The 57,671-nt window shown below is 68.9% G+C and carries 45 protein-coding genes (1 of these 45 running past the window's edge); 21 read left to right on the top strand and 24 right to left on the bottom strand.

From position 1 onward, the window contains the following. Positions 1-865, bottom strand: the 5' portion of a protein-coding gene (locus tag KIP79_RS28165; protein WP_250213960.1) for a DNA polymerase domain-containing protein. The gene continues 335 nt to the left of window position 1, outside the view; the window shows 865 of its 1,200 coding nt (coding positions 1-865); the start codon lies at positions 863-865; its stop codon lies off the left edge, out of view. Between the two features lie 237 nt (positions 866-1,102). Continuing rightward, positions 1,103-1,996, bottom strand: a complete 894-nt coding sequence (locus KIP79_RS28160) for a ribokinase (RefSeq protein WP_214107950.1) — start codon at positions 1,994-1,996, stop codon at positions 1,103-1,105. A 79-nt stretch (positions 1,997-2,075) separates the two neighbouring features. Here KIP79_RS28160 and KIP79_RS28155 point away from each other — a divergent pair, with 79 nt between their 5' ends. Beyond that, positions 2,076-2,972 carry a sirohydrochlorin chelatase gene (locus tag KIP79_RS28155; RefSeq protein WP_308169930.1) on the top strand — a complete coding sequence of 299 codons (897 nt, stop codon included), beginning with the start codon at positions 2,076-2,078 and terminating at the stop codon, positions 2,970-2,972. Positions 2,973-2,980: 8 nt separating this feature from the next. On the opposite strand, the gene KIP79_RS28150 is transcribed toward KIP79_RS28155, so the two are convergent. Further along, positions 2,981-3,340, bottom strand: a complete 360-nt coding sequence (locus KIP79_RS28150) for a DUF2203 domain-containing protein (protein ID WP_214107949.1) — start codon at positions 3,338-3,340, stop codon at positions 2,981-2,983. A gap of 92 nt (positions 3,341-3,432) precedes the next feature. On the opposite strand from KIP79_RS28150, the gene KIP79_RS28145 reads away from it, so the two are divergent. After that, complete coding sequence (locus tag KIP79_RS28145) at positions 3,433-3,621, top strand: hypothetical protein (RefSeq protein WP_214107948.1); 189 nt, start codon at positions 3,433-3,435, stop codon at positions 3,619-3,621. On the opposite strand, the gene KIP79_RS28140 is transcribed toward KIP79_RS28145, so the two are convergent. Continuing rightward, entirely contained in the window at positions 3,622-4,515 is an 894-nt protein-coding gene (locus tag KIP79_RS28140) for a GNAT family N-acetyltransferase (protein WP_214107947.1), read from the bottom strand. It lies immediately after the preceding gene. A gap of 91 nt (positions 4,516-4,606) precedes the next feature. Between KIP79_RS28140 and KIP79_RS28135 the strand changes: the two genes are divergently transcribed. The 3 genes from KIP79_RS28135 (at position 4,607) to KIP79_RS28125 (ending at position 8,328) form a co-directional block, all read left to right on the top strand. Then, positions 4,607-5,626, top strand: coding sequence for a LacI family DNA-binding transcriptional regulator (locus tag KIP79_RS28135; protein ID WP_214107946.1), 1,020 nt, complete (start codon positions 4,607-4,609; stop codon positions 5,624-5,626). 221 nt (positions 5,627-5,847) lie between these two features. Further along, entirely contained in the window at positions 5,848-7,716 is a 1,869-nt protein-coding gene (locus KIP79_RS28130) for a ricin-type beta-trefoil lectin domain protein (RefSeq protein ID WP_214107945.1), read from the top strand. Positions 7,717-7,935: 219 nt separating this feature from the next. Further along, positions 7,936-8,328 (top strand): beta/gamma crystallin family protein, encoded by a 393-nt coding sequence (locus tag KIP79_RS28125; RefSeq protein ID WP_214107944.1) that lies wholly within the window; start codon positions 7,936-7,938, stop codon positions 8,326-8,328. A 170-nt stretch (positions 8,329-8,498) separates the two neighbouring features. Here KIP79_RS28125 and KIP79_RS48615 read toward each other — a convergent pair whose 3' ends face one another. Continuing rightward, positions 8,499-9,341, bottom strand: a complete 843-nt coding sequence (locus KIP79_RS48615; protein ID WP_256447510.1) for a Fic family protein — start codon at positions 9,339-9,341, stop codon at positions 8,499-8,501. Positions 9,342-9,409: 68 nt separating this feature from the next. On the opposite strand from KIP79_RS48615, the gene KIP79_RS28115 reads away from it, so the two are divergent. Continuing rightward, positions 9,410-10,381 carry an aldo/keto reductase gene (locus tag KIP79_RS28115; protein ID WP_214107942.1) on the top strand — a complete coding sequence of 324 codons (972 nt, stop codon included), beginning with the start codon at positions 9,410-9,412 and terminating at the stop codon, positions 10,379-10,381. Between the two features lie 29 nt (positions 10,382-10,410). Here the strand turns inward: KIP79_RS28115 and KIP79_RS28110 are convergent, their stop codons facing one another. The 5 genes from KIP79_RS28110 to KIP79_RS28090 form a co-directional block, all read right to left on the bottom strand. Beyond that, positions 10,411-10,866 (bottom strand): PIN-like domain-containing protein, encoded by a 456-nt coding sequence (locus KIP79_RS28110; RefSeq protein WP_214107941.1) that lies wholly within the window; start codon positions 10,864-10,866, stop codon positions 10,411-10,413. Further along, positions 10,847-11,497, bottom strand: a complete 651-nt coding sequence (locus KIP79_RS28105) for a DUF433 domain-containing protein (protein WP_214107940.1) — start codon at positions 11,495-11,497, stop codon at positions 10,847-10,849. The genes KIP79_RS28110 and KIP79_RS28105 overlap by 20 nt, the downstream gene beginning before the upstream one ends. Positions 11,498-11,614: 117 nt before the next feature. Next, positions 11,615-12,430, bottom strand: a complete 816-nt coding sequence (locus tag KIP79_RS28100) for a tetratricopeptide repeat protein (RefSeq protein ID WP_214107939.1) — start codon at positions 12,428-12,430, stop codon at positions 11,615-11,617. Continuing rightward, the gene (locus tag KIP79_RS28095; protein WP_214107938.1) at positions 12,423-13,697 is read right to left on the bottom strand and encodes an MFS transporter; all 1,275 of its coding nucleotides are present in this window, start codon (positions 13,695-13,697) and stop codon (positions 12,423-12,425) included. Before KIP79_RS28095 ends, KIP79_RS28100 begins: the two co-directional genes overlap by 8 nt. Positions 13,698-13,905: 208 nt before the next feature. Continuing rightward, positions 13,906-14,097, bottom strand: coding sequence for a hypothetical protein (locus KIP79_RS28090; RefSeq protein ID WP_214107937.1), 192 nt, complete (start codon positions 14,095-14,097; stop codon positions 13,906-13,908). A 301-nt stretch (positions 14,098-14,398) separates the two neighbouring features. Between KIP79_RS28090 and KIP79_RS28085 the strand changes: the two genes are divergently transcribed. The 4 genes from KIP79_RS28085 (at position 14,399) to KIP79_RS28070 (ending at position 20,184) form a co-directional block, all read left to right on the top strand. Continuing rightward, positions 14,399-15,625, top strand: a complete 1,227-nt coding sequence (locus tag KIP79_RS28085; RefSeq protein ID WP_250213959.1) for a phenylacetate--CoA ligase family protein — start codon at positions 14,399-14,401, stop codon at positions 15,623-15,625. Between the two features lie 5 nt (positions 15,626-15,630). Further along, on the top strand, positions 15,631-17,325 hold the full coding sequence (gene polX / locus KIP79_RS28080) for a DNA polymerase/3'-5' exonuclease PolX (RefSeq protein ID WP_214107935.1): 1,695 nt from the start codon (positions 15,631-15,633) through the stop codon (positions 17,323-17,325). 134 nt (positions 17,326-17,459) lie between these two features. After that, a complete protein-coding gene (locus tag KIP79_RS28075) occupies positions 17,460-18,557 on the top strand; it encodes a sulfite oxidase (protein WP_214107934.1) in 1,098 nt (365 codons plus the stop codon). A gap of 205 nt (positions 18,558-18,762) precedes the next feature. Beyond that, positions 18,763-20,184: a WS/DGAT/MGAT family O-acyltransferase gene (locus KIP79_RS28070; RefSeq protein WP_214107933.1), complete on the top strand. Its 1,422-nt coding sequence runs from the start codon at positions 18,763-18,765 to the stop codon at positions 20,182-20,184. On the opposite strand, the gene KIP79_RS28065 is transcribed toward KIP79_RS28070, so the two are convergent. After that, entirely contained in the window at positions 20,177-21,043 is an 867-nt protein-coding gene (locus KIP79_RS28065; protein WP_214107932.1) for a leishmanolysin-related zinc metalloendopeptidase, read from the bottom strand. The genes KIP79_RS28070 and KIP79_RS28065 overlap by 8 nt on opposite strands. Before the next feature lie 83 nt (positions 21,044-21,126). Next, positions 21,127-21,828: a hypothetical protein gene (locus tag KIP79_RS28060; RefSeq protein ID WP_214107931.1), complete on the bottom strand. Its 702-nt coding sequence runs from the start codon at positions 21,826-21,828 to the stop codon at positions 21,127-21,129. A 158-nt stretch (positions 21,829-21,986) separates the two neighbouring features. Here KIP79_RS28060 and KIP79_RS28055 point away from each other — a divergent pair, with 158 nt between their 5' ends. Genes KIP79_RS28055 through KIP79_RS28045 form a run of 3 tightly spaced genes read left to right on the top strand, consistent with a single transcriptional unit; the run spans position 21,987 to position 24,159 of the window. Further along, positions 21,987-23,318, top strand: coding sequence for a hypothetical protein (locus tag KIP79_RS28055; RefSeq protein ID WP_214107930.1), 1,332 nt, complete (start codon positions 21,987-21,989; stop codon positions 23,316-23,318). After that, positions 23,237-23,509, top strand: coding sequence for a sensor histidine kinase (locus KIP79_RS28050; protein ID WP_372453686.1), 273 nt, complete (start codon positions 23,237-23,239; stop codon positions 23,507-23,509). Before KIP79_RS28055 ends, KIP79_RS28050 begins: the two co-directional genes overlap by 82 nt. Further along, a complete protein-coding gene (locus tag KIP79_RS28045) occupies positions 23,506-24,159 on the top strand; it encodes a response regulator transcription factor (RefSeq protein ID WP_214107928.1) in 654 nt (217 codons plus the stop codon). The genes KIP79_RS28050 and KIP79_RS28045 overlap by 4 nt, the downstream gene beginning before the upstream one ends. A 54-nt stretch (positions 24,160-24,213) precedes the next feature. Here KIP79_RS28045 and KIP79_RS28040 read toward each other — a convergent pair whose 3' ends face one another. The 8 genes from KIP79_RS28040 to KIP79_RS28005 form a co-directional block, all read right to left on the bottom strand. Continuing rightward, on the bottom strand, positions 24,214-26,142 hold the full coding sequence (locus KIP79_RS28040; RefSeq protein WP_308169929.1) for a Xaa-Pro dipeptidyl-peptidase: 1,929 nt from the start codon (positions 26,140-26,142) through the stop codon (positions 24,214-24,216). Positions 26,143-26,872: 730 nt separating this feature from the next. Then, on the bottom strand, positions 26,873-28,060 hold the full coding sequence (locus KIP79_RS28035) for a type III secretion system chaperone family protein (protein ID WP_214107926.1): 1,188 nt from the start codon (positions 28,058-28,060) through the stop codon (positions 26,873-26,875). Next, positions 28,057-28,596, bottom strand: a complete 540-nt coding sequence (locus KIP79_RS28030) for a DUF4365 domain-containing protein (protein ID WP_250213958.1) — start codon at positions 28,594-28,596, stop codon at positions 28,057-28,059. Before KIP79_RS28030 ends, KIP79_RS28035 begins: the two co-directional genes overlap by 4 nt. A gap of 210 nt (positions 28,597-28,806) precedes the next feature. Continuing rightward, the gene (locus KIP79_RS28025) at positions 28,807-30,417 is read right to left on the bottom strand and encodes a monocarboxylic acid transporter (protein ID WP_214107924.1); all 1,611 of its coding nucleotides are present in this window, start codon (positions 30,415-30,417) and stop codon (positions 28,807-28,809) included. Continuing rightward, the gene (locus KIP79_RS28020; protein ID WP_214107923.1) at positions 30,414-30,776 is read right to left on the bottom strand and encodes a DUF485 domain-containing protein; all 363 of its coding nucleotides are present in this window, start codon (positions 30,774-30,776) and stop codon (positions 30,414-30,416) included. The genes KIP79_RS28025 and KIP79_RS28020 overlap by 4 nt, the downstream gene beginning before the upstream one ends. 185 nt (positions 30,777-30,961) lie before the next feature. Then, positions 30,962-32,464: a sodium/solute symporter gene (locus KIP79_RS28015; protein WP_308169928.1), complete on the bottom strand. Its 1,503-nt coding sequence runs from the start codon at positions 32,462-32,464 to the stop codon at positions 30,962-30,964. A gap of 58 nt (positions 32,465-32,522) precedes the next feature. Further along, positions 32,523-32,894, bottom strand: coding sequence for a hypothetical protein (locus KIP79_RS28010; RefSeq protein ID WP_214107922.1), 372 nt, complete (start codon positions 32,892-32,894; stop codon positions 32,523-32,525). 271 nt (positions 32,895-33,165) lie between these two features. Further along, positions 33,166-33,924, bottom strand: a complete 759-nt coding sequence (locus tag KIP79_RS28005; protein WP_214107921.1) for a LytR/AlgR family response regulator transcription factor — start codon at positions 33,922-33,924, stop codon at positions 33,166-33,168. A gap of 288 nt (positions 33,925-34,212) precedes the next feature. On the opposite strand from KIP79_RS28005, the gene KIP79_RS28000 reads away from it, so the two are divergent. From KIP79_RS28000 to KIP79_RS27985, 4 genes are all read left to right on the top strand, one after another. Beyond that, positions 34,213-35,499, top strand: coding sequence for a hypothetical protein (locus KIP79_RS28000; protein WP_214107920.1), 1,287 nt, complete (start codon positions 34,213-34,215; stop codon positions 35,497-35,499). Positions 35,500-35,629: 130 nt separating this feature from the next. After that, on the top strand, positions 35,630-37,672 hold the full coding sequence (locus tag KIP79_RS27995; protein ID WP_214107919.1) for a CHAT domain-containing protein: 2,043 nt from the start codon (positions 35,630-35,632) through the stop codon (positions 37,670-37,672). After that, complete coding sequence (locus KIP79_RS27990) at positions 37,669-44,532, top strand: helix-turn-helix domain-containing protein (protein ID WP_214107918.1); 6,864 nt, start codon at positions 37,669-37,671, stop codon at positions 44,530-44,532. Before KIP79_RS27995 ends, KIP79_RS27990 begins: the two co-directional genes overlap by 4 nt. Before the next feature lie 8 nt (positions 44,533-44,540). Continuing rightward, positions 44,541-45,539 carry a hypothetical protein gene (locus KIP79_RS27985; RefSeq protein ID WP_214107917.1) on the top strand — a complete coding sequence of 333 codons (999 nt, stop codon included), beginning with the start codon at positions 44,541-44,543 and terminating at the stop codon, positions 45,537-45,539. Here the strand turns inward: KIP79_RS27985 and KIP79_RS27980 are convergent. The 3 genes from KIP79_RS27980 to KIP79_RS27970 form a co-directional block, all read right to left on the bottom strand. After that, on the bottom strand, positions 45,536-46,711 hold the full coding sequence (locus tag KIP79_RS27980; protein ID WP_214107916.1) for a sensor histidine kinase: 1,176 nt from the start codon (positions 46,709-46,711) through the stop codon (positions 45,536-45,538). The two genes, KIP79_RS27985 and KIP79_RS27980, sit on opposite strands and share 4 nt — an antisense overlap. A 185-nt stretch (positions 46,712-46,896) precedes the next feature. Then, entirely contained in the window at positions 46,897-47,325 is a 429-nt protein-coding gene (locus KIP79_RS27975) for an HIT family protein (RefSeq protein WP_308169927.1), read from the bottom strand. Positions 47,326-47,539: 214 nt separating this feature from the next. Then, positions 47,540-48,925: a cation:dicarboxylate symporter family transporter gene (locus KIP79_RS27970; RefSeq protein ID WP_214107914.1), complete on the bottom strand. Its 1,386-nt coding sequence runs from the start codon at positions 48,923-48,925 to the stop codon at positions 47,540-47,542. A 139-nt stretch (positions 48,926-49,064) separates the two neighbouring features. On the opposite strand from KIP79_RS27970, the gene KIP79_RS27965 reads away from it, so the two are divergent. After that, the gene (locus KIP79_RS27965) at positions 49,065-50,636 is read left to right on the top strand and encodes a sensor histidine kinase (RefSeq protein ID WP_214107913.1); all 1,572 of its coding nucleotides are present in this window, start codon (positions 49,065-49,067) and stop codon (positions 50,634-50,636) included. After that, positions 50,633-51,322, top strand: a complete 690-nt coding sequence (locus KIP79_RS27960) for a response regulator (RefSeq protein WP_214107912.1) — start codon at positions 50,633-50,635, stop codon at positions 51,320-51,322. The genes KIP79_RS27965 and KIP79_RS27960 overlap by 4 nt, the downstream gene beginning before the upstream one ends. Before the next feature lie 65 nt (positions 51,323-51,387). On the opposite strand, the gene KIP79_RS27955 is transcribed toward KIP79_RS27960, so the two are convergent. Next, entirely contained in the window at positions 51,388-51,723 is a 336-nt protein-coding gene (locus KIP79_RS27955; protein ID WP_214107911.1) for a hypothetical protein, read from the bottom strand. A 456-nt stretch (positions 51,724-52,179) separates the two neighbouring features. Here KIP79_RS27955 and KIP79_RS27950 point away from each other — a divergent pair, with 456 nt between their 5' ends. Both KIP79_RS27950 and KIP79_RS27945 read left to right on the top strand, forming a co-directional pair. Continuing rightward, positions 52,180-54,930, top strand: coding sequence for a glycoside hydrolase family 48 protein (locus KIP79_RS27950; RefSeq protein WP_308169926.1), 2,751 nt, complete (start codon positions 52,180-52,182; stop codon positions 54,928-54,930). Positions 54,931-55,035: 105 nt separating this feature from the next. Then, positions 55,036-57,432, top strand: a complete 2,397-nt coding sequence (locus KIP79_RS27945; protein WP_214107909.1) for a glycoside hydrolase family 9 protein — start codon at positions 55,036-55,038, stop codon at positions 57,430-57,432. The last annotated feature ends 239 nt before the right edge of the window (positions 57,433-57,671 follow it).

Raw genomic sequence — 57,671 nt, 5'->3', positions numbered from 1 at the left:
TGGAGCCCTCCGCGGCGTCCATGTCCGCCCACGGGTCACCCTCGGCGGCGAACCGGGCGGGCACGGTGTCTATGGAGAACGCCTCGGGGCGGCAGTCGCGCACCTCGTCCCAGCGCAGCGGGGTGGAGACCAGACCGGTCGGGCGGACCGAGTAGGCGGAGGCGACCGTACGATCCCGAGCGTTCTGGTTGAAGTCCACGAAGACGCCCTGGCGCTCCTCCTTCCACCAGTGGCTGGTGGCCAGATCGGGTGCGCGCCGCTCGACCTCCCGGGCCACGGTCTCGGCGGCGGTACGCAGCTGCGGGAAGGTCCAGTCAGGCGTGATGCGGGCGTAGACGTGGAAGCCGCGGGAACCGGAGGTTTTGGGCCAGGCGGTCAGGCCGTACTCGGTGAGGACCTCCCTGGCCACCAGGGCCACGTCCACGATCTCGTCCCAGCTGACTCCGGGGACCGGGTCCAGGTCGATGCGGAGCTCATCCGGATGGTCGAGATCGGGCGCCCGGACCGGGTGCGGGTTGAGATCGACGCAACCGAGGTTGACCGTCCACAGCACCGCGGCCAGGTCACGACCGACGACCTCCTCGGCGGACCGTCCGGAGGGGTACTTGAACTCGGCCACCTCAATCCAGTCCGGCCGTTTGGCGGGGGCCCGCTTCTGAAAGAACGGCTCCGCGTCCACCCCGTGCACAAAACGCTTGAGCACCAACGGCCGATCGGCGACACCCCGCAGCACCCCCTCACCGACCGCCAGATAGAAGCGCACCAGATCCAACTTGGTATGACCGGTGCCAGGGAAGACCACCCGTCCGGGGTTGGTGACCCGCACCTCCCGCCCACCAACCTCGATGATCTCCACATCCGCCATACGGCCACCCTACGCCGCACCCCTCACCTCACAATTGGGCCGAAATATCGGCTTACACCGACGTGGGCGCGACATTGCCTGACGCCAGAAACGGTCGATGCGATCTCAGAAACGGAAGGTTGTCGCGCCAGAGACAGGACAACCACGGCAACCCCGCATCAAGAGGCCGGACCGCAAGCCCCCGGCGGAGCCGATCCGACCGAAGGTCATCAATGGACCGGGTGGGTGGAGGGGAAGTCAAGTGGGCGACTGCCCGCTGTTGAGGGACTGGTCGATTTCGGTTCGGGTCGGCATGGACGTGGACGCTCCCGGTCGTTGCACCGAGAGTGCCGCCGCCGTCGAGGCGAACCGGAGGGACTCCTCGGCGGTCCGTCCTTCGGAGCGGGCCACGGCGAGCGCGCCGACGAAGGTGTCACCCGCCGCCGTGGTGTCCACGGCCCGGGCGGGGACGGCGGGTGCCCAGAGGCGTGAGCCGTCGCGTGAGCCGTACAGGGCTCCTTTGGACCCGAGAGTGACCACCGCCTCCGGAACGCGCCGCAGAAGGGCTTCCAGGGCTTTGTCGGGCTCCGCCTGGCCGGTGATCGCGGTCCCCTCGTGCTCGTTGCAGACCAGCAGGGCGACGGCGTCCAGCAACTCGCCGGGCAGTTCGACCACTGGCGCGGGTGTCAGGATCACCGGCACGCCCGCGGAAACAGCCGCCCCGACAACCGCCGGCATCGGCAACTCCAGTTGCAGCAGCAGTGCGTCCGAGCGCCGGATCACCGCCAGCTCGTCCGGGGAAGGCGCCGAGACGGCCCCGTTCGCCCCCGCCACCACGATGATCGAGTTCGCCCCACCGTCCGCCACCACAATGTGCGCAATCCCGGAGGAACCGGGCACCACCTGAAGCCCCGAGGTATCCACCCCGGCCTCCGTCAGCGCCCCCCGCAACACCGGACCGAACGCGTCGTCCCCCACCGCGCCGAGGAAAGCCACCTCCGCCCCCGCCCGCGCCGCAGCGATCGCCTGATTAGCCCCTTTCCCTCCAGGAATCATACGGAATTCCCGTCCGGAAACCGTTTCCCCCAGCTCGGGGGCCTGTGAGACGTAGGCGACGAGGTCCATGTTGGCACTACCGAATACCGAGATCACGCTTCTTATGGTGCTCCCAGGCAACGCTTCGGCCCGTCGACTCCACTAAATCGCCTACTTAGTCCTAGAATCCGCCGGTGTGAACGAAGGTCAAGACGTTCCGGCGAAGCTCCCGATCCGGGAACGCTCGTCGCGCCCCGGCGGAGGCGGCCGCCATCGCAGGCCGCTGCCCGTCAGCCTGCCCGCGGACGCGCCCGCGCTGGTGCTCGCGGTTCCAGGGGCGGTCGACGACGTCGTGGCCGAGTTGGCGTCGATCATCCGGGTGGACAACCCGCAACTCGACCTTCGTCTGATCTCGCTGAGCGACGGCGGCGCCGACCTGTCCAAGGAATTCTCCTCGATCGCCGCCGAGCGCGCCGGCCGCGGCCTCAACCCCGCCGACGGCCACGCCGGCGCCGCCATCGTGGTGCCGCTCATCACCGGCTCGCACCCCCGGGTGATGCGCTCGGTCCGGGACGCGGCGGCCGAGAGCGAGGCGCCGGTCACCGTCACCGACCCGCTCGGGCCGCACCCGCTGCTCGCCGAGGCCCTGCACGTCCGGCTGGCCGAGAAGGGCCTGGCCAGGGCGGACCGCATCCGGCTGTTCAACGTGACCTCGCCGGTGGACGGCATCATCGTGGCCACCGTCGGCGGCGACGAGTCGGCCCGCGCGGCCGACGCCACCGCCGTGCTGCTGGCCGCACGGCTCGCCCTGCCGGTGGTGCCCGCCGCCTTCGACGGCCGCCCGACCGTGGCGGACGCGGCCGACCGGCTGCGCAACATCGGCGCTTCGCGGATCGCGCTGGCCCCGTTCGTGATCGGCCCCGAGGTGGACCACGACAAGGTGGCCGCGGCCGCCGCCGAGTGCACCGGCTGCGCCTCCCCGCTGGGCGCCCACGAGGCGGTGGCCCGCATGGTGACCGTCCGGTACGGCGCCATCCTCGGCAACCTGACCGAGGACTTCGAGGAGCTCGGCGAGGAGTTCTCCGAGGGGTGACGCCCGGGTCAGAGCCGCCGGCGGCCGGCGAAGCCGAGTTCGCTGCGGTGGTACCAGGCCAGTTCCGCTTCGCCCTCGATCCAGCAGAGCCGAACCGAAACGCCGTGCCGCACCGCCGGGAAGTCGATCAGGACCGGCGCGATGCCCTTCAGCTCGATGCCCTGGTCGGCGAACCAGCTGACGATCTCGCTCATCCGGGCCTCCAGGCCCTTGGCGTCGGCCAGCCCGCCCCGCGGGGAGATCCCCGAGGTCTTCAGGTCGTATCCAAGCTCGGCCAGGTCGGCCCGGAGCTCGATCAGCTCGTCGACCTTCGCACGCGCCTCCGGCATGAGAGCCTGGGCACCTTCGACGCTGAAGATCCTGTCCATGTCTCCGGAGGTTATCGCGGGCGGGGCGCACCCAGTGACCGTTATCCACAGGAGTGGCCAAGATCGACGTAGAGGCGCTAGGACTTGGGGTCATGGGAAAAACCTTCTTGATCGGTCTTGGCGCCCTCCTGGCGCTCGTGGGGGCCGTCTGGACCCTCCAGGGACTCGGGTACATCGGCGGCAGCTTCATGAGCGGGGACACCACGTGGGCGATCATCGGGCCGATCGTGCTCGTCTGCGGGCTCGTCCTGGCCGTATGGGCGGCCCGCCGCAGGCGATAGTCAGAGGGCCCGGCGCCAGACGTCGATGGACAGCACCCGGCGCATGCCGACCGAGAGGTACAGGTCCAGGGCCGGGGTGGTGTTGTTGGAGTCCACGTGCAGGATCGTCCCGATCCGGCCGCGCCGCTGGTCGGCCGCGAACGCCCGGCGCAGCAGCAGCCGGCCGAGACCGTAGCCACGGAACCGGGGTAGTACGCCCAGGGTCAGCACGTACCCGCAGTTCTCGTCCGGCACGAAGTGGTTGGTGCCGACCAGCATGGCGGCGGGCTGCCCGTGCACCTTGGCGACCAGCACCTGGCCCCAGTCGTGCGCGCTGGAGGCCTCCCGCGCGTCGGCCCACTCGTCGAAGCTCTGCGGCACGTTCCCGAAGTGCTCGGCGAACGACTCCTCCTTGATCGCGTGCGCGGCCCGGAGCAGTTCCTCGGCGTCCGGGGAGGCGGCCTCCACGGTCACCCCCGGCAGGTACGCCGCCGGGACCGGGCCGTGGTGGTCGATGCGCATGCGGTGGAAACTGGTGGCCGGGGCGAAGCCGCGCGCGGCCACGGCCGCCCGCTTGGCGGTGTCCTCGGCGTACACGTCGACGTTGGCGGTGACGCCGGAGAACCGGCCGAGCGCCTTGGCCCAGAGCGCCTCGGCGGCCTCGGGGGTCCTGGCCAGGACGTCCAGGTCGACGCGCTCGCTGCCGCCCCTGCGGCAGGCCCACGCCCAGCCGGTCAGCCGGTCCCCGTCGAAGGCGAGCCAGCCGTCGGTGGCCGGGTCGAAGTCGGGCTCGTTGAGCTGGTCGGCGATGTCGGCCGGCGTGCAGTCCGGGCGGCCAAGCACCTGGGTTTCGTGCTCGGCCACCAGTTCGTAGATCGCGTCCGCGTCGGCGGGTTTGGGGTTCCTGATTTCCATGACCCTGTTGTACGCCCGGGAACTTGGCGGGCACTTGTCAATGAATTGAGGCCGCGACCGCGGGACTTGGCTGGGGCATCATGGGGGCACTATGGCGAGATCGGCGGGTACGCGGGCGACGGTGCGGGATGTCGCGGCCGAGACAGGTCTGTCCATCGCCACCGTGTCCCGGGTGCTCAACGGGCAGGCCAACGTCGCCCCGCACACCCGGGCGCTGGTGCTGCGGGCCGTGGACCGGCTCGGGGACCAGGCGCCGCGGCGGCGTGCCGCCGCTCCCTTGGGTGGGGTGTACGTGCGCTGTCCCTACCTGCTCACCGACTACTTCGGGTTGATCGTCTCCTCGGTGGCCGAGACCCTCGAACTGCACGGGCGGCCGGTGATCCTGGGCGCCGGCGAGGCTGCCCAGCGCAGCGCCGTACTGCCTGGCCTGCCGGATCGGCCGGATATCGCCGGGGCCATCCTCATCTTGCCGCCGGAGCCCGCCGAGGAGCTCGCCCGGCTCCGTGACCGGCGCTTCCCGTTCGTGGTGATCGATCCCCGTACGCCGCCGCCCAGGGACATCGTGGCGGTGTCGGCGGCGCATTTCGCGGGGGCGCGCCGGCTCATGTCCCATCTGGTGGAACTGGGCCACCGCCGGGTCGGGATGATCGCCGGGCCCCGGGACTGGCTGGCCAGCGACGCCCGGTTGGCCGGGTACGCGGCCTCCCTCGCCGACGCCGGCGTCCTGCCGTCGCCCGGACTGCTCCGCAGCGTCGTGGAACCCAACACCGAGAACGGCTACCGCGCCGCCTGCGAACTCCTTGACCTGCCCGAGCGTCCGACCGCTCTGGTGGGCTTCAACGACAAGATGGCCGTCGGAGCGCTCTGGGCGGCAGCCGAGCGCGGCCTGCGCGTCCCTGACGACCTCTCCGTGGCGGGCTTCGACGACATCGACGTCAGCCGCGCCTCCCGCCCGAAGCTGACCACGGTGCGTCAGCCCCTGCAGGAAATGGGCCGCATGGCGGTCACCCTCCTCACCCGCCTCCTCAACCACCACACCCTGGAAGCCCTGCACGTCTCCCTGGCCACCGAACTGGTGATCCGCGATTCAACCGCCTCACCGGCCAACTGACCCAACGACCACGGCTTTGTTTCATTTGTTTCATTGGGCCGCGGGATGGGTTTGGGGATAAGTCGAGACTTGGGCGGGGGCTTGACACGCTCTTCGACACGTGTTGTTGTTACGCGGCAAGACATAATTCAAGGCTTGTTTCATTTGTTTCGTCGACGGTTCCCGGCCCGTCGAACGCGGATGAGCGCCTGACCCGCCGCATCTGGAAGGACTGTTTTCCGATGTCCCGTGCCTCTCGCAGGGCCGTCACCCTCGGCATTGCCCTCGCCACCGCGCTCGGGGTCGCCGGGCCCCTGGCCGCACCGGCGCACGCCGCCGGGGAGACCGTCAACATCTGGCTCACCACCACCTCCGACTCCGGAGGCCGTACCGTCACCCGGGGCCTCCAGCAACAGGCCGCCATCGCCTTCGGCCCCGCCGGGGGCTCGGCCAACCACACCATCACCGTCAACGAGGGCGTCACGTACCAGCAGTTCGAAGGCGCCGGCGCGTCGATCACCGACACCACCGCCTACCTGCTCCGCGGCGGCCCGGTGAGCGCGGCCACCAGGGACGACGTGATGCGCAAGCTCTTCTCCCCCACCGACGGCATCGGCCTGTCCTTCGTCCGCAACCCGATCGGCGCCTCCGACCTGTCCCGCCCGGGTCACGTCTCCCTCGACGACACCTGCTGCAACCTCAACGACTTCGGCGCCAACGGGTACGACACCAACGTGCGCCTGCTGACCGTGCAGGCCAAGCAGCTCAACCCGGCGCTCCGGGTGAAGGGGGTGCCGTGGAGCGCCCCCGGCTGGATGAAGGACAACGGCCGGATGGACCAGATGGGCTGGCTGAAGTTCGAGTACTACCCCATGTACGCCCAGTACTTCGTCAAGTACATCCAGTCCTACCAGGCCGCCGGCGTCCCGATTGACTACATCTCCGTCCAGAACGAGCCCAACTGCTGCCAGGCGGGCAACCCCACCGCCATGGACTACCCGGGCATGAACTGGAACTCCTCCGGCCTGGCCGAGCTCACCAAGAACCACATCTACCCGGCGTTCCGCGCGGCCGGCATCACCACCAAGGTGCTCATCCACGACTGGAACTACGGCGACTGGGCGACCATGGGCTCCGGCGTGCTCAACGACGCCGCCGTACGCAACGACCCGCTCTTCGGCGGCGTCGCCTGGCACGGCTACTTCGGCGACCCCGCCGTCGGCACCCAGGTCCACAACCAGTTCCCGGCGGTACGCCAGTTCAGCACCGAGCACTCCGGCGGCACCTGGGTGGCCAACCAGCACAACGAGGACCTCAACGACATCGTCACCTACGCCCGCAACTGGAGCGGCAGCCTGGTCAAATGGAGCCTCGCGCTCAACCAGAACCGGGGCCCGCACAACGGCGGCTGCGGCACATGCAGCGGCCTGATCACCGTCCAGGAGGGCGGCTCCCGGGCCGGCCAGGTGGACTACACGATCGAGTACTACACCACCGGCCACCTGTCCAAGTTCGTCAAGCCCGGCGCCTTCCGCATCGACTCCACCGCCAACGCCACCATCCAGAACCTCGCCTGGCGCAACCCGGACGGCTCCAAGGCCCTGATCGCCCACAACGGCGGCACCTCGTCCCAGTCGGTACGGGTGAACTGGGGCAACCAGTCGTTCGTGTACACCTTGCCCGCCCGTACCACGGCGACCTTCACCTGGACCGGCACACCCGGCAGCGGCGGCGGGGGCACGCCCATCACCGGCCTGGCCGGCAAGTGCATCGACGTCGCGGGCGCCAACAGCGCCGACGGCACCGCGGTCCAGCTCTACACCTGCAACGGCACCGCCGCCCAGCAGTGGACCCGTCCCGGCGACGGCACCCTGCGTGCCTTCGGCAAGTGCCTGGACCTGGTCAACCTCGGCACCGCCAACGGCACCCAGGCCCAGCTCTGGACCTGCACCGGTGGCGCCAACCAGCAGTGGACGTACACCTCCGGCCGCGACCTGGTGAACCCGGCCGCCAACAAGTGCCTGGACGTCACCGGCAACACCAGCACCGACGGCACCCGCCTGCAGATCTGGACCTGCACCGGCGCGGCCAACCAGAAGTGGAACCTGTGACCCGCTGAAATGTGTGGGCGCGGATCGGGGGTCCGCGCCCACATTCTGAATCGGGGTAGGCACCTTAAATCCGGGCCGTGCCCGCGCCCCGATTCGCAGTGAAGCTCCGTTCCACGGCGTTCCACGACTTTCCTGCATCCCAGCCGTCCGGCACCGAATGGACCGCCTCCATGAGTACCGGGGCAACCCGCCCCGCACTCAACACCTACGGAGGAACCCATGTCCTGGAACGTCCGGCGTACCGGGATCGCCGTCATCCTGGCCGGCCTGACCGCCCTGCCTGCCGCCCTCTCGGCCACCCCCGCCCAGGCCAGCGCCGGAGCCCTCTGGCTCGGCCAGCACCAGAACCTGCGCGGCTCCCTCTGGCTCTACTACGACAACAACTCCAACCTGAAGAACGAGTCCGGCGACAAGGCCTCCTCCGTCCACAACGACACCGAGGACGCCTGGGTCCTCTTCGAGCACGACACCTACCAGGGCCGCCGTTACTGCATCCGCTCCGGCCAGCTCATCAACGACCTCCACAACCCGGCCTGGAACTTCGGCGACAAGATCTCCTCAGTCCTCCGCCTCAACGTCCCCCACTGCTCCGGCTGGCCCACCTTCAACTAACCCCCACGCCGCCGCCGGAAGGCCACCGGCGGCGGGCACCAGGACCGCTTTGCTCTCTGGCCTGCTGAGGACGCCCACCTCGGGCCGTAATGAAGTTCAGTGAAACAAGACACCCGGCGACCGCTCCTTATTAAAGGAGAAGCAGAATTCGCTTCACTACTGCCAATGAGTCATGGGTGCGACGCCGCCTCCCGCTCCGTGTTCGACTCGACCGCGAGCGCGTCGGAGCCTGTTCCCGGATCGGCGAAGAGGTCGACATAGCTGGTGAACCGGAACATCCGATTGCGTCTGCCTCCAGTGATCTCGTCCATCAGACCGATCTCACACAACCCTGTGACCAGGCTGTTCGCGGAGACGTACGAGACCTGCAGCTGCGCCTGAACAGCCGCGACATTGACAACGGGCTGCTCGAACAGATGGTCCAGCAGGGCGAGAGATCGTGCGCTCAGCCCGGCCTCGTGCACCTGACGGCGGGTCTCCTCCCGCAACTCGACGATGCGCCGGGCGGTCCGCTCCGACTCGATGGCGACTTGAAGCACGCCGGTGAGGAAGAACCGGAGCCAGCCCTCCCAGTCGCCGACCACCCGGACGGCCATGAGCCGGTCGTAGTACTCCGATCTGTGCACCTTCAGGTAGTGGCTCAGATAGAGGAGCGGTCGCAGCAGGATCCGCTCGCGGCAGAGCAGCAGTGTGATCAGCAAGCGACCCATACGGCCGTTCCCATCAAGGAATGGGTGGATGGTCTCGAACTGTGCGTGGGCCAGCGCACACACCATCAGAGGATGCAAGGGCCCTGGTTTGTACAGGAAGCCTTCGAAATCACCCAGGCATGTCATCAGTTCGCCTGGTGGCGGGGGGATGAACGTGGCGTCACGCAGCCCCCTGGGGCCGACGCCGATCCAGTTCTGGGTGCTCCGGAACTCTCCCGGCGACTTCTGGCTACCGCGGACACCGTCCAGCAATACGGCGTGGATCTCTCTCAGCAGCCGCAGAGACAGGGGCAGAGTCTCCATCTTGATACGTGACGGTCTCACGACTGCGGCCTCCTTGCTCCCACCTCCCAGTGACTAGGGTCGGTCTCATGGAGTACACACGGCTGGGTCGGACGGGGCTCAAGGTCAGCAAGATCTGTCTTGGGATGATGAGTTATGGGGATCCCGGGCAGATGGGGTGGGCGTTGCCGGAGGACGAGGCGGAGCCCATTGTGCGGAAGGCCGTGGAGGGTGGGGTTACCTTCTTTGACACGGCTGACGTGTACAGCGGGGGTGCCAGCGAGGTCGTCACAGGGAATCTGCTGCGGAAACTCTTCTCGGGGCGGGAGGAGTATGTGCTGGCGACCAAGGTGTTCTTTCCGGTGGGGAAGGCCGCCAACGACGGGGGGCTGTCGCGTAAGCACATCATGGCCGGTATCGATGGGTCGCTCAGTCGCCTCGGTACGGACTACGTCGACCTCTATCAGATCCATCGATGGGATGAGGAGACGCCCATCGAGGAGACCATGGAAGCTCTGCACGACGTCGTCAAAGCCGGGAAGGCCCGGTACATCGGCGCCTCGTCCATGCCCGCCTGGCGGTTCGCCAAGGCGCAGCACGTGGCTGACCTGCATGGCTGGACCAGGTTCGTCAGCATGCAGGGGCATTACAACCTGCTCTACCGAGAGGATGAGCGGGAGATGAACCCGCTCTGCCTCGACCAGGGGGTCGGCCTCATTCCGTGGAGCCCGCTGGCGCGGGGGCTGCTCGCCCGCGCGGGCACCGAGCAGGAGACCACCCGCCAGGTCGGCGACGGCCCCCGCCAGCAGCAACTCTACGGCGGCCCCGCCGACGCCGAGATCCTCGCGAAGGTGGCCGAACTCGCGGCCGAACGCGGGGTGACCCCGGCAACGCTGTCCCTCGCGTGGCTGCTCCACCAGCCGGGCATGACGGCCCCCATCATCGGCGCGACCAAGGGCCACCACGTCGACGACGCGCTCGCCGCCGAGGACCTCGACTTGTCGGAGAAGGAGCTGAACGCACTGGCGGAGCCGTACCAGCCGCGTCCGCTCTCCTTCTGACCGGCTTCCGGTTCGGGGCCCGAGCCCGCTTACGGTTGTGATGCGTCTGGCCAGTGTTTCGGCGGAGCGCACGCCGGATCAACGACTCGCAATCGGGCCGCCACGGTCGGATCGACCGCCCGCAGGGTGATCAACTGCTGGCGGTCGGCGGTTTCGAGGAGCGCCAGGGCGGTGGGCAGGGCGGCGGCCACTGTGGCGATCGCGATCCCCATTCCGATGAGACCAGGGTGTTTGTGCGGGTACTCGATCCGATGGAGCCCGGATGCGGCGATAGCGGCCACCTCGCGTGGACGCTCCATCTGGCGACCGTCGTTGGTGAGCACCGCGTGGAAGCCGTCAGCCGCGGCTCGCGGGTAGAGCTTCTCGTCCCGGGTTCCCGACCAACCGGGCAGGTCCAGCAGGTGCACGATCTCGTGGCCCAGGATGAAGGTGGTCAGTACCTGGTGCAGTGGCCGGGGAACATTCTCATCCAGCAGCAGCCTCACGCTGCTCCTTGGGGGGTTCGTAGCTGTCGACGTAGTCTGCGAAGTCCGCGGCGTCCAGCGCGGCCGTTCCCGACACGCTGGGATAGTAGTCGGAGATCCGCTCGGCCGGCACGCCGTCTCGTAGCAGGGCCGCGACATCGTCGTACGGGACGCGAGTGCCCTCGATCACGGGGATGCCACCCCTGACCGCCGGATCGACGGTGACATGTTCACGCGGACGGAGCAGATCGGGGATGTGCCGCCCGTCGCGGTAGAACGGCCGCAGGACGTCCACCAGTTGATAGATGACGAGGTTGGCCTTGTTGCGGACCAGATCGGTCACCTGCTCCGGCTCGACCAGATAGATCGTCGATTCGTCGGCCACGAACTGGTACGCCGACAGGTGCTCGCGCTCCCCCAGGTCGTCCCTGAGCGTGTCCAGTGCGCGCCGGATCTTCTGCAGCGACGTGTCGTTGCGGAGTTTCACGCAGGTGCGCAGCGCGATCAGGTCCCGGAAGGAGTACAGCACCGGCCTGGTCACGGAGATCTCCGGCACCAGCACGGCGCCCCGATTAGTGGCCTTACGCCAGTGAGCGAGTTGCCGAAGCGTGGCACCCGACAACGCCGCCGCGAGCTTCGGGCTGTAGGACACCGCTTCACCTTCCCTCAACTGATCCGTCCGTGTTCATCATCGCAAACGTCTGTTCCATTCGCTCACCGTAACCGAGCAAGGGTGCCCATCCCCCTCCCAGGTGATCCAACAGGTCGTTTACCGGCCGCAGGCGTCGAGGCGGCGCAGGCAGGACAGTCGTAGCGGGTGCTGCTTGTCCACCTCGTCCCCGAGCATGGCAAGAGCCCGGTGGAAGGCCTCAGCGGCCGTCTGTGAGCGGCCGCGCGTGGAGGCGATCACTCCGAGATTGTGCAGGGTCACAGCCAGGTCGGGATGGGTCTCACCGAAGATCCCTGTCTTGATCGCAACCGCTTTGCGGTAGGCCGTCTCCGCGCGCTCAAGGTCGCCCCTGGCGTAGTGGATGGCGGCGAGGTTGCTCAGGCATGAGGCCACCTCGTAGTCCTCGGGCCCGAGGTCCTTTTCGAACACCGCGAGGGCCTCCAGCAACAGGCGCTCCGCCTCCTCGCTGTCACCGAGCGAGTGCAGGATGGCGGCGAGGGCCGCCTTGTCCGCGGCGACGTCAAGGTGGCCGGGACCGTGGATCCGTTCGCGGATCTCCACCGAACGCCGGGCGAAGGGCTCGCCTTGCGCGTACGTGCCCCGTGCGTGGTTGAGCCCACCGAGGTTGTGGTAGATGTCGGCCAGCAGGGGATGGCCCTGGTCGATGCGCGCCTCGATGATCGCCTGAGCGCGCCGGTAGAACCGCTCGGACTCCTCGAACCGGCCGGTGTACTTGTGCAGCACGCCAAGGCTGTTGCAGATGCGGGCGACGAGGAAGGAATCCGGATCAGCGTCCTGCTCGGCGATCGTCAGAGCGCGTCGCAGCGTTTCGTCGCACTCCCGGTACCGGCCCTGCTCGCGGAGCGTCCTGGAAAGGGTCAGCAGCGTGTGGGCTGGAGCGCTCCTGTCACTCATTTCTGGCGCCTTCTTTCTGCCGGGGGCCGGCGGCGGGGTTGTCCGCCGCGGCGGTGACGATGTTCACCGCGTCCGGAAGGCGGCGTTCGAGCCGGAGCGCCTGCACGGCGACGAGGCCGAGTGCCAGGGCCATGACGGCGAAAAGGGCGGATCCGAGGCCCGCGGTCAGGACGGCACCCGCCAGCGCGGGTCCGATGATGTAGCCAAGGGTGGTCGCCAGGCTGAAGGCCCCGTTGTACCGGCCGCGCGCCGAGTCGGGCGCGAGGTCGTTCACGATCGTGGGCACGGTGGGAGCCATGAGCGTCTCTCCCACCGCGAACAGGGCCATCGCGACCGTGAACCCGGCCATGCCCACCGCTCCTCCTTCAGCCGCCGCCCACAGCACCGTCACCCACGCGGCGGCCATGAGTGCGGCGGACAACGCGAAGCCCCGAGTACGACGCCGGCCCTTCAAGAGGCGGAGCACGAGGAACTGGGCGATGACGACGGTGCACGTGTTCGCCAGGAAGGTGAGCCTCAACGCGGCGGCGTCGAGCCCGCCCTCCTCCATCGCGTAGATCGGGTAGGCGCTGCTGTACTGGGCGTAGCCGCAGGTGAAGAGGGCGGCCACCAGCACACAGATCCGCAGCAGTGGCCGGTCTGAGAGGATCTCGCGATATCCGCCCCGTGGCACCGGGGACCGGACGCCTTGGACGCGGCCCCCGGGCGAGCGGGCGATCAGCACGGCGAAGGCGAGGAACGTGGCCGCGTCCAACAGGTACAGCGTGACGAAACTCTGCGGAGAGGAGCTCACGAGGAACGCGGCCAGCAAACCCCCGGCGCTGAAGCCGACGTTCATCATGACGTACTGAACCGCGAATATCTGCTGTCGCCGCTCCTTGGGGACGGAGATCCCGATAAGCGCCTGGAACGCCGGGGCCGTGATCGCGATGCCCAGCCCGTACACGACGGCCGCCGCAAGCCCCTGCCAGGCGGACTGGACGCCTGCCATCCCAGCGGTCCCGATCGCCGAGACCACGAGCCCCGCAGTGGCCGCCTGCCGCGCACCGAAACGATCCGCGAGCTGGCCACCCAGTGGATTTCCGACGAGTCCCGCGACGGCGATCGCCGAGAGTATCGGCCCGGCCAGGCCGACTTCGATTCCTCGGACATTGTGCAGGTAGACGAGGAAGAAAGGCAGCGTCAGACCGCTGCCGAAAGCAGAAACCGCATTACCGGCGAGAATCCGCCACGCCTCCCGCGGGAGGTCCGGCAATATTCTTCGCAACGACATTCGCTCCATCTGTCTTTCCTCGTCTGGGCGAACTCTTCCGGCAGGGCCGGGCCGGTTCCTCGATCAGGCGACCGAGATGTTTACGGGAAAGCCCGGTGAAGGCAGTGCGACAACGCCGTACGGGCCCAGCCAGGCTTGGACACCCCGGCACGGCCCCGTACGGCCTTCGTCTTGAGTCGTTGTGGTTGGTGCTCAAGCCGTCCTAGAGCACGACCTCGTTGTGGTTGTAGTCCCGGCCACCGTCCTCGAGCACGACCTCGTTGTGGTTGGTGGCCAAACCGCCCTCGAGCACGACCTCGTTGTGGTTGGTGCTCAAACCGCCCTCAAGCACGACCTCGTTGTGGTTGGTGCTCAAACCGCCCTCGAGCGCCACCGCATCCAGGTTGCTGGACATGAAGGACCTCCCTGTCCTCAAATCGTCTTACAAATCCGATCTTGCGTAACCGGCCAAGGCGGAGGCAATAGCGGCGATCTGTCAGCGAGTTGCATGGCACTTTGTTCCCCGGGTGTTTCAACAAGATCGCGAGCCTCCGGGGTCCCCGTTGAGGGGGCGGAAGCCTTACAGTCGGCGGGTGGTTCCTGTTGAGTTGTTCCATCGGGTCGCGGCGACGGTTCCGGCGTACGCGGCGTTTCTGAAAGAGCATGGGGTCGACCCCCAAAGTGTCCTGACATTTCAGGACTTTGGGCGGGTGCCGATGACGACCAAGGAGAACTACACGCGTCGGCATCCGCTGGCCATGCTCTGCCGGGACGGCCGGATCGGGGACATGATCGCGGTCTCCTCGGGGTCCAGCGGCGAGCCGTCGTTCTGGGTGCGGAGCACCGCCGACGAGAAGGTGATCGCGGAACGGTTCGCCCAGGTCATGGACGCCTTCGGGGCCCGCGAACGCCGTACCCTGGCGGTCGTCTGCTTCTCGCTGGGGACCTGGGTCGGCGGCCTGTTCACCATCGCCTGCCTGCGCCACCTCGCCGACGAGGGCTTCCCGATCACCGTGGTCGCGCCGGGCAACAACAAGGGCGAGATCCTCCGCGTGCTCCCGGAACTGGCGCCCCAGTTCGACCAGGTCGTGCTGCTGGGCTACCCGCCGTTCCTCAAGGACGTGATCGACACCCAGGGCGTGCCCTGGTCCTCGTACACGATCAAGATCGTCACCGCCGGGGAGGTGTTCAGCGAGGAGTGGCGCGCCCTGGTCGCCGCCCGAGCCGGTATCGCCGACCCGCTGACCGGCACCGCCTCCCTGTACGGCACCGCAGACGCGGGCGTGCTCGGCAACGAGACCCCCCTCTCCATCGAGATCAGACGCTTCCTGGCCGCTCACCCGGAGGCCGCCAAGGAACTCTTCGGCGCCCCCCGCCTGCCCACCCTCGTCCAGTACGACCCCGAGGTGCGCTTCTTCGAGGAGCACGCCGGCACCCTGCTCTTCACCGGCGACAACGGCATCCCGCTCATCCGCTACCACATCGCCGACGAGGGCGGCCTGATCTCGCACAAGGGCATGCTCGGCTACTTGGCCCGCTTCGGCTTCCGCCCGTCAACGGAAGGCCCCGAACTGCCCTTCGTGTACGTCTTCGGCCGCAGCCTTTTCGTGGTCTCCTACTACGGTGCCAACGTGTTCCCGGAGAACGTCACGGTCGGCCTGGAACAGCCCGAGGTGTGTGATTCGGTGACCGGCAAGTTCGTCCTGGCTGCCCAGGAAGGCGCGGAAGGTCTGGAGCTGACCGTCGAGCTCGCCGCCGGAGTGACCGCGACCGAGGGCCTGGCGGACCAGGTGTCGGCCTCGGTGCTGGCCGCCCTCCGCCGCCTCAACAGCGAGTTCGCCCACTATGTCCCGGCGGACCGCCAGCCCCCGAGGGTCGCCCTCCGGCCGTACGGGGATCCGACGCACTTCCCGCCGGGCGTCAAGCACCGCTATGTACGCTGATCGGCATGGCACGGGCGAATGACGAGGCCGCGGCGGCCCTGCAGGAGTACGCGGAGCTGTTCGCGCTGAACGGCGGGGACGCCTTCCGGGTGCGCAGCTACCAGAAGGCCGCCAAGGCGATCGCCGGGCATCCGGAGGACCTGCGGGCCATCCCGGTCCGGCAGATTCCGGGGGTCGGCGAGGCGATCGCGAAGAAGGTCGAGGAGTTCCTGGCGCGCGGGAGTTTCCGGCAGCTGGACGACCTGCGCGGCAAGGTGCCCGAAGGGGTGCGCCGGCTCACCCGGATCCCCACGCTCGGGCCGAAGAAGGCGTTGTTCCTCTTCCAGGAGCTCGGCATCGACTCGCCCGACGCGCTGGCCGAGGCGATCCGCGCGGGGCGGCTCACCGGGGTGCGCGGGTTCGGCGCCAAGACCGAGGAGAACCTGCTCAAGGGCATCGAGCAGATGGCGCAGTCGGGGCAGCGGGTGCACCTGGGCATCGCCATGGACCTGGCGGAGCAGGTGATCGCCTCGCTGCCGGCCGGCCGCATCGCGTACGCGGGTTCGCTGCGGCGGATGCGGGAGACCGTGGGGGACATCGACATCCTGGCGGTCGGGCCGGTCTCGCTGATGGAGGTGTTCGCGAGCCGGCCGTACGTGGCGGAGGTGATCGCCCGGGGTGAGCGGAAGACCTCGATCCGAACCGATCGCGGCATGCAGGTGGATCTGCGGGTGGTGCCCGCCGAGTCGTGGGGGGCCGCGATGGTCTACTTCACGGGGTCGAAGGAGCATAACGTCCGCATTCGCGAGATGGCTGTGAAGAAGGGGTGGAAGCTCTCCGAGTACGGGCTGTTCGACGCCGAGGATCGGGTGATCGCCGCCGCGACCGAGGAGGACATCTACCACGCGCTCGGTATGGAGTGGGTGCCGCCGCCGCTGCGGGAGGACGGTGGCGAGGTCGAGGCCGCGCTCCGGGGTGAGTTGCCTCGGCTGGTGACGTTGGCCGACCTGAAGGGCGATCTGCACACGCACACCAACCTGACCGACGGGATCGCCTCGCTGGAGGACATGGTGGCCGCTGCGGCGGGCCGCGGTTACGCCTACTACGCGATCACCGACCATGCCCCCAACCTGGTCATGCAGCGGATGACCCTGGAGAAGGCGCTGGAGCAACGCGCCCAGATAGCCGCCCTTCAGACGAAATATCCGAACATGCGGTTGCTGCAGGGGACGGAGCTGAACATCGCCCCCGACGGCTCGGTGGACTGGCCGCTGGACGTGCTGGCGGGCTTCGACGTCCGGGTCGCCTCCGTGCACTCCCATTTCACCCAGTCCCGCGACGAGATGACCCGCCGTTTCATCGCGGCCTGCGAGAACCCCGGCGTCGACATCATCGGCCACCCGACCACCCGCAAGATCGGCAAGCGGGAGCCGGTGGACGCCGACTGGGACGCCGTCTTCCGCGCCGCCGCCCGCACCGGCACCGCCATGGAGATCGACTCCTACCCCGACCGCGCCGACCTCCCCTCCGACCTGGTACGCCGGGCCCGCCACCACGGCGTCAAGTTCTCCATCGACAGCGACTCCCACGCCATCCCCCACCTGGCCAACCAGCGCTTCGGCATCGGCCTGGCCCAACGCGCCTGGCTGACCACCGAGGACGTCATCAACACCTGGCCGGTGGACCGCCTCCTCACCTGGCTGTCGAAAGACTCCGACTAACGACCCAGCTCAACTCCACCCTCCGGCAACGGCCCCGGATCCGAGGTCAGCCCACGGTCACTGCACAGTTCGCGATCATGGGGAATCAATGGTTTCCTGGTAGGGAATGAAGATTTACGGAGAGGAGCGCTCCGATGGATCTCTGTACCTTGGGGGACATCGCCCCCCTCGTGACCAACCGATCCGGACCAATCCACAAACCACTCCCCCCCGACCGCTACATCCGCCACGGCGGCTCAGCCGAGATGCGCTGGGAATCCATGCGCGGCCAGGGTTACCACGTCCCCAACGACCTCTTCTTCGTCCGCAACCACACCGTCACACCCACCATCGACGCCCGAACCTGGCGGTTGCGCGTCCACGGCGACGCCCTGCGTCACCCCAGAGACTTCACCTACGAGGACCTCCTCTCCCTACCGACAACCACCCTGGACGTGGCCATCGAATGCGCCGGAAACGGCCGGTCCTTCTTCGCCACCCAGCAGGGCGAACCCACCGAAGGCACCCCATGGCGCCTGGGCGGCATCGGCGTGGCCCGCTGGCGCGGCGTACGCCTGTCGCTGCTGCTGGAACTCGCCGGCATCACCCCGGACGCCGTCGACGTACTCCCGGTCGGCCTCGACCCCGAGTACACCGAGGACGGCGTCAACCACGGCCACGTCCGCCGCCCCCTCCCGGCCGGAAAGGCCATGACCGACGTACTCGTGGCGTACGAGATGAACGGCGAGCAACTCCCACCCGACCACGGTTTCCCCGCCCGCCTGGTGGTCCCCGGCTGGGTCGGCGTGGCGTCCATCAAATGGCTGGGCTCCATCGAGGTCGCCACCCGCCCGCTCGAATCCCCGTGGAGCACCGGCTTCTACCGCCTCCCCGACAGCGAGCTGACCGCCCAGGTGGTGAAGAGCGCCTTCGAACTCGCCTGGGAGGCACGGCTCCCCGCCGGACGCCAGCACATCCTGCACGGCCGTTCCTGGTCCGGCCAGGGCCGGATCGTCCGGGTCGAGGTCAGCACCGACGGTGGCGAGACCTGGCAGCGCGCACATCTGCGCGGCCGTCCCTCCGCCGCCTGGGCGATGTGGCATTTCGCCTGGTGCCCGCGCACGCCGGGGCCGTACAAGCTCCTGGCCAGAGCGGTCGACGAGACCGGCGCCGGTCAGCCGGCGCGCGCACCCTACAACCCGAGGGGGTATCTTTTCGGAGCCATTGTGGAACACCCAGTGATCGTTGAATAGCTAATTGTCACCTTGAGGACAGTTTCGGGGTAGAAGACCAGGTGGCCGGGCGTGATCGCGTGCCGGAGGGAGGTGCTGCCAGCGGAGGTCATGGGCCGGCTGCTGACAGAATCTCACGGAGACGCCGCGGAAATGCCCTGGTAACCCGACACGGTGATGATGGTCACACTGTGTAGAACCGCCAGGTCCAACAGGGAGGATGCCCATGCGTCAGCTGACGGCTCTCGACGCGCAGTTCCTCAGCACCGAGTCGGCCACCACCGCCGCCCACGTCGCCGGGGTCGCCGTCCTGGACGCGCCGGTGACCAGGGCCCAGCTGATCGACCTGATCCGCGCGCGTCTGCACCTGGCCCCGCCGCTCCGCATGCGCCTGGCGGACGTGCCCTTCGGCCTGGACCGCCCGTACTGGGTGGACGACCCGTCCTTCGACGTGGCCGACCACGTCCACGAGTCCACGGTGCACGGACCGGACGATCTCGCCCGCCACGTCGGCCGTCTCCACGCGCGGCGTCTGGACCGCAAGCGCCCTCTCTGGGAGATGCACCTGATCCACGGCATCGGCGAGGACCGGGTGGCGGTCTACTCGAAGGTGCACCACGCCGCGATCGACGGCGTCTCCGGCGTCGAACTCCTGGCCGCCTTCCTCGACTTCTCCCCCGAGCCCCGGCCGGTCCCGGCCGCTCCCCCGGCCGTCCCCGTCCAGGCGCCTGACCCGGTCGACATGCTCGCCGACGCGTTCCGCCGGGGGCTGCGCCAGCCGATGGCCTCCCTGCGCTCCCTCGGCCGCGCCTTCGCCGACCTGGACGCCATCCCGGTGATCGCCACCCTGCCCGGCGCCCGCCAGATCGCCCGCGCCACCCGATCCTTCCGCGGCCACCGGCCCGTCCCCGACCTGCCATCGCTGGCCGCCCCCCGGACCCCGCTGAACGGCACCATCTCCAGCCGCCGCAGCTTCGCCTACGGCTCGGTCGCCCTCGACGACCTCAAGCACATCGCCGGAACCTTCGGGATGAGCGTCAACGACGTGGTCATGACGGTCTGCGCCTCGGCACTGCGGGCCTGGCTCGCCGACCGCGGCCGGCTGCCCGCGCAGCCCCTGGTCGCCGCCGTCCCCGTCTCGGTCCGTACGGGACGGGACGGCGACTCGATCGGCAACCAGATCTCCGCGATGATCACCCCGCTGGCCACCGACGTGGCCGACCCCAAGGCCCGTCTGGCCGCGGTCCGGGCCACCATGATGGCCGCCAAACGCCGCTTCGCGGTCTCCCGCACCACCTGGCTGCACGACCTCTGCTCGGCGCTGCCCGCCCCCCTGGCCGGCCTCACCCCGGCGGTCTTCCGCCTGACCGGTCTGGTCACCCCCGGCGTGAACCTGATCATCTCCAACGTCCCCGGGCCCCAGTCCCCCCTCTACCTGGCCGGGGCCCGCCTGCTCGCGTACTACCCGATGTCCGTCCTCACCGATGTCACCGGCGCGCTGAGCATCACCTGCATCTCCTACGACGGCAGCCTCGACTTCGGCATCGTGGCCTGCCCCACCCGCGTCCCCGACATCTGGCAGATGATGGCGCACATCCACGACGCCACCACCGAGCTCACCAAGCTCGCCGACGCGGAACTCAGATGATCATGGGTGGCTGGTCCACGGAGACCCCGCAGGTCAGCGTGGTCTCCGGGGCCACCGCGCGCAGGTCGGCGAGCAGCAGCTGGGACGGCAGCGTGTAGGGCTCGGCGGCGGCCATGTCGACCTCGTAGCCCATGTCGCCCAGCGCGGCGGCCGTGAGGCGGCTCATCGGGTTGCCGACGCCGGGGGCGACCCTGCTGGTCATGAGCTCCGCGCCGAACACCGACTCGCGCCAGTGGGACCCGACGCTGCCGGGGCCGCCGACGTTCTCCACCGGGACGACGTGCGGGTCGACACTGAACAGCAGGGCGGCGAACTCCTGGCCGGCCCGGGTGCCGGTGAACACCGGATCGGCGGTGCCGAGGCCCTGGACGAGGTCGAGTGCCTGCCAGATGCCGCCACCGAGGCCGAGCACGTGGCCCATCTCGTGGCAGATGACGTCGTGCAGCAGGCCGGACTCCTCCATCCGGTCCAGGTCGAAGCTGTCGAAGGTCATCTCACCGACGGCCGGCAGCCGGCTGCCGGAGCGGACCAACAGCGGCCGGGCCTGGCCCAGGATGTTGCCCTGCGGTGTGCCGGGGCCGTCGATCTCGGCGCCCTTGGCCAGGATGAGGACGTCGTCCACGACCTCTCCGGCGGTGAGTCCGTCCGGGAGCTGCGCCAGGTCGGGGATGGCGACCTCGGGCAGGTCGCCCACGATCACCCGGGCCCAGCGGTCGGCCGCGGCGGCGAAGGCGGCCTGCTGGGTGTCGCTGAGGCCGCCGAGGAAGCGGACCTCGATGGTGAACGGCGACCGGGTCGCCGCCACCGCCAGCGCGCGCTCCGCACTGGCACGTGCCACGTGGAAATCGAACTCGCCCATTGCTCACCTCGTTGCGTGTCTCGCAGTCTCGTGCTCCCGATCCTCCGCCCGTGACCGGGTCCACGACCTGAGTAGCCCACTACTCAAGAGATGCGCGCCCGGGCCGGCGGCAGGTCGAAGTCGTCGTTGCGCATGCGGAGCAGGGCGAGCGTGGCGCCGCCGAAGCCGGCCGCGGCGACCAGCAGGCCGATGCCGGAGGCGACGTGCCCGGGCATGAACGGGTGGGTGAAGCCGCCGACCGCCAGGGCGATGCCCGCCCAGGCCGGGGCCGCGCCGCTGCGCCACAGCGCGAGGCCGAGCAGGAGCAGGCCGAAGACGATGCCCACGATGAACAGCAGGCCGGCCACCTGGCCGAGGATGTCATCGTCCATGGTGGCCTGGACCTTCGCCATGGTGGCCACGTCGAAGCCGCCCCGTACGGTGACGAGGGCGAGGTTGTCGCCGCCCTCGATCAGCGGGAAACCCGCCAGGTCGCCGAGGAGGGCGAGGAACGCGCCCACGGTGGCGAGCCGGGGAGCGCCCCGGCGGGCCACCCAGGCGACCGCGAAGGTGGCGGGGATCAGGCCGACCAGGAACGGCACGCCGAACCAGCGCACCAGATCGGCCAACTGCTCGTCGGCCACGTACGCCGCGGCGGTGGCCTCGAACGACGACCCGCCGTCGATGGGACTCAGGATGTAGTGGACGCCCATGCCGATCATCGGCAGCGGCGCGACGACGGCGAGCAGAACACGCCAGAAGCCTCGTACGTCCCGCAGCGGCTTGGCGGGGATGTCTGGTTGCATGTGACCCTCCGAGTCGTGAACCCTGTCCTCGCCAGGTTCACGCCGGCACTCGCCCGCCGTCGTGGGGACGTGCGCCCATCCGCCTCCCATCCGGTCCCGGCCGGAATGGGAGGGTACCCCTATGGCCCCTGGGAGTGGCCAGGTCACATGATGGCCGCATGTCAGGCAGGCGAGGCGGACCGGCGGCGGTGGCCGCGACCACCACGGTGGTGATCGTGGCGGCCTGGGTGTCCTGGTTCGCCGGAGGGCTGACCTTCGCCGACGCGGCGAGCGATTCGTACCTGCTCACCAACAGCGTCCAGGCGGTCACCTTCACCGCGCTCGGCGTGATCGTCCTGGCGCACCGCCGACGGCACAACGTCGGGCGGCTGTTCGTCGCGTACGGCGCCTCCTACACGGCGAGCGTCGCCTGCCTGGGCCTGCTGTCCGGGGTCTTCGCCCTGCCGCCCTGGTGGACGCGCGCGATCCAGCTGTTCGGCATCACCGTGTGGATCCCCGCGCCCGCCGTCTGCCTGCCGCTGATCCTCCAGTTGTTCCCCGACGGGCGCCCGGTGTCTCCCCGGTGGCGGTGGCTGGTGGCGGCGACCTTCGCGGTGCTGCCGCTCACGCCGGTCGTCACGCTGGCGCTCGGCGCGCAGGAGGGCGGGGGTGGCCTGGACCTGGTGCTGTCCCCCGAGGCAGGCCGGGTCGCGGCGGCCATGCTGCCCGTCGCCGCCGGAACCGACGCGGTGGTGCTGCTGGCCGGGCTCGCCGCGCTGGCCGTACGGGCGTACCGGTCGCGGGAGGAGCAGCGGCTGCAGGTGATGTGGCTGCTCTGGGCGGCGGTCGTGTTCGCGGCGCTGAACGCGCAGCGCATCCTCACCACCGACGGCCCGGTGCTGTTCCTGCTGACGCTGCCGCTGATCCCCGCCGCCGCGACGGTCGCGATCGTCCGCCACCGGCTGTACGACATCCGCCTGATCGTCAACCGCTCTCTGGTGTACGGCCTGCTCACGATCGGCGTGATCGGCGCGTACCTGGGCATCGTGGCGGCCCTGTCGGCGCTGGCCCAGGACCGGCTCGTCGCCCAGCCGCTGATCGCGACCGGGGTGATCGCACTCGCCTTCGCCCCGGCCCGCTCCGCCGTCCAGTCCACCGTGGATCGAGTCATGTACGGCAGGCGCCGCGACCCCGCCGAGGCCGCCGCCCAGGTCGGGGTACGCCTGGGCACCGGCCTGGCGGGAGTGCTGCGCGCCGTGTGCGAGGCGCTGCGGTTGCCGTACGCCGCGATCAGCTCGGACGGACGCCTGGTGGCCACCTACGGCGAGCCGCCCACCCTCCGGCACACGGTACCGCTCCAGGTGGCCGACGGGGCCGACCTGCCGGTGGGCCTGCGGGCGGGCGGAACCTGCCCGCGCTGCCCGCCGCCGTGGAGGTGGCCGCCTACCGGATCGCCACCGAGGCGGTCACCAACGCGCTCCGCCACAGCCGGGCCACCAGCTGCCGGGTGACGCTACGCGCCGATCACGCCCTGCACGTGGAGGTCCGCGACGGCGGCCCGGACGGCGCCGCCGCCTGGCGGACCGGCGTGGGGCTACGCTCCATGCACGAGCGCGCGGCCGAACTGGGCGGCGCACTCACGGCAGGACCGACCGACCGGGGCGGCCGGGTGCACGCCCTGCTCCCGCTGGAGCCCGCATGACCGCGCAGCCACCGATCCGGATCACGATCGTGGACGACCACCCGCTGATGCGGGAGGGCCTGCGCGCCCTGGTCGCCTCGCTGCCCGACATCGAGGTGGTCGGCGAAGCCGGGGACGGCGACGCGGCCCGCAGGGAGACCCAGCTCACCCGCCCCGACGTCGTGGTCATGGACCTGCACATGCCCGGCACCAACGGCGTGGCGGCCACCCGGGCCATCCTGCGCGCCGCCCCGGCCACCCGGGTGCTCGTCCTGACCATGTTCGAGGACGACGACTCCGTGTTCGCCGCCATGCGCGCCGGCGCCTCCGGCTACCTGGTCAAGGGCGCCCAGCAGGACGAGATCATCCGCGCCATCCGCTCCGTCGCCGCCGGCCAGGCCATCTTCGGCCCCACCGTGGCCCGCCGCATCATCGACTTCTTCACCCACGGCCCCCGCCCCGCCGCGGACCCCTTCCCCGAGCTCACCGCCCGCGAGCGCGAAGTCCTCGACCTCATCGCCGCCGGCCGGACCAACCCGGCGATCGCCCGCCACCTGGTCATCAGCCCCAAGACCGTCAGCAACCACATCTCCGCCATCTTCACCAAACTCCAGGTCGCCGACCGAGCCGAGGCCATCGCCCGAGCCCGCGAGGCCGGTCTGGGACTGTGAAACGCCCGCGGGCCCGGTCGTCGCCGGGCCCGCGGTTGTCGTCGGATTCAGGGGTTAGTAGAGGCGGTTGTCCGGCACCGGCAGGTCGATGTGCCCGGGGCCGAACCAGCTGCCGTTGTCGCGGGTGAGGTCGCCGTTGTTCAGGGCGTGGCCGACGCCGAGGACGAGCGGGATCTCCACCCTGCTCCGGTGCAGGTCGATCGTGACGTTCGTACCGGTGGCGGTCTCGCCGCTGTAGGTCGAGTTGGTTCCGGCGATCACCAGGCCCAGGCGGTGGCCCTTCTTGAAGACGTAGTCCTGGGGCAGGGTGGCCCACTTGACCTGAGCGTAGGTGCCCGGCGTCAGCGGTGCGGACTCGGTCAGCGAGTCGCGGTTCTGGACGTCGATCCAGCCGCGGGCCACGATCTCCAGCGGCCGGTTGACCATGTTGGTGACGACCGTCCGGTAGCAGCCGTCGTCGGCGGCGGTGGACTCGCCGTGGCAGCTCTCGGTGGTCAGGGTGGTGATGCCCTGCCCGCGCCGCCAGTCGATGCGGTCGTCGTCGCCGAAGTCGACCAGTAGAGCGGTCAGGTTCGCGGTGGGCTTGTCCAGCGCGACGGTCAGGTCCACCACGGGCGTACCGGACAGGCGCAGGTCCCGGGGCAGCTCGCCGGTGGTGAAGGCCACCCGTCCCGGGTGGACGGTGCCGACGTTGGCCACCATGGTGTTCTCGGACAGACGCTGGTCGGTGAAGGTCGCGGTCTCGCCGTTCCTGGCCGGCTTGAGGTTGAGCGAGCCGTCGGCGGCCGGGCGGAAGAAGTGGGTCGACGCGGCCGGCGCCGGCCAGTCCTTCTGGGTGATCCAGTCGGTCGGGCCGACCTGCACGTCGGCGCGGGGCTCCTTCATGATGCCGTTGTCCACGCCGACCAGCCAGTAGTCGAACCAGCGGTGCAGGGTGTCCACCCACAGGTCCCGGCGTCCCTCGAAGTCGAAGGGATCCACGTGCTGGTACTGGCCGACCCAGATCTTGCGCGGCACGTTGCGGTTGGCCAGCGCCTCCCACCAGGTGGAGAAGTGGTCGGGCTTGACGTTCAGGTCGTTGACGGTGTGGACGGCGAACACGCTGGCCCGCACCCGGGACGCGTCGCCCAGCGTGCCGGCGATGTAGTCGCGCTCGGCCCAGAAGGCGTTGTAGTTGCCGGTGTCGTCGCCGTCCTCGGCGTCCAGGCGCGCCCGTACGGCGGCACACTTGGCCGCCGGGTCGGTGTCGACGACCCTGGCCAGGTACGACATGTAGTTGTAGTTGTAGACCACGCCGTTCGAGCGCTGGTACTTGTACCAGGAGCTGATCGCGGAGATCGGGACGATGGTCTCCAGCCCCTGCACGCCGGTCGCCGCGACCGCGTTGGCCAGCGTGCCGTCGTAGGACTTGCCGATCATCGCGGCCTTGCCGGTGCTCCAGTCGGCCAACGCCTGGGTGCCGTCGGCGCGGTAGGCGACCGCGCGACCGTTCAGCCAGTCGATGACGGCCTTGCCGCCCAGCACGTCGGCCTGCCCGCCCACGTCGGGACAGCCGTCGGACTTGGTGGTTCCGATCATGTCGACGTTGAGCACCGCATACCCGCGGGGCACGAAGTAGTTGTCGTAGAAGAGGGGGAACTTGGCGAGGTTGCCCGCCGCGTCGTAGACCTTGCGCTCGGACTCGTTACCTCGTCCGGAGTTGTCGTAGTACGGGCTCTCATCGATGATCGACGCCACCTTGAGCCCCGGACCGGACTCGCGGGGCCTGATGATGTCCACCCGCACCCGGTCCAGCCGCCCGTCGGCGTCACTGTCGACGCTCGACTCGACGTAGACGTGCTCGCGGATGGCATCGGCGTACGAAAAGACCGGCTGGGTGCGTCCTTCCTCGATTGTGATGGCAGGGGCCGTGCTCGCCTGAACCGGTGCGGCGGCGAGCAGGACCAGGCCGACGGCGACGAGGGTCGCTCGTAACTGTGGCACAGGATCCTCCAGAGACTCAGGAACACCCGAAATCTCCACGAATGTCCACATAACCAACAAGATCCCTTTACACGTTCGACACCACCTTGGTCCTAGTGTGTGACATTGCACAACCTGTACAAGCTTGCCGCACACGAGTCGACCCGTTCCCCGAGGCCGTCCAGAGTGCGGCAGGAGACCGCCACCCTCGAGACAAAGCCTCAGCTCAGCCGTTGGAGTCGCACGCCTTGGTCCATGCGTCGTCACTGCGGCGGGCTCCATCGGCGGACATCAGCGTGACCCCAGGGAGCCCACACGCTACACATGACGACTCTGACGAGACTGGTAGCCCGCAGTTCGCGACGGCGGATCGCTACTCCCAGTCGAACTCCGTGCGATAAGTCAGCCCCAGCCATAACCCCAAGAGGGCACGCGGCGGCAATTCCAGGCCAGACCTGTTGATCAAATTACCACATGGTCGGACTCATGGCAGGCGAGGCAAAAGGTCGACAAAATGGCTCAGAACGAACCACAAACGAAAAGAGACGACTGAGTTGCAGCGAAGAAAACATCGTCGCCCCTCTTGACATCGCTGCCGAGGGACATCTCACTTTTGCCGTAGCTCAAAATAGGGAGCTTGCTACCTGGAGTGCCCTTCGCCGCATCATCGGCTGATGAAAGGGAACCTGTGCCCAGCGCGTAGGGACCTTTTGAAGGCTCCTTGAAGTACAACGGCCGAGACCAAGATGCTTTAGGAGTCCCCTTCTGGGTTGCCACCAAGGCGATGGCGAAGGAAGCTCGTATCTACTTCGGTGTCTCCGACCAGCCGCCAGGATCTCCGCTCGAAGGTAAGATCGCCGCTCACGGTCAATGGCAGCTTGTGCCGATAGGCTTTGATAGCCCAGTCGTGATCTTCTCCACTCAGAATCAGGTGTACATTTCGTATCCGTCCATTGACGTAGGCCGTGATCACGACAGTTCCGGCCTCGTCGTCGATGCCAACGCCTTCTTCCCGCGTAAGCGATTTGACTGGCCCAACGAGGGTTTCGCGCCGAGGCGGCTCCTCCCTGCGGACCAGACGTTCCCGGACCAGCGGTAGCTGCTCAAGCAACTCCTGTTCCAGTTTGATCAACCGGGCGCTCATGGCCGGTACACCACGAATTGCCGCCCACTCAAAGGACATGTCCAGAGCGCGCAGTCGACTGAAGCCCGCCATCTCTTCCAGCGACTCGACCAAGTTCGCGCTCAGACCCCACTCGGCGGGCGAGTCCAGCGCCTCGCGACTCTGGCCCCGGGCGAGTTGCCGTGTTGTCTCAAGACCGCGTGCGAGCGTCGTCATAACACGACGCGAAAACGGGGTGTCGGGGTCAGAGGACGATTGCGGAGGAGGTTCACCTCCGTCGAGTCGCGTGACAACAGTGAATACGAAGCTGCCGCGCTTGGTGTGTCCCAGGCGGACATCCTTGTCGAGGAACTCGTTCACCGGTGTGGAACGCCGCCCGCGATGCGTGTGACTTGGATCGGCAGCCGTGGTCGCGGCGGCTCGCATCATTCGATAGATTGCGCCGATCGTTGACTCGGCTTGCTTGAAAGGGATTGTTCCATCAGACATTGCCTGATCCAGGCGAATATACAAAAGGTCCGCAGACGCGACCGTGACCTCTTCGTATAGTTTATTCGCATCCCAGTCATTGACGAGAGTGATCGTTTTGAGCGCGTCAAAAAAGCGTCGCGGATAGTCCAGGTATTCGCTGTCCAATGGCAACATGATACGGGCCAGCAGGTCACCGTCATGGCCCGGTAGGCGCCAGATCTCCCGGATGTCGTCCTGCCGTGACTCCAGCTCCCAATCGTGTGACGCAAGGTAGCGGGAGACCGCGTTGGGCGTGAGCGTCTGGACGAGCTCTTGCAGGGAGGCGTCCGTGATGGAGCGGCTCACCAGTCACCTCCCTCGCCGATCGTTTTCATGATGCCGAGAAGTCTGTCTACATCAAACAGGTTACTCTTCGGTAAGCGGACGGTCTTCGACGCCTGTCCTTCAGCGATGACCCCCAGATTTGCCGCATTCTCCCAGTACATCTTGCTGTTGACCAAGAGACGTTCCTCGTTCTGGTGGAGCCATGACTCCGGCGACTCGGGCACATGGAGCACCCCGAGGTAGGCGGGAATGTGACGCTTGGGGTTGGTCAACCGGCGGAACGGCCCTGCCTTCATCTGCCACATGAGGGAGGTGTCGCGCAGCACGCCCAATTGGGACGTGCACTTCAGCTGGAGTTCGAACTGGGGACAGTAGTATCGCGCATACTCAGCCGACGAGGCTATGGTGATATCTACTCCGTCATAGTCCGTTTCATGGCATTTGACCGAGCATCCTGCCGCAGCGACCACCATCCGGACGAAAGCAAGGCTGAACTGCTGCTTCTTCTCGCTGAGCGGCAGTTCGTCGAGCGGCGTTCCCTCCACCTTCTCGCCCATGACCGTCCCCACGTCTGGCACGCTCTTCGCCATCCCACCGCCCCGGACCTCGCGCTCAGAGGACGGACGATACTAGCAACCCGCACAATACGTTTGGATCTTCTCCATATTCTCTGCTCAATACGGCAGGACGAGGCCCGGACGGGGTGGTGGAAATGGCGCAGGGCACGGAGTTCGAGTGGAACTCCGTGCCCTGGTGGGGGAAGGCGGCTAGTGTTGGGCCGCCTTTTCCGCTCCCACGCCTGTGAGGGAGCGGACTTCTATTTCGGCGTACTTCGACTCGTTGTGTTCCTTGCTCAGGATCGTGCCGAGCCAGCCGCAGAAGAAGCCGAGTGGGATCGAGATGATGCCGGGGTTCTGGAGGGGGAACCAGGCGAAGTCGGCGTCGGGGAACAGGGCCGTCGCGGAGCCGGAGACGACCGGGGAGAAGATGACCAGGCCCACGGCGGAGACCAGGCCGCCGTAGATGGCCGAGACGGCGCCCGCCGTGTTGAACCTCTTCCAGAACAGGCTGTAGAGGATGGCGGGAAGGTTGCCAGAGGCGGCGACCGCGAAGGCCAGGGCTACCAGGAAGGCCACGTTGAGCTTCTGGGCGAAGATGCCCAGCACGATGGCCACCGCACCGATGGCGAAGGCGGCGATCCTGGCCACCAGGATCTCCTGCTGCTCGCTGACCTTACCCCGCTTGAAGACGTGGGCGTACAGGTCGTGGGCGAAGCTGGAGGAGGAGGCCAGGGTGAGCCCGGCGACCACGGCGAGGATGGTGGCGAACGCGACAGCCGCGATCACCGCCAACAGGATCGTGCCGCCGACCTCGCCGAAGATCAGGTTACCGACGGCCTTCGCGAGCTGTGGCGCCGCAGTGTTGCCCGCCGCGTTCTGCTCAGAGATGACCTTGGATCCGACGAGGGCCGCGGCGCCGAAACCGAGGACCAGGGTGAGCAAGTAGAACGAGCCGATGATGCCGATGCCCCAGAGAACCGACTTCCGGGCGTCCTTCGCGGTGGGCACCGTGTAGAACCGGATCAGGATGTGCGGCAGACCGGCCGTACCGAGTACCAGTGCGAGGCCGAGGCTGATCAGGTCGATCTTGCCGGCCAGACCCTGGGCCTCGGTGCCGTACTTCCCGCCGGCGTTCAGGAAGGCGTCGCCCTTGCCGCTCTGCGTGGCGGCCTCGCCGAGCAGGGAGGAGAGGTTGAAGCCGTAGTGGCCGAGGACCAGCAGGGTGACCAGGGTGGCGCCGCCCATCAGCAGGATGGCCTTGACGATCTGGACCCAGGTGGTGCCCTTCATGCCGCCGACCACGACGTACACGATCATGAGGGCGCCGACGCCGACGATGGTGAGGGCCTTGCCGGCCTCGGAGGTGACGCCGAGCAGGAGGCCGACCAGGGCGCCCGCGCCGACCATCTGGGCCAGCAGGTAGAAGATGCTGACGGTGATCGTGGAGACGCCGGCCGCAGTCCGTACGGGGCGGGGGCTCATCCGGAAGGCGAGCACGTCGGCCATGGTGAACTTGCCGGAGTTGCGCATCAGCTCGGCGACCAGCAGGAGCGCCACCAGCCAGGCGACCAGGAAGCCGATCGAGTAGAGGAACCCGTCGTACCCGGACAGGGCGATGATGCCGGCGATGCCGAGGAAGCTGGCGGCCGACATGTAGTCGCCGCCGATGGCCAGGCCGTTCTGAACGCCGCTGAAGGAGCGGCCGCCGGCGTAGTAGTCGGCGGCGGTCTTGGTGTGCCGGCTGGCCCAGAAGGTGATGGCCAGGGTGCCTGCGACGAAGAGCAGGAACAGGACGGTGGAGAGGGTGGTCTCGCTCATGCCTTGTCCCCCGCGGTGTCCTTGGCGGTGTCTGTGGCGGCGCCTTCGATCTCGTGCCGGAGCTCGTCGGCCAGCGGGTCGAGCTTGGCGGCGGAGTGCCGCGCGTACGCCCAGGCGATCAGGAAGGTGGACGCGAACTGGAGCAAACCGAAGATCAGGGCGACGTTGATGTTGCCGAACAGCTTGGCGCCCATGAAGTCACGGGCGAAGCCCGACAGAATCACGTACAGCAGGTACCAGGCGAGGAAGGCGACCGTCATCGGGAAGGCCCACGATCGGTAGCGGCGCTTCAGCTCCTGGAACCGTTCGGAGCCTCCTATCTGTTCGTATACCGACGGATCATGCTGCTGCGTCGTCACGGATGCCTCCAACGCTGTGATCTGAATCACTCACAACGTAGGCAGGAGGTTGACCGCCGACGAGACGCCGGGCCGCAGTGTTCGCCGAGCCGTCCGCACATGGCGCTCAATTGGGGTGGGCTTGCGCCGAATGGTCCGCTATGTGCGACGAATGGAAGATCCCGAAATGTCTGGACACATGGTGTTCACGTAGAACGGGGGCGCCAGTCGCCGCGATCCACGTCCAGGGTCTCCGGAGTGTGCAGGCGAACCATGGTACGCGCCACGTTCGGCGGCACCCGGGACGGGGTCAGCAGCGACACGACGACCATCACGGTGAACGAGATGGGCACCGTCCAGGCAGCAGGCTGGGCCAGCAGCGCGCCCAGCCAGCCGGTGTGCGGGCCGCCGATGATGGTCACCATCACCGCCCCGCAGGCCATGCCGCCCCCGGCGAGCAGCCCGGCGACCGCGCCCGCGGTGGTCAGCCGCCGCCACCAGATGCCCAGCACCAGCAGCGGGCAGAACGAGGACGCGGCCACCGCGAAGGCCAGGCCCACCACGTCGGCGACCGGGAGCGCCCGCGCCGTCCCCGCCAGGGCGAACGGCACCAGCACGGCGAGCACGGTGGCGACCCGGAAGGCGCGCACCCCGTCCTTGATGCGGAGCATGTCCTGCCCGACCACCCCGGCGACCGACACCGTCAGACCCGAGGAAGTGGACAGGAACGCCGCGAACGCGCCGCCAGTGACCAGCGCGGTGAGCAGGTCCCCGGCGACCCCGCCGACCAGGTGGCCGGGGAGGGTGAGCACGACGGCGTCCGGCCGGTCCAGGTTGGGGAGGTAGATCCGGCCGAGATAGCCGTATATGGCGGGCATCAGGTAGAACGCCCCCAGCAGCGAGAGCACGACCAGGGTGGTACGGCGGGCCGCCCGCCCGTCCGGGTTGGTGTAGAACCGCACCAGCACGTGGGGCAGGCCCATGGTGCCGAGGAAGGTCGCCAGGATCAGCGAGTACGTGGCGTACACCGGGTGCTCGCGCCCGTGCAGCGGCAGCGCCCAGGGGTCCTGCGGCTGGAGGCCGGGAGATCCGTTGGTACCCCAGGCGAGGAGCATGAAGACGAGGGGGACCGCTAGTGCGGTAAGCTTCAGCCAGTACTGGAACGCTTGTACGAATGTGATGGATCGCATCCCGCCTGACAGCACGTTGACTGCCACGACTACCGCGACCAGCAGCCCGCCCGCCCACGTCGGCGCCCCCGTGATGGTACGGAACACCAGCCCCGCGCTCTGGAACTGCGGCATCAGGTAGAGCCACCCGATCAGCACCACCAGCACGCTGGACACCCGCCGGACCGCCATCGACTCCAGCCTGGCCTCGGCGAAGTCCGGCAACGTGTACGCCCCGGAACGGCGCAGCGGCGCCGACACCAGCACGAGCAACACCAGATATCCGCCGGTCCAGCCGACCGGCAGCCACAGCATGTCCGCGCCGTAGGTGAGGATGAGGCCCGCGATGCCCAGGAAGGAGGCCGCCGAGAGGTACTCGCCGCCGATCGCCGAGGCGTTCCAGAGTGGGGTGACCGTCCGCGAGGCGACGTAGAAGTCCGACGTCGTCCGGGAGACCCGGATCCCGAACGCCCCGATCAGCACCGCCGCCACCACGACCAGCACGATCGCGATAACCGAGCTGACCGAACTCACTCCCACCCTGCGCTCACTTCCACCCCACGCTCACTCTCGCCCCGGATTCACTCCCGCCTCGGGCTCACTCCCGCTCCACCAGTTCGGCGAAGTGCCTCTCGTACCGCTCGGCCTGGCGGACGTAGAGCCACGCGCCGACCACGAAAGCCGGGTAGATCAGCCCGGCCAGCACCACCCAGGGCAGCGGGATGCCGAGGATCTCCACCTCGCGGAGTTCGGGGACCAACAGGAAGAGCAGGGGCAGGCCGCCGATCAGGGCCGCCAGCACGGTACAGACGAACAGCGCCAGCCGCAGCTGGGTGCGGATGAGGGAGCGCATGTAGACCTCGCCCAGCTTGGTCTGCTCGTCGATCTCCCGGGTGACCGGGTAGCGCGGACGCTGGGCCGCGGCCGTCCGCGGGCTGGTGACCACGACCCGCCGAGGTTTGGCGCTCATCGCGGATCCGTCCAGTTCCGAGGCGAGGGCGCGGCGATCCGACCGTTCCATCCGATTCGGCACACTCCGGGTCCGCTCATACCGGCCCGGCGCACTCCTGCGCCGCCCATTCCGGTCCGGCGCACTCCGGGTCCGCTCATACCGGCTCGGCGCACTCCTGTGCCGCCCATTCCGGTTCGGCACACTCCGGGTCCGCTCATACCGGCTCGGCGTACACCAGTTCCGTTCATTCCGGCTCGGCGTACACCGGGTCCGCTTATTCCGGCTCGGCTCATTCCGGTTTGGCCTTGCGGGCGCGGCGGACCAGGAGGTCGCGGAGTTCGCGGGTGTGGCGGCGGCTGACGGGGATCTCGGTGTCGCCGATGCGGACCACGCATTTGCCGGAGTCGATGTGGAGTTCGTCGATGTGCCGGACGGCGACGAGGTGACTTCGGTGCACTCGCAGGAACCCCGCCGAGGCCCAGCGTTCCTCCAGCGCCGCCAGCGGGATGCGGACCAGGTGGCTGCCGGTGGCGGTGTGCAGGCGGGCGTAGTCGCCGCGAGCCTCGACGTACCGGACCTCGGTGCTGGCCACGAACCGGGTGACGCCGCCCAGTTCCACCGGGATGGTGTCGGCGTCCTGCTCGGCACGGCTGTCGCCGGGTAGCCCGGTGCCCCCGACACACCGGCGGATGGCCTCGGCGAGCCGGTCGGGGCGAACCGGTTTGAGCAGGTAGTCCTCGGCCTTCAACTCGAAGGCGTCCACCGCATGGTCCTCGTACGCGGTGACGAAGACGACCTTCGGAGGGCGGGAGAACTGGGTGAGCAGACGGCCGAGCACGACCCCGTCCAGACCGCGCATGCGAATGTCCAGGAAGACCGCGTCCACCGGGCGCCCCTCGGCCATGGCCCGGTCCAGGAGCTTGAGCGCCGCCGCGCCGTCCCGCGCGGTCAGCACATCACGGATGCGCGCGTCAGCACGGAGCAGGTACGCCAGGTCCTCCAGGGCGGGCTGTTCGTCATCGACCGCCAGGACCCGCAGCCCGGTCACGTCCGCCTCCTCATAACTTGTTCCATAGAGACTGATGAAACGTCCCCCAGAAGTCAACGGCGTCTCCAGCAGCGTGCGCGGCGTCATCGGGTCGTCGGCGCCATCGTCGATGTTGTTCGGCTTGAGGCCGGATGCGTACCCATCCGCCTGCGGGGCAGGAGATCCTGGCCTTCCGTAGGCACGCGGTGGGTTCGTCGGCGACCCGTGATGTTGTCGATGGCGTCACGGAGGAGTCACAGCTCGCGCCTGCGGGTGAGGCGGGCGGCCGGGCGCACGTATCTTGACCGTGTGCACCCTGACCGTGTCCGTGCTCGGGTGGACCGCTCGAATGCCACCGTGGAGGAGTTGCGCGCCGAGACCGCGTCATGGCTGGGCGCGCGGCGAGCCGATCCGCGGTTCGCGCGGTTCGCCGATCATCTGGGCATCCTGGAGCGGGTGTTCGGGGAGATGCTGGCGGCGCTCGGCGGTGAGCTCGACCTGGCGCGGGAGATCCGGGGGTCACGGGAGACCTACGAGCGGTGTGCCCGGCTGGACCGTGGCGTGCTGGTGGTCCGGCGGTTGTTCGACTGGTACGCGGCCAAGTACGACCAGCGCCGGGATCCCCGTTTCGGAACGGTGCTGGCGGCGGCGGACGAGGTGGTGCGGAGTTGCTGGCGGGAGCCCTTCGCCCGGGTGGGGGCCGTGCCACCGAGCGGGCCGCTGGTCTATCTGGAGCCTCGGTTCGACGCGTATGCCACGCCCAGGGTGTCGGTTCCGGTGGATCTGCGGGCGCCGGCGGATGCGGTGGTCGCGGCCTTTGTCCATGAGCTACCGATTCCTGTGGTTTGTCTGCCCGGGTGGGCTACCCGGGAAGCCTGGTGGTTAACGCTGGCCGCACACGAGACCGGGCATCACGTGCAGCATGACCTGGGTGATTTGCGCTACGCGACGCAGGAGGCGCTGGCAGCCGTCGGGCCGGAATGGGTGAGCTGGTCGGGTGAGCTCTTCGCCGACGCCTACTCGGTGCTCATGGTCGGCCCGTCCGCGTTGTGGGCGGTCGCGGAGCTCCAGCACGGCCAGGAGGATCGTTCCCCGCGTCCAGGCGACGCCTACCCTCCCCCGTCGGTACGGCTCGCGCTGATGTCCGAGATCGCCCGACAGTCGGGCTTGGGCGACCCGGGCCACCCCACCGAGTTACCCCAGGGCCCCGGCATCCCACAAATGCCGGAAATATCGCGAGCTGCCTCCGCAGTACTCGCGTTGAAGGTGCAAGACCACTCACTTCCCGAAATTTCGGGACTACGGCAGGAGTGGTTCCAGCCGGGTGGGCTAGCCGCCATCTGGGCGGAACGCCTGACTGAACACGATCCCTTGCTGACCCGCCTGGACGAACGCAGCGCCGCCAGAGTCCTCGTCTCCGCAGGGGTGATCGCCGCCGAGACCCACCCCGCCGCCAAAGCTCGGGACCGCGTGCACGAGAACCTGTCCGCCACACTCCCCCGCTGCGGACCTCCCGGAACCATGGCGGGCGACACACCGAGCAGCCAGGTCGACGCCATCGCCCGTCGTCTGGCCGCCCAGTTGGTGGCCCCATGAGACCGAGAGCCCAGGTCGACGCCATTCACCCGGCAGCGTCAGGCAGCCCGGTTGGTGGCCGTATGAGCCTGCCCAGGACACCTTCGATATCGGCCCCGTGGCACCCGCCGCGTTCCCGGTTGGTGGCCCGATGAGCCTGCCCAGGGTCGATGTCGCCGTCACTCAGTCGACGGTGGTGGTCTCCTGCGCGGGGGAACCGCTGTGTGAGCCGTACCGGCTGGAGATCGTGGAGTTGCGGGCGCGCCTGGGCACGGCCGGGGACGACGTGGCGGCCCACGGGGCCGCGCTTTTCGACGCTCTGCTTCGCCCGGCGTGGGGGGAGATCACCCAGCTGGACCAGGTGCGGGCGGCACGCGGAGTCGAGTTGGCGTTGCGCCTGCCGGAGGGGTTGCAGCCGTTCCGCTGGGAGTCGATGCACGACGGGCGGCAGCCGCTGGCCGCCACGGACCTGCTGGTCGCGTTCACCCGGACGCTTCCCGCGAATCGGGAGCCGCGCCCGGCGGCCGGGGCACTCCGGGTGTTGTTCGCGAGCGGCACGTTGTTCACCGACCCGGTCATCCGGCCGGGCGCGATGTTCCTCGGGCTGGCCCGGGAGTGCGAGTCCGGCGGCCTGGCGATCACCCGGCTCGACGACGGCGTGACCCTCGACCGGCTGGCCCAGCGCTATGCCACCTTCCGCCCCGACCTGGTGCATCTGGTGGCCCACGGACGGCTGGACGAACGCGGCGAACCGATGATCCAGCTGGCCGGCCAGGACGTCTCCGCCGCGCAACTGGTCGACGCGCTCCGCCCGGAGCCGCCGCTGGCCGTGGTGCTGAGCAGCTGCCACAGCGCCGCCGACGGACGGATCACGGCGGGCGGCCCTGAGCGTACCTCGTCGATCGCGCGGGCGCTGATCGCGGCGGGCGTGCCACTGGTGGCGGCGATGGCCGGGGAGATCAGCGAGCAGGCCTGCCGGATGTTCTCCCGGTTGATGACCCGCTCGCTGCTGGCCGGGCAGGAGGTGGCCGAGGCGGTCGCGCATGGGCGGCGGGCCGCCCTGCTGGCGGGGCCTGTCGCGCGGGACCGGTTCGACTGGGCGATGCCCGTGCTGTACGCGGCGCAGACCGTGCCCGCCGGGTTCCGGGCGGTGGATCCGGGGCCGGCGCAGCGGGTCCGAGAGCTGGCCCGGCGGCTTGACCTGCTGCAACAGCCGGTCTACATCGGGCGTCGGCCGATCTTCGACGCGGTGGACGAGCTGTTCGCCCGGAAGACGAGTTTCGTGGTGGCGGCCAGCAGGTCCGGGTTGGAGAACCTGGGGTCGACCCGGCTGCTGCGGCAGCTCGGGTTCCGGCTGCTCCAGGAGGGACATGTGCCGTTGCCACTGCTGCCCTACAAGGAGGAGTCGGCGCCCACCAGCCTGCGGGAGGTGGTGACCGAGATGATGCACGCCGACTTCAGGGTACGGCGTGGCCTCGGGCTACCGTTCCGGGTGCCGCTGATCCTCGGCGGGGAGCAACCGCCCGATTCGGCCTTAGCCCGCCAGCGCTTACGCTCCGACATCTCCGCGTTCCGGAAATCCACCGGCGAGTTGTCACCCGATTCCGTCGGCGAGCTGCTGGCCGAGGACCTGGGTGCGCTCGCGATGGCGGCCCGGGAACTGGGACCGCCGTTCGGAGAGCACACGCGGACGGTGGTACTCGCGGAAGCCCTGCACCTGTGGAAGGGTGCGCTGGGCTGGACCGAGGACGCGCCGGGGCTGCTCGAACTGCTCAATCCGGACGGCCTGGGCAGCCCGTCGTCGCCGGTGCCGGTGATCGCGACAGCGTCGATGAGCGAGAGCGCCGCCCTGCGGGCCTTCCAAGCCGACCGGCCGGGAATAGGCGGCTGTGTGTTCCCCGAACTGGGCCCGTTGCCGGACGAGGAGGCCGCCCTTGGCTACCAGTGGATCCTGCTGCATCCGTGGCATCCCGACGTGGACTTTCGCAAGGTGTACGTAGCCGCCCCCGACCACGACCAGGACAAGCTCCGCGAACGCTTCCGGAAACGGCTCAAGGGCGAGCCCAAGTGGATTCCCCTCAAGCTATACGAAATGGTCGACGACCTCGCCGCTTACGGACATTTCCGGATCGAGGATGACGATCACGCCTGGCAGGCCTACGCCAAACTCCACGGCCTGAAGCAGGACCTATGAGCAGGCCGCCGACCTTCGCCACCCAGCTGCGCCTCCTCCGGGAGCAGGCGGGGATGTCCCGGCGCGAGCTGGCGCGACGTGTGGGGTGTGAGCGGCTCTACATCGAGCATCTGGAACTAGGCATCGCCCACCCTCCCGGACGGGACCTCGCCGCCCGTTTCGACCAGGAACTCGACGGGGGCGGAACCCTGTCCACGCTCGCCCAGGAGCCCCAGCCTGGACTCACTCCCGAACTGCTCGACGCCGAACTGGATCGGCGCGCGGACGCCCGGCGTACCGACAGGCTCAGCGCCTTCGCGCCCGAGACGCTCGCCATTCTGGCGTTGTTGCCGGAATGGACAGAGTCTCTGGCATCCCGGATCTCGTTCGGGAGGGACAACGTGCAGGATCTGCTCGATCAGCTGATCAAGCAGGACCTGGTCGAACTCCGCCCCACACTCGGGGAGGACGGGGCTGAGGAGACCACGTTCTGGCTGCACCCCGCCGCCCGAACAGAGGTCAGCGCGTATCTGAGGAGGGTGCATCCCGCAGTGCTCCCTCGGGCGCGCACGGAACTCTGTGCGCAGCTGTGGCGGATCGCTCGGCCCCCGGAGACCGTCGACCTGGACCGGGTCCCCCCGCTTGGCCAGTACCTCGCCATCAATTCCCCGCCTGACCTGCCCGCCCTGCGGGACGACTTCGACGAGTTGTTCATCACCGCCGGATTCGACCGGTTGCGCAACTGGTACCGGGTCGCGGAGTTGTATGTGGAGGACCCGTCAGGTATCCAGCTGGTTCAGGAGACCTCGCGGCGGGTGGAGTCCGGTGACGTCCCGGGCGCGGCACGCCTGGTCGCCGTCGCCCGCATGCTCGGCGAGACCCTCGGCGGGCATCTAGGGCACTCGGCCCGCCGTGCCGCCTGGCGGGTGTCCCGGGCAGAACGGGAGGCCGAGGATGTGCACTTCCTCCGGCACTACCTGCGCCGCCGCGAGATCGAGAACGCGCTCGCCGCCTCAATCCTGCCCGGCTCCTCCAGCACACGGACGACGATTCACCCCTCCTGGCCGATGCCCGTGGAGGTGTCGGATCGGGACCTGCCCGAACGCACCCTCGCCGAAGGGGGCGAAGCTCAGGAACCGGATCGGCCCGTGCCGTGGGCGGTGCACCTGCTGGGTGAGGGCGGCATGGGGAAGACCATGCTGGTCAGGTATCTGATGTCCGGCCGGTTCGCCCGGGATCGCGGGTTGGAGCCGTTCCCGGTGGCCCGGATCGACTTCGACCACCTCGATCCCCGCTATCCGGAAGACCGGCCCGGGGAGATCCTGGTGGCGCTGGCGGCGGAGCTGCTCGGCTTCGTCGAGTCCCGGGACGCGGAGGCTCGGTACAACCGGTTCCGGGAGGCTGTTGACCGGCTGCACGAGGAGTTGTCCCGGCGGGAGCGAGAGGGGAGCGTGGTCGACCGACTGTTGGAGGAGGCGGTCGCCGGGTTCACGCGGTTTGCGGCTGAACTCTCGAGACCGGCAGTTCTCGTCCTGGACACCTGCGAGGAACTGGCGAAACTCTATCCGCCACGGTCCCCTGCGCCCGCGATCGAGGTCACGTTCCGCGTCCTGGAGCTGATTCACGCACGGATGCCCGAGATCCGGGTCGTGCTGGCAGGACGGCGGTGGCTGACCCCGTCATCCTCAGACGAGGAGAACGCCGCCGGGCCGGTCCTGCTCCCCCGCGGCTATCTGCGCGTGGTGCCCGTGGCGGGATTCACCGAGGACGAGGCTGCGGGGTACCTGGCCGAACGTGCGGTACTGACCGGTCAACGGTCTGCGATCCTGGCACGAGCGCTCATGTCGGAGCAGCTCGGTTTCAACCCGTTCGACCTGGCCGCGTACACGGAATGGGCGCTAAGCGACCCCGATCTTGATTTGTCGGGTACGTCCGGGGACCCCTACATCGAACGCCGCATCATCGGCCGTATCTCCGAAACCCCCATAGCCCGCGCGCTAGCCGTGGTCGCCGAACTCGGCCGGTTCGACCGCCCGCTCATCACCCCCGCCCTGCACCGCCTCGGCCTCGACCCCGACCTCGTCTTCGACGACCTCGCCGCTCAGGAATGGATCCAGGTCGTCGAACTCGGCCCCGACGGCCGCCCCTCAATCATCGAAGTGGACGCCCACCTCCGCGACCGCCTCCGCACCACCACCTCGGCTGCCCCCACCCGCTTCCCGCTCACCCGTCCCCAACTCGGCCGCGACGCCGCAACCGTCATCCAGAGCGCCCCTTCACTGGACACCGTCCCGGTCTCCACCGTCCTGGCCGCCGTCCGCCTCCTCCCCCTCCCGGAGGCCGCCGCCCTCTGGTCGGCCATCGAAGACCGCACGGTACGAGAGAACGCCTGGGCCTGGGCCGCCAACGTGACCACCCGGGTGGCCGCCGAGACAACGGGTGACGCAACCGGCGGGATGACCCCGACCATCCTCGCCGCCGTCCTGGCGACCCAGGCGTCGGCACGCATCCACACCGGCGGAGGCGGGGTCGCCGAGATCTGGCGCCAGGTCGAGGAGTACGCCGAACGGCACCCGACCCAGGCCCGCACCCTGGCGGCACGGGCCTTCCTCGGGCTGGCCGCCGCAGGGGTGAAAGTCCCGCTGGACGAACGCCTGCCCGGCATCCTGGCCGAGGGTGCGGCCCCGCCGGGATCACTGGTCGCCGCGATCGACGGATGGATGCGGGACGGGATATGGGGCGAACTGAAATCCGGCGACCTCCGTCCCCTGATCGGGGACACCGCCCTTCCTCCGGGCCCGGGGCGCGAACACCACCCGCGTCCACGAATTGAGGACCTCGATCTTCCCCTGGAGTCGGAGCGCGAGCGCCAGACGTGGATCCCCCCAGGACTCGGAAGGGAACGCAAGGACCTTGATCCTTCCCCTGACTGGGAACGCCAGGTGTGGATCGCACCGGACAGCAACTGGTTCGCGACGACTTCCGGCACCGGTGTCATCGAAGTCTGGAAGCCAGACGGCTCAGCGCTGGGCAGGGTCGACGGCGAGCCTGGGCAGGTCGACTCGCTCGCCGTCTCCCCCGACAGCTCCTGGTTCGTGGCACCGCCGCCGACACGACGGCCCGGGTCCACCCCGGAGCAGGCGGGCCGACTCCGCCTCTGGCGGCCGGACGGCGCGGTCCGAGCCGACATCGTCGAGGACTCCGGCGACATCATCAGCGTCGCCATCGCGCCGGACGGCTCCTGGCTGGCCACGGTAGCCTCCAGCGGAACGGCACGCCTGTGGAACAGCTCCGACGGCACGCCGCTGGCCACCTTGCATGGTCGTGACATGTTCAGCGGCGCACTGAGACTGAGCATCGCCCCCGAGCAACCAACGAGACGAGACATCGCCTCTGATATCGATAGCAGCCTGCCCGCCCAACTCTCGGTCGAGTCCCCCTGCCTCGTCATCGCTCCGGACGGAACCTGGCTGGCCGGCCGTTCGCGCAGGGAGGACGTCCACATCTGGAACACCGACGGAACCCTGCGGGCCGTCCTCCCCTCGGGACCCGGATTGCCGATCCTGCCTCCCGAACTCACGTCCATCGAGACGGCGCCCGACAGCAGCTGGCTCGCCTGCCTCGACGGGAAAGGCGAGATCGACCTCTGGGAGCCGGACGGCATCCTGCGCGGGACCCTCACCCGCGAACACAGCCGCTTCACCGGCCTGACCATCTCACCTGACGGGAAGTGGCTGGTTACCACGTCCACCGACGGTATTGGCCAGCTATGGAATGCGGACGGGACCTTACGCACCAACCTCATGCCGGACATCGACCGGTTTCTCATCGCCCCGGACGCCACCTGGTTCGCCACCCACTCCCGCGACGGAAAGGTACGGCTGTGGAACCCGGACGGGACGACCCGGCAGGAGCTCGCGGGTGTGCGCGCTCATAGCTTGGCCATCGCCCCCCACAGTTCCTGGCTGGCAGTCGCGCGTGACGGCATCGTGGAGCTCCTTGACGCCGAAGAGCGCCAGGGCAGTTACAACCACGACGAGAGGGGACATGTAAAGGTGCGCCCGGACGGCGAGGTGACGATCCGCATCGCGCCATCCGGCGCCTGGTTCACGACGAGCTCACTCGACGGCGAGGTCCGGATCTGGAACGCAGACCGCATGGTAAGTGCCGTGGCGCTCGCCCAATCCGCCGTGCTCGCCCTACGCGAGAATCCGGAACAGGCCGGGCCTCTCGCCGAATCCGCGCTGATGGCCTGCGGCTGGGCGGGGGACGAGGAGTCCGCTTGGTGGTCGCAGCCGTCCCAATATTTCGCACCGCTCGATGAAATCGGTCAGTTGGCCCGCAAGGGAGTCATACAGATTCCTCCCGGCGGCCGGTACGCCGACTGGCTACCTCCCGAGAGCCCGTTCAGCAGGGTCCAGCTCGCCCGGCTGCTCATCGCTGGTCTTCAGGGCCAAGACGTACAGGAGGCGTGTGGCACCCTACTCAGCAGTGCGTCGCATTACAGAGAACTGCAGATAGGCGACGGCTTGCGGATCGACTATAGCCATCGAGCCGTTCGCTGGAGTGTTGATCTCGACCGCCTTCACTCACTGGCCGTACACCTCCTGCTCGGGCATGGCCTCGTCCAGGACTCCATCAGCGAGGTGAACTTCGATTACGATCGGCGGGCGACAGACACATGCAACTGGCTTCATGACACGATCCCGCCACTCATGGTCAGCAACGCCGAATACCTGACCATTCTCAATCATCCAGATCAGGCCGCCGATTATCTTGTCCACTGGCTGGACGCGGCCGTCAGCGCCGGGGACGACGCGGAGACCACCGAGCAATGCCAGATCGCGTTGATCCGCCTCTGCCGCCGCTACCGGACGCTTCGGTACTTCCCGCAGGTGAGCGTCCTCGCGAACACGGGCACCCCGCTCGTCCGGGCCGAAGCGTGGACCACCCTCGCGCTGGTGACGGGTCGGCAGCCGCAGTCACCAGAAGAGGCGGGCAGCTGGTACGGCTGGTGGCAGTCGCAAGATTCGGTGTCGATACGGGAAGAGTGGCGATTCTCCGCGCCATATCTGGGTGAGCCAGCCATACCCGACCATCTTCTGCGGGAGAGCATTCGCGAACTCGAGGACTTCCGTGGGGTGACGCCTCGCCCGGGCCCGCCCACACCACGCGAGTTCCGTCCGGATCTGGACGAGCAACGGCCGGGTTCACGGGGGCGTGCCGCCCTCGCGCGTGCCGAAATCCTCGCCCTCAGGTTCCCGGAGCGTGCGGCGGCCATCCTGTCGTCCACGGTCGCCGACCTACGTGAGGCGGGGGACATCACGCACGCGGCCCAGGCGCTGGTGCTCGCTGGTCTGGCCACGGTCAGGACGGTACCGAGCGGCGAACCACTACCTCCGGCGACGGCGGAGGCCCTCATCAAGATCCTGGACGAGCTGTCCGGCCCGTATGCCACCGCCCTGGCCAGCGGGGATTCCGGCTGGCCCGACCGGGCCACTTCGCTGGCCGACCTGGTGGCTGGGCAACCATCAGTACTCGCCGTCCCGGAATGCACGCGACCCAACCGTGTTTCGCCACCCGACGTCCCCGACACGACAGAGCTCCCGCTCGGAGTGCGTCCCGACCCGGGAAGCAATGAAGCCCACTGGGCGGACGGTGTGGACTGGCCGGTTGCCGATCCCGACCTGTGGGTCGATGACATCCCGGAGAAGGAGCCGGATTTCCGGCTCCGCTGGACGGTGGGGCCGCTACCCACCCTCGCAGCCCTCGCGGCCCTCGCGGTGCCGCTGCTCGGAGGGCCGTGGTGGATCACCGTCGTTGCCTTGCTCGGACTGACCTCCACGCTCTCGGGAGTCGTCCATCCACCCAAGGCAGAGGGGATGACACTGCGGGTCAATCGACACGGAGGGAACCCATGGAAGGTCGAGCGTGTCCTTCAATCGTCGTTCGCCGCGTGGGAGAGCCCGTGGACCAACCAGCTCACCCGCTGGAGGATCGTGCACTGGCAGTCGGGCCGTCTCGAAACCGTCGACACAGTCCACCGGCTCGACCTCGAACACTTCCCCGACATCACGCTCAGCACCCCCTTCCCGAGGGAGGAAAGACCAGGCATCGTTCGCCTCGATGTGCCCCCCGGTCTCGACCAAGGCGCGTGGGAGCAGTGGCTGGGCGCAAATGCCAACTCCGACCTCCGGCGGATGCCACTCTGGTTCCGCCTGCTCGGCAGGCCGGTCGAGGGTGGCTGGTACGCAGGGCGGGATGCCCAGGGCCAGTATCAGTACATCGGCCCACCCCACCTGTACGCCTCAACCACGACTCCCAGGAAGGACAAAGGTCCGGGGATGACCCATATCGTGGGGTCCCCGGTCCCTACGGGTAGCGAATGGCGGATGGGCATCTACGACGATGACCCCCAGTACACCGAAAGCGGGACGTCGCGGCGTGACCGGCGACTGATCAGCGCCCGCGACCTCAAGCCCGGCGAACTCGCGCTGATCGTCCTGCAAGCGAACCCCGTGGACGGCCCGCCCCGCCCTCTCGGCGACCAGCGCTATGGTTTCGTGGCCTTCGCCCGTCAGCTGATCGCGGAAGGGGCGCGGGCAGTGTTGATCATCCCCCCGTTGCCGGATGACGTCGCTCGGCTGGCCAGGGACCTCTGCCGGACGTACGCGAGCGGGGGTCCGCGACCCGCCCGCCCGACTGTTGTCGCGTTGACGAGGAGCCTCCGCTGGATGTACCTGAACCGAGGTGTCGGGCAGCCCGGGCCGATGACCTACCTGCGCATGCTCCGTCCGCTCCGTAATCTCATCGCCGGTCACGAGCCGACCCGTGAGGGCGAGCGGGCTCTCTTCGACCTGATCATGTTTCTTCCGGACTAGGAGCGTTCATGGGAAGCAACCGCGTATGGCAGCGGGTGGCCGGATGGTTCTCCGCGCAGGCGGAGCAGGTGACCGTGGTGTTCCTGCCGGAGGAGGACTCGCGACCGCTCGTGCCCTACCAGGGCTACATACGCCTCTGGCTGGCGGAAGGGTTCCTGGCGGACCGGCGTTCGTGGGGGGTTGACTGGTATCCGGCGTTGCACGGCGGGGTGACGCTCGGCTTTCTCGGGGACGAGGCGGTCACCTTCAGCACGATGAGCAAGCCGGTGTGGATGGCGGCGGGGATTCGGCTGGATGAGCAGATGTCGCCGCTAGTGCCGTACAACTCGGGAGTGGTGGGGGTTCAGGCCGGGTTGTACCGGGCCTCCGACCGAGGTCCGTTGGGGGCGGCGGTTCAGGTGGTCGGGGCGCTGGCGGGGCTGATGGGGCCGCCGCTGGCCACGGCCGCGTCGATCGCGACGAAGGTGTCCGACGGGCTGGATTCGGTGCTTGAGGCCACGGGTGAGCAGCCGGTTCTGGGGGTCAGTTTCAGCATGCTCGCGCCTGGTGGAGGTGGACGTCCGGTGCAGGCGGGGCATCTGGTGGTCCTCAACACCCCCAAGTCGCCCGGGGAACTGACGATCGCCGACGGGCTGCTGCACGTGGACGGCGTCCGCCCGACCGGTATCGACTATCTGGTGCTCCGGATCGAATGCCGTACCGAACTGCCGAACCCCATCACCCGCGAGCTGGCCGACCTGATCGCCCGTGCCATCGAGGCCAAGCTCCGCGGCCACCGGGAGACCTTCGAGGACCTGCGTAAAGAGGCCATCATCAAAGCCTGGTGCTCTCCCGACCTGGTCCCCCCGGACCGCCCCCGCGTGGCCAAGTTCATCGCCGAGCAGATCGACGCCGCCAAGCTCGGCATCGTCCCGCCGTTGGAGCCGGCCACGGCTGGCGCGGCCGATCACCTCGTCGCGCGCGACTCCCCTGACATCCGCGACCTCACCCTGGCGGACCTGCTCTAACGGGCGCTGACCCCGGGCCGGTACTTGGGCAGCCGCAGTGTCACCTTGGTTCCGGCCCCCTCCCCCGTCTCCACGATCAGGCCGTATTCGTCCCCGTAGACCTGCCGGAGGCGCTCGTCGACGTTGGCCAGGCCGACCCCCGTCGCCCGTTCTTCGCCGGCCAGGACCCGGCGTAGCCGCTCGGGGTCCATTCCGAGGCCGTCGTCCTCGACCGAGATGCCGCACTCGGCGCCGGCGTCCTCGGCGATGATCGTGATCCGTCCTACCCCTGGCTTGCTCTCCAGGCCGTGCCGTACGGCGTTCTCGACCAGCGGCTGGAGGCAGAGGAAGGGGACGGCGACGGCGAGTACCTCGGGGGCGATGCGCAGGGTCACCCGGAGCTGGTCCCCGAAACGCGCCCGTTCCAGGGTGAGGTAGCGGTCGATGGAGTGCAGTTCCTCGGACAGGGTTGTGAAGTCGCCGTGCCGCCGGAACGAGTATCGGGTGAAGTCGGCGAAATCGATGAGTAGTTCCCGCGCCCGCTCCGGATCGGTACGGACGAAGGAGGCGATGGTCGTCAGTGAGTTGTAGATGAAATGCGGTGAGATCTGCGCCCGCAGCGCTCGGACCTCGGCTTCCATCAGCATCGTCCGGGACCGGTCGAGTTCCGCCAGCTCCAGTTGCGAGTCCACCCACCGGGCGACCTCCTGGACCGCCCGCACCAGCCCGGCCGACGCATGATCCCCGTATGCCGCCAGCGACCCCACCACACGATCGTCAGTGGTCAGCGGGACCACCACGGCATGCCGGATCGGGCACTCAGGAAGGCCGCAGTTCAACTGGAGCACCTGGGTGCGGCCGTCCTTCAGGGTGGCCGTGGCGTGCTCGAACGCGTCCTGCGAATGGTGGTCGCCGGTTCCGTCGTAGACCAGCAGTCCCTCCGCGTTGGTGATCGCGATGGCGGGTGTGCCGAGAAGCTGGCGTAAATGCCGGGACGCCTTCGTGACGCCCGCCTGGGTCAGACCGGCCCTGAGCAGCGGAGCAGCCAGCGACGCCGTGTGCAGGGTCTCGAAGGTGGCCCGCTCGGCGGGACCGCTCCCCAGCTCCCGCCGACCGCGCAACACGCGCCACAACACAGCGGCCGGTACCCCAACCAGCCCCAGCAGCACGAACACGGCCACCAGCGGTTCCACGCGGGGAGCCTACCCGCGCACCCGACATTTCCGGTACATCCTGGCCCGGCGGGCTCAGGCGATTCACCCTACGGACGTGAGAGCGGACGTGGCCGGGCCCGGTGACGAGGTGGCGATCCTGGTTCACCCCACGGACGTGAGAGCGGACTTCGCCGGTCTGCGAGCGCGATCTGGGTGCCGAGCTCCTATTCCTGGCCAGGAAATGAGATGGCGGATCTGATCTGTTCCGCGTAGGACTCGGCTTCGGTCTCGTCGGCGTACTTGGTGCGGGGCCAGAAGAAGCCGCGCAGGCCGTCCTTCGGGTTGCGGGGGACGACGTGGGTGTGCAGGTGGGGGACGCTCTGGCTGACGCGGTTGTTCAGGGCGACGAACGAGCCCTTGGCGGACAGGCCCGACTCGACCGCGCCGGTGACCGCGCGGACGCGGGCGAAGTACGGGCCCACCGTCTCCGGAGCGAGATCGGTGAGAGTCTCCACGTGGAGGCGGGGGATCACCAGAACGTGCCCCTTGAAGACCGGCCGGGCGTCCAGGAACGCCACCGCCAGCGCGTCCGAGAACACGACGTGGGCGGGCTTCTCGCCGTCGGCGATCGCACAGAACAGGCAATCGGTCACCCGCCCGACCCTAACGGCTCCCTCTGACATCCACCGAGGTCCGGTCAGCCGTCGCACCGCACCAAGGAGGCCAGGTCGGCCCCCGGCGCCGCGCCGCCGAGGTCGGGTCGGCCCTCGGTGCCATATCAACGAGGTCAACCCTCGGGGTCTTACCGACGAGGTCGACCCTCGGCACCGCACCACTTGGGGTGAGTGGGCGGTGCCGAGGGCCTGTTCAGGCGGCCTGTGACGCCCCGGCGGGTTCCCCCGCCGGAGACGGAGACGGAGACGGGGAGTGGTCTTCGTCCAGGAGGGTCGTCTCGTCGAAGGGGTTGCGGCCGGAGAGGACCTCGGTGGCGCGGGCGCGGTCGAACTCTCCGGTCCAGCTGCCGATCAGGACGGTGGCCACGGCGTTGCCCGCGAAGTTGGTCAGCGCGCGGGCCTCGGACATGAAGCGGTCGATGCCGACGATGAGGCCGACCCCGTCGACGAGCTCGGGGCGGTGGGACTGCAGGCCGCTGGCGAGGGTGGCCAGGCCGGCGCCGGTCACCCCGGCCGCGCCCTTGGAGGCGATCATCATGAAGGCGAGCAGGGAGAGCTGCTCCCCGAGGCTGAGGGGCGCTCCGGTGGCGGAGGCCACGAAGAGGGTGGCCATGGTCAGGTAGATGGCGGTGCCGTCCAGGTTGAAGGAGTAGCCGGTCGGGACGGTGATGCCGACGACGGGACGGCTGACGCCGAGGTGCTCCATCTTGGCGATCAGCCGGGGCAGCGCGGACTCGGAGGAGGACGTGGAGAGGATCAGCAGGAACTCGCGGCGCAGGTAGCCGAACAGGGAAAGGATCTTGACGCGGGCGACCACCCAGAGCAGGGGTCCGAGGATGGCGAACACGAAGACCACGCAGGTGGCGTAGAAGCTGAGCATGATGACGCCGAGGCTGGTGAGGGCGTCCACGCCGGTCGCGCCGACCACGGCCGCCATGGCCCCGAAGGCTCCCACCGGAGCGGCCCACATGATCATGGCGAGGATGCGGAAGACCAGCCGCTGGATGTGGCCGATGCCGGTCAGGATGGGCGCGGCCCGCTGCCCCATGGCCTGGAGGGCGAACCCGGCGAACAGGGCGACGAGCAGGGTTTGGAGCACCTGGCCTTCGGTGAACGCCGACAACAGGCTGGCCGGGATGATGCCGAGCACGAAATCGGTGGTGTTCCCCTCGCCGCCCTTGGCGGCTTCGGCTTCGGCGGCCTGGCGGAGTTCGTCGGTGAGGTGCAGTCCCTGGCCGGGGTCGACGAGGTTGCCGACGACCAGGCCGACTGCGAGGGCGACCGTGGACATCGCCAGGAAGTAGCCGAGGGCCAGGCCGCCGACCCGGCCGACCTTCGCGGCCTTGGCGACCGAGCCGATGCCGAGCACGATCGTGCAGAAGATGATCGGGCTGATCATCATTTTGATCAGCGCCACGAAGGCCGTGCCGAGGGGTTTGAGCTGCTTGCCGAGTTCCGGGGAGAGGAAGCCGACCGCGATCCCGGCGAAGACGGCGAGAATGACGGCGAGGTACAGGTAGCGGGTTCGGTCCCGCTTCTCGGGGCCGGTAGCCTGCGAGACTGCCGATGGCGCGGGCATGGCGCTCACTCTCCATTGTTGGGGGATGGCCAGTTGTTTGGGATGGTCGGTTGAGTGAATATGCGCCGTGGGAGTGACCTAGGTCACCATTGCGTACATTTCGTTCATCACCGGAGTCGCCGAGGGGAAGTGAGCGCGCATGCGGCGGTGGAGTCTGGCCAGGCAGATGCTCGTGCTCCAGATCGTGGTCGTGGCGGTGACGGTCGTGGCCGGTAGCGTGATGGCCTACTTCCAGGCCAGTGATCTGGTGGCGGAGGACGCGGAAGGGGTGACCAGGACGGTGGCGGTGAGTGTGGCCGCGGCGCCGTCGGTGCTCGCCGCGCTCGGTGAGGCCGACCCGTCGGCCACGCTCCAGCCGTACGCGGAGAAGGTGCGGGCGGCCACCGGGGTGGACTTCATCACGATCATGAGGCCGGACGGCATCCGGTACACGCACCGTCTCCCGGACCAGATCGGCAAGCGCTACCTGGGCACCATCGCGCCCGCGCTGGCCGGGCGGACGGTCAGCGAGACCTACACCGGCACGCTGGGGCCGTCGGTCCGCACCATCACCCCCGTAGCCGACTCGGGAGGAACCGTCAGAGCCCTGGTCAGCGCCGGTATCACGGTGGAGAAGGTGAGCGGGCGGCTGCGGGATCAGGTGGAGGAGGCCGGGCTGGCCGGGCTGCTGGGGCTGGCGGCGGGGGCCGGGGGCACCTACCTGACGGGGCGCCGCCTGCGCCGGCAGACGCGCGGCCTCGGGCCGTCCGAACTGAGCCGGATGTACGACTACCACGAGGCGATCCTGCACGCGGTCCGCGAAGGGCTGCTGCTGGTGGACGGCGCGGGCGTGCTCACGTTGTGTAATGATGGCGCACGGGCGCTGCTCGGTCTCCCCGACGACGCGGAGGGTCGTCACGTGACCGCGCTCGGGCTGCCGCCCTCCCTCACCGAGCTGCTGGCCTGCGGCGAGAACCGCGCCGACGAGATCCACCTGACGGGGGATCGCGTGCTGGTGGTCAGCGTCTCCGTGGTGCAATCGGGCACTCGCTCCCTCGGCACCGTTGTCACGCTACGTGACCATACTGAACTCCAGGCCGTGACCGGGCAGCTGGACATCGAGCGCGGGTTCGCCGAGGCGCTGCGCTCGGCGGCGCACGAGTCGGCCAACCGGCTGCACACCGTGATCACTCTGGTCGAGCTGGGCAAACCGCAGCAGGCCATCGCGTTCGCCACCGAGGAGCTCCGGGTCGCCCAGGAGCTGACCGACCGGGTGGTCGGCGCGGTCCGGGAGCCGGTGCTGGCCGCCCTGCTGCTGGGCAAGTCGGCCCAGGCGGGCGAGCGCGGCGTCGACCTGCGCGTCAGCGAGGACAGCGAGCTCGACGACCTCGGCCTGGACACCCACGACCTGGTGTCCATCGTCGGCAACCTGATCGACAACGCGATGGAGGCGGCCATGTCGGGGCCCCCGCCCGCGCGGGTGGAGGTGCGGCTCAGGGCCTCGGGCGGCGTCTGTGAGATCCGGGTGGCCGACAGCGGCCCCGGGTTGGACCCCGGCGCCGCCGAGGAGGCGTACGAGCGGGGCTGGACCACCAAGGGCACCGGCCGCGGCCTGGGCCTGTCCCTGGTCGCCCAGGCCGTGCGCCGCATGGGCGGCACCATCGAGGTGACCGGGGACGCGGGCGCGGTCTTCACGGTACGGCTCCCGCTGCCGGAACGGAGCCCGGCATGATCTCCGTACTGGTCGTGGAGGACGAGGAGATCACCGCCGAGGCCAACCGGGTGTACGTGGAGCGGGTGCCGGGCTTCCGGGTCGCCGGGGTGGTCCGGTCGGGCGGGGAGGCGTTGCGGTTCCTGCGGCGGCAGCCCGTGGATCTGATCCTGCTGGATCTCTACCTGCCGGACATGCACGGGCTTGAGGTCTGCCGGGCGGTCCGGGGCGCGGGCATTCTCTGCGACGTCATCGCGATCACCTCCGCGCGGGACCTGTCGGTCGTGCGGTCGGCGGTGTCGGTGGGCGTGGCGCAGTACCTGCTCAAGCCGTTCACGTTCGCCACGCTGAGCGAGAAGTTGCGGCAGTACGCGCGTTTCCGTTCCTCGGTGGACGCTTCCGGCGAGGCGAGCGGGCAGGGCGAGGTGGACGACGCCCTCGCCGCGCTCCGCGGCCCCGCGCGCTCGCATCTGCCGAAGGGGCTGACCCAGCCGACCCTGGAGGCGGTGGTGGCCGAGCTCAGGGCGGCCGGCGAGGGCCTGTCGGCGCAGGCGGTCGCCGTCCTGGTCGGGGTGTCACGGGTGACCGCCCGCCGCTACCTGGAGCACCTGACCGACACCGGCGTCGCCCGGCGGGTGCCCCAGTACGGCGGCGTCGGACGGCCCGGCCTGCTCTACCGGCTCACCGGAGCACCGTCGCGAAGCTGAACAGCACCGCGAATCTCAACACCACCGCGGATCGGGAATCTGTTCAGCTCCGCGAAGCGCGCCCGTCACCGCTTGCGGCGGAAGAGCCGGCGCACCACGAGCAGCGCGGCCAGCCCGGCCGCGATCGCGATGCCAGGGTGGCGGCGGGCTTCGTCGGCGACCTTGTCGGCGGCCTGCTTGACGCTGTCGGGGGTGACCTCGGCGACCTTCTCCGCCACCTTGTCCGCGGTCTCCTTGACGCTGTCCGGCGTGGCTTCGGCCACCTTGGCGACCATCCGGTCGGCGGTCTCCTTCACCTCGGGGGCGACCTCGGCGACCTTGGCCACCACCTTGTCGGCGGCGTCCTTGACCGGCTCAGGGAGCCGGTCGACGACTTCGTTCATCATTCGGTCCTTGGCCATCGGTCCGCTTTCCTCTCCTCGGTTCCCTTTGCTCGGTTCCCTCTCCTTCGCGAGGTTCCGCTCGAAGACGCGCCTACCCCTGGATTGGCCGGTCACACGCTTGCGACGCGGGTGAAACCCACGGGTAACAACTGAAAGTTTCAGGTACGGGAAAAGCGGGTTCCGTGTGACTCCCGGCAAAAGTCCAGCCCGGCGTACGACGGTGACCCCGCGCGGTGAATGCCCGGCGACGAATGATTGACAGGGCGGGGGCCGCTCCCACAATTCTATGTGGGAGCGCTCCCATTATCCACCTCATCCCATGGCCACCAACCCCGCACTACCAGCTGGCTTTCCCCCATTTACCAATGATTCCTGGTGCATCACCACGCTGCACCACCGTTTTTTGGAGACCCCGCACCCATGCGCACCCGACTTGTCGGCACGGGAGCGCTCCCACGTACGCGGAGACGCGTCGTGTGGGCGACCGTGATCGCGATGTGCACCGGCGTTCTGACCGGCCTGGCGCAGGCACCCGCCTCCGCCGCCGTGTCCTGCAGCGTCACGTACACATCGAATGACTGGACATCCAGCCCCGGTCAGGGCGGCTTCACCGCCTCGATCAACATCACGAACACTGGCGACCCCATCTCCAACTGGACCTTCGGGTTCACCTTCCCGAACGCGAACCAGCGCATGGACCAGGGCTGGTCAGCCAACTGGACCCAGTCCGGGAGCAACGTCACCGCGACCAGCATGCCGTGGAACGGCAGCCTCGGCACCAACGCCACCACGAGCCTGGGCTTCAACGGCACCTGGGTCGGCAGCAACCCCAAGCCGACCTCCTTCAAGATCAACGGTGTGACCTGCGGCGGATCCCCCAGCCCCAGCCCCTCGCCGTCGCCGAGCCCCAGCCCGTCCCCCAGCCCGTCCCCCAGCCCGAGCCCGTCGCCGAGCCCCAGCCCCTCGCCGAGCCCGAGCCCGAGCCCGTCCCCGCAGCCGGACGGCTTCGTCTCGCTGACCACGACCTCGCTGGTCGTGCCGGAGGGCGGCAGCGCCACGGTGGGCGTCAAGCTCTCTCTCCAGCCCACCTCCAACGTGACGGTCACGGTCACCAAGCAGAGCGGCGGTGACGCCGACCTGTCCGCGGCGCCCACGACGCTCACCTTCACGCCGTCCACCTGGAACACCGCGCAGAACGTCACCATCTCCGCGGCCCAGGACGCCGACACCGTCAGCGGCAGCGCCACCTTCACGTTCTCGGCCACCGGCGGCGGCGTCTTCTACTTCGCCTCCACGCTGACCGCGACCGAGGCCGACGACGACGCGGGCAACACCAACGAGTACGTGCAGCGCTTCACCACGCTCTACAACAAGCTGCACAACCCGGCCAACGGGTACTTCTCACCGGAGGGCGTGCCGTACCACTCGGTCGAGACGCTGCTGGTGGAGGCCCCGGACCACGGGCACGAGACGACCTCCGAGGCCTACAGCTACTACCTGTGGCTGGAGGCCGTGTACGGCCAGGTCACCGGCGACTGGAGCAAGTTCAACGCGGCCTGGACCTCAATGGAGAAGTACATCATCCCGGCCACGGCCGACCAGCCGACCAACTCCTTCTACAACCCGTCCAAGCCGGCCACCTACGCCGGTGAGTGGAACTCGATCAGCAGCTACCCGTCGCAGATCGACGGGGGTGTCTCGGTCGGCGTGGACCCGCTGGCCAACGAGCTGAAGACCGCGTACGGCACCAGCGACGTCTACGGCATGCACTGGCTGCTCGACGTCGACAACACCTACGGCTTCGGCCGCTGCGGCGACGGCACCACCAGGCCCGCCTACATCAACACCTACCAGCGCGGCCCTGAGGAGTCGGTCTTCGAGACCATCCCGCAGCCGTCCTGCGACACCTTCAAGCACGGCGGCCCGAACGGCTTCCTCGACCTGTTCATCAAGGACGGCTCGTACGCCCGCCAGTGGAAGTACACCAACGCCCCCGACGCGGACGCCCGCGCGGTCCAGGTGGCGTACTGGGCGCAGACCTGGGCGAAGGCCCAGGGCAAGGAGTCCCAGATCTCGGCGACCGTCGCCAAGGCCGCCAAGATGGGTGACTACCTCCGGTACGGCATGTACGACAAGTACTTCAAGAAGCCGGGCTGCACCAGCACCTCCTGCGCGGCCGGCACCGGCAAGGACAGCTCCAACTACCTGCTCTCCTGGTACTACGCCTGGGGCGGCGCGACCGACAGCTCGGCCGGCTGGGCCTGGCGGATCGGCTCCAGCCACAACCACGGCGGCTACCAGAACCCGCTGGCCGCGTGGGCGCTGTCCACGGTGCCCGAACTGAAGCCGAAGAGCCCCACCGGCGCCACCGACTGGGCGACCTCGCTCACCCGGCAGCTCCAGTTCTACAAGTGGCTCCAGTCGGCAGAAGGCGCGATCGGCGGTGGCGCGACCAACAGCTGGGAGGGCCACTACGCGGCTCCCCCGGCGGGCCTGCCCAAGTTCCACGGCATGACCTACGACTGGCAGCCGGTCTACCACGACCCGCCGTCCAACCAGTGGTTCGGCTTCCAGGCCTGGTCGATGGAGCGCGTGGCGGCCCTGTACAACGCGAGCGGCAACGCCGACGCCAAGACGATCCTCGACAAGTGGGTCGCCTGGGCGATGGCGAACACCACCATCAACGCCGACGGCACCTACCAGATCCCGTCGACCCTGCGCTGGACCGGGCAGCCGGCCGGCGACTGGTCCTCGACCACCGGGATGCCGCCGGCCAACCCGAACCTGCACGTCACGGTCGCCGACCACACCACGGACGTCGGTGTGGCCGGGTCGTACGCGAAGGTCCTGATGTACTACGCGGCGCGCGCCAACAACACGGCCGCGAAGAACATGGCCAAGGCGCTGCTGGACGGCATCTGGAAGTTCTCCGACGCCAAGGGCGTCTCGGTTCCCGAGACGCGCAACGACTACAGCCGGATCGGCGACCCGATCTACGTTCCGGCCGGCTGGAGCGGCAAGATGCCGAACGGCGACCCGATCAACTCCAGCTCGACCTTCATCTCGATCCGCTCGTTCTACAAGAACGACCCCGACTGGCCCAAGGTCGACGCCTTCCTGAAGGGCACCGGCCCGGCCCCCACGTTCAACTACCACCGCTTCTGGGCGCAGGTGGACGTGGCGGTGGCACTGGGCGAGTTCGGGCGGCTCTTCCCGAACGGCTGATCACCCCCGGCGGCCCCTCCCCTGAGGGGCCGCCCCAGAAGCCGGGGCGCGACGGCGCCTGACCCGCTGTCGCGCCCCTGACCCCCCGTACTGAAGGACGCTTCCATGCGCCGTGCGATGCGCCGTACGATCCCGGTCGTGGTGGCCGCCCTGGCCGCCGCGATAACCCTCCAGCCCTCCACCCCCGCCTCCGCCGCCACCTTCAACTACGGCGAGGCCCTGCAGAAATCCATCTTCTTCTACGAGGCCCAGCAGTCCGGCACGCTGCCCAGCTGGAACCGCGTCAGCTGGCGCGGCAACTCGGGCACCACCGACGGCCAGGACGTCGGCCTGGACCTCACCGGCGGCTGGTACGACGCCGGCGACCACGTCAAGTTCGGGCTGCCGATGGCGTTCAGCACCACCATGCTGGCCTGGGGGGCGGTGGAATACCGCAACTCCTACGGCAACCAGCTGCCGCACCTGCTGAACAACCTGCGCTGGGTGAACGACTACTTCATCAAGGCGCACCCGTCGGCGAACGTGCTGTACGGGCAGGTGGGCAACGGCGGTCTCGACCACGCCTGGTGGGGTCCGGCCGAGGCGATGCAGATGAACCGGCCGTCGTACAAGATCGACGCCACCTGCGGCGGGGCCGACCTGGCCGGGGAGACGGCCGCCGCGATGGCCGCCTCCTCGATGGTCTTCCGGCCCACCGACGCGACGTACGCGGACCGGCTGCTCACCCACGCCCGGCAGCTCTACACCTTCGCCGAGACGGTGAAGCGCAACTACAGCGACTGCATCACCGACGCGGCCGGCTACTACCGCTCCTGGAGCGGCTACAACGACGAGCTGGTCTGGGGCGCGATCTGGCTCTACCGGGCCACCGGCGAGGCGTCCTACCTGGCCAAGGCCGAGGCCGGGTACGCCAACCTCAGCAACGAGCCGCAGAGCACCACCAAGTCCTACAAGTGGACCATCGCCTGGGACGACAAGTCCTACGGCGCGTACGTGCTGCTGGCCAAGCTCACCGGCAAGCAGCAGTATCTGGACGACGCCAACCGCTGGCTGGACTGGTGGACGGTCGGCGTGAACGGGCAGCGGGTGGCGTACTCGCCGGGCGGCCAGGCCGTGCTGGACCGGTGGGGTTCGCTGCGGTACGCGGCCAACACCGCCTTCGCCGCGCTGGTCTACAGCGACTCGATCAGCGACGCCACCCGGAAGGCGCGCTACAAGGACTTCGCCAAGCGGCAGATCGACTACGCGCTGGGCGACAACCCGCGCAACTCCTCGTACGTGATCGGGTTCGGCGCCAACCCGCCGAAGAACCCGCACCACCGGACCGCGCACGGCTCCTGGACCGACCAGATGACCAACCCGGTGGAGACCCGGCACGTCCTGTACGGCGCCCTGGTCGGCGGCCCGCCCGACCCGAACGACGCCTACACCGACAAGCGCGACGACTTCGTGATGAACGAGGTGGCCACCGACTACAACGCCGGCTTCACCAGCGCGCTGGCCCGCCTGGCCGGCGAGTACGGCGGGACCCCGCTGGCCAACTTCCCGGTCGCCGAGACGCCGGACCCGGCCGAGATCTTCATGGAGGCGTCGGTCAACGCCACCGGGCCCAACTTCACCGAGATCAAGGCGATGGTGCGGAACCAGTCGGGGTGGCCGGCCCGGGTGCTGAACAACGGCTCGTTCCGGTACTACTTCACGCTGGACGGGGACACCCAGCCCGCGGACATCACGATCACCGCCAACTACAACCAGTGCTCGCCGCCGAGTGGGGTCACCCAGTTCTCCGGGCGGATCTACTACGTGACGATCAACTGCACCGGGCAGGTCATCGCGCCGGCCGGGCAGTCGCAGCACCGGCGTGAGGTGCAGTTCCGGATCGCCAGCAGCAAGCAGTGGGACCCGGCCAACGACTGGTCCTACACCGGCGTGTCCACCACGCCCGGCTCCACCCCGGTCCGCGTGAACAACATCACCCTGTACGCGGGCACCACCAAGATCTGGGGCAACCCGCCCGGTGCCGAACCCAGCCCGAGCCCGTCCCCCAGCCCCTCCCCGTCTCCCTCCCCCAGCCCGTCCCCGAGCCCGTCGCCGTCGCCGAGCCCCTCTCCCAGCCCGTCGCCGTCGCCGAGCCCGTCCCCCAGCCCCTCCCCGTCCCCCTCCCCCTCGCCCAGCCCGAGCCCCAGCCCTGGCACGAAGGCGTGCGCGGCCACCTACAAGGTGACCAACCAGTGGCCCGGCGGCTTCGGCGGTGAGGTCACGGTACGCAACAGCGGCGCCGTCGGGATCACCGGCTGGACGGTGGCCTGGACCTTCCCGAACGGCCAGACCATCACCCAGCTCTGGAGCGGCACCCACACCCAGACCGGCGCCAACGTCAGGGTCACCAACCTGAGCTACAACGGCAGCCTCTCCCCCGACACGACCACCGCCTTCGGCTTCAACGGCAGCTACACCACCACCAACGGAGTCCCGGCCACGGTCACCTGCACCGCCGCATAACCAAGCTGCCCGCCTTCCCCCAGAAGGACCCCTCTGGGGGAGGCGGGCTCCACGGGCCCACTCAAGGGGCCCCATATCGGCTGCCGGATGCCCTTCCCACACATCCCGGCAGCCGCGCCCCCAGCCCGGGGTAGGCGCGCCTGACCCGCGCCTACCCCGGGTTGTGACGCAGTCGCTTCCCCGCAACCAACTTCCGTGGTCGTATGTAGGGTTTGCCCGGCCGCAGCCGGGCCGGTACC

Origin of the sequence: Acrocarpospora catenulata (assembly GCF_018476525.1) — a bacterium.
GTDB classification, from domain to species: Bacteria; Actinomycetota; Actinomycetes; order Streptosporangiales; family Streptosporangiaceae; genus Acrocarpospora; species Acrocarpospora catenulata.
Note: the sequence above shows the minus strand (reverse complement) of the source record. Positions and strands in the feature narration are given on the sequence as shown.

Bases quoted from the DNA above. Each gene is read 5' to 3' on its own strand.
- KIP79_RS27960 (WP_214107912.1), top strand. From the start codon at position 50,633: ATGATCTCCGTACTGGTCGTGGAGGACGAGGAGATCACCGCCGAGGCC.
- KIP79_RS28030 (WP_250213958.1), bottom strand. From the start codon at position 28,596: ATGGGCGAGAAGGTGGAGGGAACGCCGCTCGACGAACTGCCGCTCAGC.
- KIP79_RS27965 (WP_214107913.1), top strand. From the start codon at position 49,065: ATGCGGCGGTGGAGTCTGGCCAGGCAGATGCTCGTGCTCCAGATCGTG.
- KIP79_RS27955 (WP_214107911.1), bottom strand. From the start codon at position 51,723: ATGGCCAAGGACCGAATGATGAACGAAGTCGTCGACCGGCTCCCTGAG.
- KIP79_RS28145 (WP_214107948.1), top strand. From the start codon at position 3,433: ATGGGAAAAACCTTCTTGATCGGTCTTGGCGCCCTCCTGGCGCTCGTG.
- KIP79_RS28135 (WP_214107946.1), top strand. From the start codon at position 4,607: ATGGCGAGATCGGCGGGTACGCGGGCGACGGTGCGGGATGTCGCGGCC.
- KIP79_RS28075 (WP_214107934.1), top strand. From the start codon at position 17,460: ATGGATCTCTGTACCTTGGGGGACATCGCCCCCCTCGTGACCAACCGA.
- KIP79_RS28085 (WP_250213959.1), top strand. From the start codon at position 14,399: ATGACGACCAAGGAGAACTACACGCGTCGGCATCCGCTGGCCATGCTC.
- KIP79_RS28100 (WP_214107939.1), bottom strand. From the start codon at position 12,430: ATGAGTGACAGGAGCGCTCCAGCCCACACGCTGCTGACCCTTTCCAGG.
- KIP79_RS27985 (WP_214107917.1), top strand. From the start codon at position 44,541: ATGGGAAGCAACCGCGTATGGCAGCGGGTGGCCGGATGGTTCTCCGCG.
- KIP79_RS27990 (WP_214107918.1), top strand. From the start codon at position 37,669: ATGAGCAGGCCGCCGACCTTCGCCACCCAGCTGCGCCTCCTCCGGGAG.
- polX (WP_214107935.1), top strand. From the start codon at position 15,631: ATGGCACGGGCGAATGACGAGGCCGCGGCGGCCCTGCAGGAGTACGCG.
- KIP79_RS28025 (WP_214107924.1), bottom strand. From the start codon at position 30,417: ATGAGCGAGACCACCCTCTCCACCGTCCTGTTCCTGCTCTTCGTCGCA.
- KIP79_RS27970 (WP_214107914.1), bottom strand. From the start codon at position 48,925: ATGCCCGCGCCATCGGCAGTCTCGCAGGCTACCGGCCCCGAGAAGCGG.
- KIP79_RS28090 (WP_214107937.1), bottom strand. From the start codon at position 14,097: ATGTCCAGCAACCTGGATGCGGTGGCGCTCGAGGGCGGTTTGAGCACC.
- KIP79_RS28060 (WP_214107931.1), bottom strand. From the start codon at position 21,828: ATGCAACCAGACATCCCCGCCAAGCCGCTGCGGGACGTACGAGGCTTC.
- KIP79_RS28065 (WP_214107932.1), bottom strand. From the start codon at position 21,043: ATGGGCGAGTTCGATTTCCACGTGGCACGTGCCAGTGCGGAGCGCGCG.
- KIP79_RS48615 (WP_256447510.1), bottom strand. From the start codon at position 9,341: ATGGAGACTCTGCCCCTGTCTCTGCGGCTGCTGAGAGAGATCCACGCC.
- KIP79_RS28150 (WP_214107949.1), bottom strand. From the start codon at position 3,340: ATGGACAGGATCTTCAGCGTCGAAGGTGCCCAGGCTCTCATGCCGGAG.
- KIP79_RS28140 (WP_214107947.1), bottom strand. From the start codon at position 4,515: ATGGAAATCAGGAACCCCAAACCCGCCGACGCGGACGCGATCTACGAA.
- KIP79_RS28010 (WP_214107922.1), bottom strand. From the start codon at position 32,894: ATGAGCGCCAAACCTCGGCGGGTCGTGGTCACCAGCCCGCGGACGGCC.
- KIP79_RS28115 (WP_214107942.1), top strand. From the start codon at position 9,410: ATGGAGTACACACGGCTGGGTCGGACGGGGCTCAAGGTCAGCAAGATC.
- KIP79_RS28070 (WP_214107933.1), top strand. From the start codon at position 18,763: ATGCGTCAGCTGACGGCTCTCGACGCGCAGTTCCTCAGCACCGAGTCG.
- KIP79_RS27945 (WP_214107909.1), top strand. From the start codon at position 55,036: ATGCGCCGTGCGATGCGCCGTACGATCCCGGTCGTGGTGGCCGCCCTG.
- KIP79_RS28055 (WP_214107930.1), top strand. From the start codon at position 21,987: ATGTCAGGCAGGCGAGGCGGACCGGCGGCGGTGGCCGCGACCACCACG.
- KIP79_RS28130 (WP_214107945.1), top strand. From the start codon at position 5,848: ATGTCCCGTGCCTCTCGCAGGGCCGTCACCCTCGGCATTGCCCTCGCC.
- KIP79_RS27995 (WP_214107919.1), top strand. From the start codon at position 35,630: ATGAGCCTGCCCAGGGTCGATGTCGCCGTCACTCAGTCGACGGTGGTG.
- KIP79_RS28045 (WP_214107928.1), top strand. From the start codon at position 23,506: ATGACCGCGCAGCCACCGATCCGGATCACGATCGTGGACGACCACCCG.
- KIP79_RS28125 (WP_214107944.1), top strand. From the start codon at position 7,936: ATGTCCTGGAACGTCCGGCGTACCGGGATCGCCGTCATCCTGGCCGGC.